Consider the following 55,317-nt stretch of genomic DNA (forward strand, 5'->3'; position numbering starts at 1 on the left):
GTCGAACCACGGCTCCGCCATCCGCTCGGCCAGCTCCGCCGCGTCCATCGCCCCCTGCTCGGGGTGGTGGGCGAACGCCGCCGCGTTGACCCGGATCAGCTCGTCGGCGTCGTCGGGCGTGTAGGTCCTGATGGTGGGGCCGTCGGGCAGCTCGGGGAGCGGCGCGCCGGTCCGTCTCCGCATCACCCACAGCGACCGCACCCGCTCGAAGCCGTGGCTGCGCGCGAGCGCCGCGGCGCCGGGGTGGTCGCCGTGCGACCAGGCGGTCAGCTCACCCGGGGGGAGGTCGGCCAGCAGCCGGCCCGCCCGGCCCTGCCGTCGCGCGTCGGGGCGTACGACGAGGCCGAGCTGGTCGCCGACCAGCAGGGCGACGGCGTCGGCGTCCCCCCACGAGCGCACGGTGTCGGGGTGGTGCCGGAGCGCGCGCCAGGTCGCCTCGTCGAACGGTGCCGCGCCGTCCTCGGCCTCGGCAGCGGTGGAGATGTCGGCGATCAGGTCGAGGTCGGGCACGACCTCAGGTTAGACACCCTGGTCGACGCGATCGGTCGACCGGGCGTCGGCCGCGGCCTGCTGGTCCTTCGACGGCAGCACGAAGCGGTAGCCGACGTTGCGGACGGTGCCGATGAGGGTCTCGTTCTCGACGCCGAGCTTGGCGCGGAGTCGACGTACGTGCACGTCGACCGTGCGGGTGCCACCGAAGTAGTCGTAGCCCCAGACCTCCTGGAGCAGCTGCTGGCGGCTGAAGACGCGGCCGGGGTGCTGGGCCAGGAACTTCAGGAGCTCGAACTCCTTGAAGGTGAGGTCGAGCGGGCGGCCGCTGATCTTGGCGGTGTACGTCGCGTCGTCGACCACGACCTCGCCGGAGCGGATCACGTGCGACTCGGGGTCGTCGGCGTCGCGACGGGCGTTGAGCCGGCCGATGGCGAGCTTGATGCGGGCCTCCAGCTCGGCCGGGCCGCAGGTGTGCAGCATGACGTCGTCCATGCCCCAGTCGTGCAGCACGACGGCGAGGCCGCCCTCGGTGCACACGAGCAGCACGGGCACGTCGGTGCCGGTCGTGCGGATCAGGCGGCACAGGTCGCGGGCGTGGGCGAGGTCCTGGCGGCCGTCGACCAGCAGCAGGTCGGCCTCGGGAGCCTCGAGCAGCGCGCTGCCCTCGGCGGGCAGGATCTTGACCTGGTGGCCGAGCAGCGCAAGGGCGGGCAGCACCTCGGCGGACGGCTGGAGGGCGCTGGTGAGAAGCAGGAGCGTGCTCATGAGATGGTCTCCTCCCGGATGGGGCGGGGACCGAAACGCAACGCTGGGCTTCGGCCGATCACTCGTCTTCGTGAACAATACCGAAACATGGGCGTCTCATTGGAAGGTTCCAAGCGAAATGAGACCGACACCATTCGCGTGCACTACTGGGCCTCGGCCCGCGCCGCGGCCGGTGTCGGCGCCGACGAGCTCGCCGTCGACGGCCCGATCACGCTGACCGAGGTCGTCCGCCGAGCGGTCGCCCTGCACCCCGGCACCCGGCTCCCCGAGGTGCTCCAGGTCTGCTCGACGCTGGTCGGCGACCGGCCGGTCGCCAGCGCGGACCCGGGCTCAGTGGTCGTCGAGCCGGGCTCGACGGTCGAGTTCCTGCCGCCCTTTGCGGGCGGCTAGCACCAGCACCGCGCCGGCCAGCCCGCCGAGGGTGTTGGCCACGACGTCGGTCGCCGATGCGGTCCGCTCGCCGAGGAAGATGCCCTGCGTGAGCTCGACCGCACACGCGAGGACGAACGCGTACGCCGTCCAGTCGCGCCACGTCGTACGCCGCCAGATGAGCGATCCGAGCGCGGACACCGGCGCCAGGATCGCAATGTTGCAGAGAAACTCCGCCTGCGCCTGGCTGACCGAGCCGACCGCGATCCAGGACGCCATCGTCGACTGGTCGCCGGAGGTCGGTGCCAGCAGCGCGATGCCCAGCAGCACCGAGTAGACGAGCAGCGCGACCTTCATGACCCGGGACGCTTTCACACCGACGGAATGTGACGGACACCGCGACCGTTGCACGGGACGTGAGCAGTGGTGCCTGGGTGGTCGTCGTCGCGGTCGTGCTCGGCCTCGGCTTCGGTGTCTATCGCCTGCTGACCGACGGCCGCTTCCGCGGCACGCGTGAGATCCCGGTGGTTGAGGAAGGCGCGCTAGCGCCTGTCTCGAGACCACCAGGCCCCTGGGAGGCGGTGCTCGCCGCGTTGCCCGACGCGACGCTCGGCGAGAAGGCGACGCTGCTGCAGTTCTCCTCCGCGTTCTGCGCGCCCTGCCGCGCCACCCGCCGGACCCTGTCCGAGGTCGCCGAGCTGGTGCCGGGGGTCGAGCACCTCGAGGTCGACGCCGAACACCACCTCGAGCTCGCCCGGAGCCTCGGCATCCTGCGGACGCCCACGACGCTCGTGCTCGACGCCGCCGGTCGCGAGGTCACTCGGGCCGCCGGCGCACCCCGCAAGGAGCAGGTGCTCGCCGCTCTCGGAAGCGCCCCGTGACCACGATGTGGACAACCGTCTCGGTCAATGAGACGCGGATTGTCGGCACGGCGCCCGCCGTACCTACTCTGGACGACATGTCCTCGACCATGCTGACCAAGCGCCGCGCAGTGGATCACTGCCGCACGCGCTCGTCGCTCTGTCGAATGCGCTGACCAGCCGCGCCTCAGCTCTCCGAGTCACCTCGGACTGACTGCGTGGCCCCGCCCACGTAGCCATCCGCAGGAGAGACATGTCCACGACCACACCGCAGCAGGCCCGGCCGAGTGCCGGGATCGACCCGCGTGGCCCGCAGTTCGCCGCCGGGCTCACCTCGCTGGTGCTCGTCGTCGTGCTGCTAGTGGCGCCCGGCCCGGTCGCGACGGCGCTGCTCGCCGTCCAGGCCGTGCTGTTCGCGATCGGCGCGACCCGCGGGGTCCAGCACACGCCGTACTCGTGGCTGTTCCGCACGCTGGTGCGGCCCCGGCTCGGCGCTCCCGACGAGCTCGAGGACCCGGCGCCGCCGCGGTTCGCGCAGGCCGTCGGTCTCGGCTTCGCCGTGGTCGGGCTCGCCGGCTTCCTCGCCGGCGTCGACCTCCTCGGTGAGATCGCGGTCGGCTTCGCGCTGCTCGCTGCCCTGCTCAACGCGGTCTTCCGGTTCTGCCTCGGCTGCGAGATGTACCTGCTCCTCAAGCGCGCGACCGCGCGCTGACCCACCCAGAAGTTCACCAGCCCCGCGCCCCTTCCTCGGCGCACAAGAAAGGTAGAGACATGACCCGCGAGAACACCCTCGTCACCGCCCAGTGGGTGGCCGACAACCTGAGTGACCCGAAGGTGGTGCTCATCGAGGTCGACGAGGACACCACGGCGTACGACAAGGGCCACATCGAGGGCGCCATCAAGCTCGACTGGACGACCGACCTCCAGGACCAGGTCCGTCGCGACTTCGTGAACAAGGCCCAGTTCGAGGAGCTCCTCTCGAGCCGCGGCGTCGCGAACGACGACACCGTCGTCCTGTACGGCGGCAACAACAACTGGTTCGCCGCCTACGCCTACTGGTACTTCAAGCTCTACGGCCACCAGGACGTCAAGCTCCTCGACGGCGGCCGCAAGAAATGGGAGCTCGACTCCCGCGAGCTGACCGCCGACCTGCCGAGCCGCGAGGCCACGTCGTACACCGCGACCGAGCAGGACTCCTCGATCCGCGCCTTCCGCGACGAGGTCGTCGCCGCGATCGGGACCCAGAACCTGGTCGACGTGCGGAGCCCCGACGAGTACGCCGGCCGACTGCTCGCCCCGGCCCACCTGCCGCAGGAGCAGGCCCAGCGCGCGGGTCACATCCCGACCGCGGCCAGCGTCCCGTGGAGCAAGGCGGCCAACGACGACGGCACCTTCAAGTCCGACGAGGACCTCAAGGAGATCTACACCGAGGCCGGCGTCGACTGGGACAAGGACACCATCGCCTACTGCCGCATCGGCGAGCGCTCCTCGCACACCTGGTTCGTGCTCAAGGAGCTCCTGGGCCAGGTGAACGTCAAGAACTACGACGGCTCCTGGACCGAGTACGGATCCCTCGTCGGCGTTCCGGTCGCCCTCGGCGACGAGCGCGGTGACGCCTGATGTGCGGCGCCACCGAAGGCGGCCTCTCCCTCGACGGCATCGACGTCAAGAAGGAGGCGATCGTCCAGGGCCAGGTGCTGCGCTCGGGTGAGCCGGTCGGCAACGCCTACGTGCGTCTGCTCGACCGCAGCGGAGAGTTCACCGCCGAGGTCCCGACCTCGGCGAGCGGCCACTTCCGCTTCTTCGCCGGCGACGGCGAGTGGACGCTTCGCACCCTCGCTCCCAAGGCGGAGCCGGTCGACAAGAAGGTCATCGCCGCTGTCGGCACCGTCGCCGAGGTCGTCGTCGCGATCTGACAGGCAGACAGGAAGGGCCCGACCGCTCTGCGGTCGGGCCCTTTCGGCTCGTGAATGGTCTGGACCGCACCGTGAAGTGGTACAGATCACTGCATCAAATTTTGATCGGGTCACCTGGCCCTTGCGGCCACTTTCCATAGCCCGAACGGGTCACTATCGGCCCTCGGGAGCCAAATCTAAGAAGAAGCCGCCGATCCATCCGTGACAGCGGCGTAAATTCTGCTAACCGTCTCCCGAACTGTGGTCACCCTCACTCAGATCCTGTGATTGGATTGCCGCTCCAGACCCGAGTACTCATGGGGGAGTCCCAATGAAGAAGTTCATCACCGGCCTCGTGGCAGCCTTCCTGCTGTCCGCCGGTTTCGTTGCGGTCTCCGCCGAGACCGCGTCGGCCGCCTGCAAGCCGACCCAGTACACGCAGTGCCCGGCTACGTCGACGAAGGCCGTCGGCGCCAAGATTGTCAAGAAGGGCAAGAAGCCCAAGACTGTCGTCAGCGTCAAGTCGTCCGGCAACGTCAAGCCCAAGGGCCTCGTCATCGTCACCATCAAGGGCCCGGGCACCAACAAGACCACCCGGGTGAAGTACAACGGCAAGACGATCTCGGTCACGGGTCCGGCCCTGAAGAAGAAGGGCACCTACAAGATCACCGTGACCTTCAAGGGCGACAACGCCAAGGACTCGAAGGCCCGGACCTACACGATCAAGGTCAAGTAGTCGGCGAACGCTTCAGGTGAAGGGAGCGCCGGCGATGCCGGCGCTCCCTTCATCACGTTTTGGTCGACCGTTGACGAGACCGCAATAAGACGCGGTCGTGCACTAGGTAGGTTCTCCGCATGCGTAGACGCTCGGTCTGGGTCGGCTTGGCCATTCTCTTCACGGTGGTCCTGCTGGGGGCCGTGTGGGCGGGGTGGACCGCCTACCGGGTCAACCAAGACCTGACAGCCGCCGTCGACGACGTCACCGTCCTCCGCACCGCCATCGAGGACGGCGACGATCAGGCCGCCGACGCCGCGCTGACGAAGCTCGAGGACCACAGCAGCTCAGCGGCCGAGCGGACGAACGGGCCGACGTGGTGGGTCCTCGAACGACTGCCGTCTTTCGGCGATGACGCTCAGGGAGTGGCAGTCGTCAGTTCGGTCGTCGACGACCTCGCCGCGTCCGGCATCGACCCGCTCGTGCGGGTGTCGGGCGACCTGGAGTCGATCGTCCCGAGCGACGGGCGGATCGACCCGGCAGCCGTGGAGGCGCTTCAAGACCCGGTGACTTCCGCACGCACGGCGTTCGTTGCCGCCGACCAGCGCCTGTCCGAGGAGGACTCGAGCGGCTACGTGGAGAGGTTCCGCAGCAAGTACCGCGACCTCGCAAGTCAGGTCCAGGAGGCGGCGTCTGCCCTCACCAGTGCGGACACGGCCGTACGGGTGCTGCCTTCGATGCTCGGAGCCGAGGGTTCCAAGAACTACCTGCTGGTCTTTCAGAACAATGCGGAGATCCGTGCCACCGGCGGCCTCCCGGGTGCCGTCTCGCTGGTCCACGCTGACAACGGCGCGGTCAGCATGACACGTCAGGTAGCGGCGAACACGTTCGGGAACACAGACAAGCCCGTCCTGCCTCTGACTCCAGCCGAGGAGGAGATCTATGGCGACGTGCTCGGGACGTTCTTCCTGAACGCGAACCTCCAGCCGGACTTCCCGCGAGCCGCCGACCTGTGGAAGGCGCGCTGGGAGCAGGTCTACCCGGAGAAGGTCGACGGTGTCCTGTCGATCGACCCGGTCGCAATCTCCTACATCCTCGGTGCGACCGGATCCATCACGGTCGACGGGATCACGCTCACCGCGGACAACGCGGTGGACGAGCTCCTGCACGAGGTCTACGTCCGCTACGAGGACCCCGCCGCTCAGGACACGTTCTTTCGGGCCGTCGCCAGCGCGATGTTCGACCGGATCTCTACTGGCGTGGACTCACCTCGCGACCTCATCAGCGCACTTGCCAAGGGGGCGGACGAGCGCCGTGTCTACGTCCACGACTTCGACGAGCAGGTCCAGAGCGAGCTCTCCGGGACCGGGGTTGCGGGGGAGCTCGACTCAGCACCAGGAAACAACCCCCAGGTCGGCGTCTACTTGACCGACGCCACCGGAGCCAAGATGTCCTACTACCTCCGCTACGACGTGGATGTCGACGCCACCTACTGCACCGACGGCGTCCAAGGTTTGACCGGGCACGCCAGCCTGTCATCCGATGCGCCGACGGACGCCGCATCACTTCCGGCGTACATTACGGGTGGAGGGCAGTTCGGGACCAAGCCCGGCAATCAGCTGGTGTTCGTCCGGCTCTACGGCCCGGTGGACGGCGAGGTGTCCGGGGTCGCCCTCAACGGCAAGCCGATCACCGGGTTCCCGGCGATCGACTCGGACGGCCGCAAGGTCTTCACTGCGGTCGTGCAGTTAAAGCCGCAGCAGAAGGCCGATCTCACTTGGAGAATGCGCAGCGGTTCCGAGCAAACCGGATCTGTGGACGTAGCCGTCACCCCCTCAGTTCAGACCGGCTCCGAGAGCCGGAAAGTCTCGTCGGCGTGCCGATGATCACAGAAAGGGTGTCGTCATTGGGCCTGGCCTCTATCTCGCCGAAGCCTGACCGTAAAGTGAACCTCGAGTTGGCCGCAGTGATCGGAGGCACGGGTGGAACTGCGTGATTATTTGAGGATCCTGCGCCGACGGTGGGTATGGATTGGGTGCTGGGCGCTGGCCTGTGTAGCGGTCGCTAGTGCAGTAACGCTGCTCGCGACCAAGCAGTACCAATCCACGGCGCGCCTCTTTGTGACAACGGCAGGCTCGGGTTCCGATCCCAGCAGTTCTGATGCTTACCAAGGTGGATTGTTCTCCCAGCAGCGGGTTACTTCGTACGCCGAGCTCGTTGGGAGCCGCGCCCTAGCTGCACAGGTCTCGCGTGAGTTGCACCTTGACATTGACGCGACTGAAATGGCCGACAACGTGTCTGCAACGGCGCTTCCGAATTCGGTAGTCCTAGATATCAGTTATACAGATCCAGACCCCAAATCCGCCCAAGCTGTGGCTCAGGCCTATGCCGACGGCATGACTGACCTGATCCGCGAACTCGAGACACAACCTGGGCAGTCGACGCCACCGATCAAGGCGACCGTAGTCGATAACGCTGACCTTCCCACTAGTCCAGCATCGCCGAACCCAGTCAGAAACATAGGGCTTGGCCTCATGCTGGGCTTGCTATTGGGCGTCGCCACCGCGGTTCTCCGCGACCTGTTCGATACAACGGTCAAGTCTTTGGTCGATCTCAGTGCCGCAACGGACGCGCCCCTACTGGCAGCAATTTCCTATGACGCATCTACGAGGGCAACCCCTCTGGTCACTGCTCTGAAACCCCACGAGGCGAGGGTTGAGGCATTCCGTGTATTGAGGACCAATCTGCAGTTCGTAGATGTTGACAAGGCCGACAAGGTTTTTGTCGTGACGTCCGCTGTGCCTGGAGAAGGTAAGACAACGACGTCGGTGAATTTGGGCATAACACTGTCGCAAGCAGGCGTGCGCGTTCTGCTAGTTGAGGGAGATCTACGTCGACCCAAGGCCAGCGCCGCGTTGGGGCTAGACAATTCCATCGGCGTCACGACCGTTCTGCTCGGTCGAGTCAGCGCAGAAGAGGCGGTACAGGTTCATGAACCCAGCGGGTTGTCGGTTCTTGCCAGCGGTGCGATCCCGCCCAATCCCGCCGAACTTCTTCAATCGAACGCCATGCATGACCTCCTCCGCGACCTTCGAGCTTCATATGACATGGTGATTATCGACGCCCCTCCCCTCCTACCGGTCACAGATGCCGCGCTTCTAGGGGCGGCTTCCGACGGTGCGCTGCTCGTAGTCCGGCACGGCAAGACCACGAAAGATCAACTGGCGCAAGCTGCGAGCAGGCTGGCCCAAGTCGACGCAGACCTCGTGGGAGTCGTGCTCAATATGACACCTGTGAAGTCACGAGGCACAGGGTACGGGTATGGGTATGGGTACGGGTACGGGTACGGGCCCGATAGTCGACCCGTCACCTGAACATGCCTGGAATCGATCGCATCTTCAATCTGAGCCGTTCGTCAGTCGCGCGCCGGACGAGAAGGCTCTCGCCGTGAGGGTTTTAGTTACCTCCGTTTTTTGGCGCTATTTCGCGATCGCGACTCAATTTGCTATCGTCACATTAGTAGCGCAGCGCGCGTCGCTCGAGGTCGCTGGAGTCTACTTTGGGCTCTTTGGGTTCGTCGCAGTCGCTTACGCGGCTGTAGGCCTGGGCATTCCGGACGGTTTGGTGCGAAGATTGCCGCCGCTTGTGCGCGCGAACCGGACGTCAGAGGTACTCCAGATCCTGTCGACGGCTACCGCTACTTCAGTCGTGTCAACTGCCCTGTTAGGCACGTTAGCCGTCGCCATTTGCAGCCTAGTACTCGATGTCCCTCGGGCAGAGGTTCTACTGGTGGCGCTTTGGTGGTTTGGCTACGCCTTGGTCTTCCTGGCTGCCCAGATTCTGACAGCTCTCTGCTCTCCGGCGTGGGGAGCATTTGTCGGCTATTCGGCGATAAACGCCGCGTATCTGGTTATACAGGTTCCGTATCTACTCCTTTCAAACGCCATCAGCATTCGTGGAATACTGACGGCAGCCGTTGTATCAACGTCTATTGCAGCGCTCGTCGGCGGCTCTATTATCGCGCTAGTTCTCAACAGGTTTCGTCGCCGCAGCGCAACTGACGAGCCTTCCTCGACGAACGACGTGGGTCTTCGCGACCTTACTGTAATCGGCTTTCCGATGATGATCGCTCGATTGATCCAGGCGTCGCTGCCATGGGCACCTGTCTGGATACTTCTGCTAGTAGGCACCGCCGGGGAGGCGGCAATCTATGCGGCCGCATCCAGACTGACGGTGGCAGTGACGTCAGTTGTTGCCGCGATCCGATTCTCCGTGAGGCCGCGACTTGTGCTGCTTCTTACGGACGAAGCGGAGAGCGCGATTGCACGATTCTCCCGCCAGTGCTCAGCTGTCGCCGCCCTGCCTCCGGCATGCGGTATCCTTGGGCTCACGATTGCCGGTGTGCCGGTAATATCTGCGATTTTTGGCGCAGACTACGTGGACGCGGTCCCAGTTCTGACGGTCCTAATGTTCGGTGTCTTGGCTGAAGCGTTCGGTGGGGTCTCCGACGAGATTCTAAAGATGAGCGGTCGGACATATGTCGTGCTCCTGACCTTGGGGGCCGCAAGCGCCTTCCAAATCCTCGTCACACCGCTTGTTGCTCGGAGTGGTGTCGTCTTCGTAGGGGTCGTGACCGCCGGAGCCTTCGCAATACAGTACTTCGGCCAAGTGGCATGGCTTTCGCGCTTTACGGCCATCCAAATCTGGCCGATTCTGCCTGAGCGATTTCGGTATAGAGCGGGTGAACAGAAATGACGATCGTTCTGTCTTGGGTCCTGCTTTCTTTGGTTGCTCGAACGCTCGAGCGGTCGTGGTGGTCACCCGGCGCGCTTATCAGCTTGCTATTTACGGTGAATGCAATCGGGACGGAGGTATTTGCTCCCGAGTATTATGACTCGCTAGGAGCGAATCTTCTCCTTGAGCTCTTCGCCCTGTGCATGGTTGTAGGCAGCGTTCTGGGACAGTCGGTCACAGGGCGCGAATCAGGTCCGATTAGGGCAGTAGTGGCGCGGCGATGGGGCTTCATCGCCTTTGGCTCGGTGTTTGCCATCCTATCGTTCGGCATTACGCTGCAGGTTGTAGGTGCACGGTTCGGAGAACTTATCTCTCCTGCGTCATTGATGAATATTGCGCAGTCGGCGACGCAACATCGGTATAAAGAGGGTTTCGACTTCCCAGTCTATTACAACATCTGCAACGCATTAGTCCTCACATACTCTATGGTAGCGGCGAGCCACTTCGTAGCTGCCCGTCGCGTCGACGTCTTGATGCTTGCGCCCGTCCTCCTCTACTCCGCTTCGAATGTTCTAGTGACGACGCGTGCGCCGATCCTGTACCTAATAACACTAATGCTGTTTGCGGCGGTATTTACGGGGCGGTCCTTGACTGGGCGATTTATTCCGATGTTTTCAGCGAGATTCCTCGCCGTCTTCGGTCTGTTGGCGGGCGTTGTGGCCGGCCTCTTCTTCTACTTCCAAGTTCTTCGCTTCGGCGAATCCAGTCAGCGGTCAAGCGCCGATGTGTGGCTTCATCTTCGAAGGTGGCCGTGGGGGAGCCTGCCTGGCTTTTCGCTCTGGCATGACGGCATGGGCGGCACTACGCCGGAGCATCACGTGGGCTATTACACGTTCATGGGGATCTACGACAATTTGGGAATCGAGCCGAGGACGGTAGGCGGGTACTCGGACTATGTCTATCTGACCGTGAATGAGCCTGGCAACATCTACACCGCGTTTCGCGGAATGGTTCTCGACTTCGGCCGCCTCGGTACCGGGGTTGTTATGTTGTGCATTGGGTTTATCGGTTCCATCGCTTCCCGCCACCAAGTCTTTTCGGCCCGATGGGCGCTCGTTGTTTATGTGGGAGTTTCCAGCTTTGTCGTGTGGACGTTTGTCATTAGCTTCTGGGCTTTCACCGCGAACCTACTCGGGTTAGCGGCGTTTCCAATCGTACAGCGAGTGTTCTGCGATCGAACGGTCAAACTGCAGAAAGCGAAGGATGATGTTGAGCAATCAATCAATTGATTTGGCAATTATCCTAGTCAATTATGGTTCCTACGCGTCATTGGACCGACTTCTAGGGGAACAAACTGTTCCTCCGAACGTTTCGATTGTCGTCGTTGACAACACTCCGCATGAGGAGACTCAGCTTGAATACGTGGAGCGATGGAGGGGCAAGGCTCGTGTCGACGTTCTGATCGCGTCGCCGGAGAACGTCGGCTATATGGGAGGCGCCAGGTATGCCGTCTCTCGTCTGCCGTGGCTGCAGGATGCGCGGAATGTCGCGGTCGCGAATACGGATCTGATGTTCGACATGAGCGAGTATGCGGAGTTCTTTCGCACTTACCGCCCTTCGGAGCGAGTTGGAGTAATTGCGCCGAGGTTGGTTGGGGCGAGTGGTGCCGAGGTGCGTCAGTTGCACTATCTGCAGAGCCCCACGCGGCACAAGTACGAGCGTCTCGGACGCATGTATCGTCGGTATCCAATCGCCGCGTGCCACAGGTTGGCGTCAGACATCAAGCGGAATCTACGGAGTTCGAAGCCGGCCAAGGTTCCGGGTGTCTTGTTTGCGCCGCATGGCGCCATGATGATCTTTACGCGCGCATACCTCGATCTGGAGGGTGCGTTCGAACACCCAGCGTTCCTCTTCTGCGAGGAAGCCTACGTTGGAGCGACGGCGACGGCGGCAGGGCTGACATGCATTTTCGAACCGAGTCTGAAGTACTCGCACGAGAACCATGGGTCAATGGGGTGGTTTCCCTCACGGCGGATTGTTGGGTACCTGTCCGAAGCGCACACCCGAGTCGCCCCACTGCTCCCATGAAGGCAGGATGGGATGGAATGGTGAGTCGGCTCGGCCGCTAGTCAGCAACCAACGTCTCGGGGGTCAAGGGTGCGCTCAATGAGTTTCCGTTCAAGGTCCAAGAAGTGCGCCTCCCAGGTCCAGTGGTCTTCGACGAATTTTCGTGCAGCTTGGCCGAGTTGTGTGGCTTGGTCAGTGTCGGAGAGCAATTGAACAACTTGTTCGGCGAACGCCTGTGGTTCGTCGGCGATAGCGATGGCGCTGTCCGGGGCACTAATCCCCTCGTTCGCGACTGAAGTCGCGACGGTTGGCTTCCCGGATGCGAGGAATTCGATGAGCTTGTTCTGCATTCCCCCGCCTGCTTGCATTGGGTTAACACAAACCTCGGCTCGAGCGATGTAGCCCGCCGGATCCGGGACGGTTCCCGTAACCTCGACGCCAGGTTCAGCTTCCAACGCTCGCACCTCAGTACTTGGTTCTCGGCCTACGATTGTGAAGGTCGCGTCAGGGATCTGTTCGCGCACGAGTGGGAAGACCTCGCGCACGAACCACTGAACTGCCTGCACGTTGGTGGGTGTACGCATGACGCCCGAGAATACGATCGAATGAGGGATCGTTGGCTCAAGCGACGGCTTGAAGCGTGCGATATCGGTTCCGTGCGCGCTGAAGAAGGAATTGGTGACCGGGGGACGGCCTAGGTCGTGGGCAACCTCATTGATCGTTGCCAGGTCGGACTTGCCGATCAGGATCGAGTGTGTGAACTCCCGCCAGATCATAGTCTCGTAGCGGGCGACCAAACGGCTCTCGAGCGCATACAGGGCTCGGTAGGCCAAGTTGGGCGCATTCTCGCTGATACGCCGAGTGTTGAGCGTCTGGCTCAGTTGCAGCGCGATGTAGGTGGCCGTGCTGGAACCGGGGCTCCCGCTCGGCAGGTCGCGCCCCAGGCCGCGTACTACTTCTGCACTGCGGAAGTAGTACACGTATACGAGGTCGTACTGATTGGCCAGGATCTCCCGCTTGAGATCGCGCCGCATGGTGCGGCTGTTGAAGAGGGCGACCTGGAGCGGGAGGCCGCGACTGACACCTGAAAGGAGCGCCAGCGCCGCTCGCACCCGGCGGCGCGGGTATAGGAAGAGTCTGCGTGTGCGCGCCGATACCCACGCACGGTCATCGGGTGACATCTCTGCCCCGGTCTCCAGGGTGTAGAGATCGACTACGTGCTTTCTTTCGTGCAGGAACTCAAGAAGGTGGGCGACCGTCATCTGATCGGCCCGCCGCATGGGCACGGGTACTCGGCTGTAGACGACGGCGATGCGGAGCGGAGTCTTAGCCTCCGAGCACCCGAAGTTTGGGGGGTACTGGGTCATTGTTGCCTTCTAGCGAAGAGTCCCGATGTCGATCGTCGGCGTATCGCCCAGATCCAGGAGGTCGAAGCTTGCGTTGGTCTTGACGGCAAGGTCGTAGTCGCCGGTCTCCGCGGACTTCTGGTCAACCAACAGGTCACCGAGTGAGGGCAGGTGAGTGTATGCGTACCCCAGGTTCTGACCTACAAGTCTTTCAGCCGCCAGAGACGGATCGAACACGTGGACCGTGTGGCCAGCGCGCAAGAGTCGGCGAACGATGTCGACGTTGGGGCTTTCGCGGAGGTCGTCAGTCCCGGCTTTGAAGGCTAGCCCGCTGACGAGCACCCTACCTGTGGCCGGGAGGAGCGCGACGACTCGCTGATACAGGAAGTGCTTGTGTGCCTCGTTTGACTTGATGAGGGCGTCAATGAGGTAGCTGTTCACGCCGGCGTCGGATGCGATGTGCTGCAGGGCGCGCACGTCCTTGGGAAGGCACGAGCCCCCGAACGGACCACCTGGACGCGTGTAGTAGGGGGAGATGTTGAGCTTACGGTCTGCGACGAAGATCCGATGGACGGCCTGCGGGTCAATCCCGAGTTCTTGGCAGACTCTCCCGACCTCGTTCGCGAATGAAACCTTGACGGCGTGCCAAGTGTTGTCGGCGAACTTCGTGAACTCAGCCTCGCGGAAGCCCACGTTGAATGTCTCGGCATCGATCCCGGAGTTCATCTCGTCCATCGCGGTCGAGGCGCGAGCGTCGGCCGTCCCGACGACGACGCGAGGTGGATTGAAGAAGTCATCGATCGCGCTGGACTCGCGGAGGAACTCAGGGTTGTAAACCCGCTCGACAATACTTCCGTAATCATCACCCAGGCTGTCGCGCAAGATTGGGGTGATGAGCTCTTCCATCGTGCCCGGGCGGAAGGTGGATCGGAACACCAGAGTCAGTGGCTTGTCGCGATCCCGGTCCAGCGCGCTTGCAACTTGCCGCGTGGCTTCGGCGACATAGGACATGTTGTGGGACCCGTCGGGCCCGCTCGGGGTACCTACACAAACGATCACCATGTCGATGTCACGGTTGCTCGCGGGGAAACTTGTCGACGCTTTGATCAGATCCTGATCAAGCGCACGCGTGAGTAGCTCAGACAAACCAGGCTCGGTGATCGGGCACACGCCCCGGTTGAGCTCGTCGACCTTCTTCGAGCTCACGTCGACACCGATAATGCGGTGACCCTGGCTGGCCAGGCAGCAGGCGGCCGTGACACCCACATATCCGAGCCCTACGACTGCAATCTTCATGGACGTTTCCCGTGCTTCGGGGGCGCAGCGGCGCCAGGAGTTCAGATGGACCGTCAGTCGAACCTAGGTCGCCAATGATTCGCGGGTGTTGCGGGCGGATGACCCAGTGACTGCAGTAGGAACGCTACTTTGAAGACTTGCGCTACGAGCCCGAATTGATCATCCCGGCACCGACTGTGACGCCCGTCGCCTCGTCGATCAGGATGAACGAACCGGTGGTGCGGTTTTTCGAGTACGGGTCGCACAGCAGCGGCACGGTGGTGCGCAGCTGGACGCGACCGATCTCGTTGACGCCGAGCTCCTTCGTCTCCTGGTCGCGGTGCAGCGTGTTGACGTCGAGGCGGTACTGGATGTCCTTGACCAGGGCCCGCGCGGAGCGCGTGGTGTGCTTGATCGCGAGCTTCTGGCGCGGGCGCAGCGGCTCGTTGGTCATCCAGCAGATCATCGCGTCGATGTCCTGCGACGGCTTCGGGGCGTTGTTGGCCCGGGCGATCATGTCGCCGCGCGAGACGTCGACGTCGTCCTCGAGTCGGACGGTCACCGACATGGGCGGGAACGCCTCGGAGATCTCCTGGTCGAAGAGGTCGATGCCGGCGATCTTGGACGTCATGCCCGAGGGCAGGACGACGACCTCGTCGCCCGGCTTCAGGACGCCGCCGGCGACCATGCCGCCGTACCCGCGGTAGTCGTGGTGCTCGTCCGACTTGGGGCGTACGACGTACTGCACCGGGAAGCGGACGTCGACCAGGTCGCGGTCGGAGGCCACGTGGACGTGCTCGAGGTGGTGCATGAGCGTGGGACCGGAGTACCACGGCATGTTGTCGGAGCGGTTGACCACGTTGTCGCCGGCGAGCGCCGAGATCGGGATGACCTCGAGGTCCGGGATGTTGAGCTTGGTCGCGAAGGCCGTGAACTCGGCGTGGATCTTCTCGTAGACGGCCTGGTCGAAGTCGACGAGGTCCATCTTGTTGACCGCGAGCACCAGGTGCGGGACGCGGAGCAGGGAGAGGATCACCGCGTGCCGGCGGGACTGCTCGGTGAGGCCCTGGCGGGCGTCGACGAGCACCAGGCCGAGGTCGGCGGTCGAGGCTCCGGTGACCATGTTGCGGGTGTACTGCACGTGGCCCGGGGTGTCGGCGATGATGAACTTGCGCGTCGGGGTCGCGAAGTAGCGGTAGGCGACGTCGATGGTGATGCCCTGCTCCCGCTCGGAGCGCAGGCCGTCGGTGAGCAGCGCGAGGTCGGTGTAGTCGTAGCCGCGCGACTGCGAGGTCGCCTCGACGGCCTCGAGCTGGTCCTCGAAGATCGACTTCGAGTCGAGCAGCAGCCGCCCGATGAGGGTCGACTTGCCGTCGTCGACGGACCCGGCCGTCGCGAAGCGGAGCAGGTCCATGTTGGTGGGCTGGACGGCTGTGTTGTTGTCCTGGGCGGCCATCAGAAGTAGCCCTCCTTCTTGCGGTCCTCCATGGCGGCCTCGGAGAACCGGTCGTCGCCACGGGTGGCGCCGCGCTCGGTGAGCTTGGCGATGGAGATCTCGTCGATGATCTCGGGGATGGTGGAGGCGGTGGACTCGACGCACCCGGTGAGGGTGATGTCGCCGCAGGTGCGGAACCGCACGGTGCGCTCCTCGACCGTCTCGCCGGAGCGGAGCGGGTTGAGCGGCGTCTCGCTCATCAGCATGCCGTCGCGCTGGAACACGCGGCGCTGGTGGGAGAAGTAGATGTTGGGGATCTCGATGCCCTCGCGGCCGATGTAGTCCCAGACGTCAAGCTCGGTCCAGTTGCTGATCGGGAAGATCCGCATGTGCTCGCCCTCGTGCAGGCGGCCGTTGTAGAGGCTCCACAGCTCGGGGCGCTGGTTCTTCGGGTCCCACTGGCCGAACTCGTCGCGGTGGGAGTAGACGCGCTCCTTGGCGCGGGCCTTCTCCTCGTCGCGGCGACCGCCGCCGAACGCCGCGGTGAACCCGTTCTCCTCGATGGCGTTGAGCAGGGTGCCGATCTGGAGGCGGTTGCGGCTGGTCTTGCCGTCGTCGACGACCACGCCGTTGGCGATCGCCTCGTCGATGCTGGCGACGACGAGGCGTACGCCGAGCCTGTTGACCCAGTTGTCGCGCGTCTCGAGGACCTCCGGGAAGTCGAGCCCGGTGTCGACCTGCAGCACGGGGAACGGGATCTTCGCCGGGTAGAACGCCTTCTCGGCGAGCCGGAGCATCACGATGGAGTCCTTGCCGCCGGAGAACATCAGGACGGGCTTCTCGAACTCGGCAGCGACCTCACGGAAGATGTGGATCGACTCCGCTTCCAGCTGGTCGAGCTGACTCAGCCGGTAGTCGGTGTGCGTTTGGGTCATGACGGACGGAAAACCTCTCCTCGGGACAAGCAGCCCACATCGTAGCGATCGGCGACCGTCGGGCACGAAGTGCCGAGGAAGTCGAGTGACGTAGGGCACTTTAGCCGTCGCCTGATGGTCACCTGAACACCATCCGAGGTTCGGGCGGTGCTCGTCCTGGCCGCTCACGCTGGTGGTCGTGAAGATCGCTGTCGCCGGACTCGGCTACGTCGGACTCTCCAACGCCGTGGTGCTCGCCCAGCATCACGACGTGTGCGCGGTCGACCTCGACCCACGTCGGGTCGACCAGGTCAACCGGCGCGAGTCACCGATCGAGGACCGCGAGCTCGAGGACTACCTGCACACCCGCGAGCTGAGCCTCACCGCGACCCTGGACCGGTCGGAGGCGTACAGCGGCGTGGAGCTCGTCGTCATCGCGACCCCGACCGACTACGACCTCCAGACCAACAAGTTCGACACCTCCTCGGTCGAGTCGGTCGTCCGCGACGTGCTGGCCCTGGCCCCCGAGGCGATCATCGTCATCAAGTCGACGGTGCCGGTGGGCTTCACGGCGGGACTGCGCGAGGAGCACCCCGAGGCCGAGATCCTCTTCAGCCCGGAGTTCCTCCGCGAGGGGCGGGCCATCTACGACAACCTGCACCCGTCACGGATCGTCGTGGGAGATTGCGGCGCGGCCGGCAAGCTCTTCGCCGAGCTGCTCGTCGAGGGAGCGGAGGCGACCGACGTGCCGGTGCTGCTGACGGACGCGACCGAGGCCGAGGCGATCAAGCTCTTCTCCAACACCTACCTGGCGCTGCGGGTCGCCTACTTCAACGAGCTCGACACGTACGCCGCGACGTACGGGCTCGACCCCGCGCAGATCATCGAGGGCGTCGGCCTCGACCCGCGGATCGGGACGCACTACAACAACCCCAGCTTCGGGTACGGCGGCTACTGCCTGCCCAAGGACACCAAGCAGCTGCAGGCCAACTACCGCTACGTGCCCCAGAACCTGATCAGCGCGATCGTCGAGGCCAACACCACGCGCAAGGACTTCATCGCCGACGACATCCTGCGGCGGCGCCCGAAGACGGTCGGCATCTACCGGCTGATCATGAAGGAGGGGTCCGACAACTTCCGGATGTCCTCGGTCCAGGGCGTGATGAAACGGATCAAGGCGCGCGGCGTCGAGGTCGTGCTCTACGAGCCGAACCTCGAGACGGACACGTACTTCCACTCGCGGGTGGTCCGTGACCTCGCTGAGTTCAAGGAGGTCGCCGACGTGATCGTGGCGAACCGCCGCACCGACGTCCTGGACGACGTCGACCACAAGGTCTACACGCGCGACCTCTACGGCCGCGACTGAGTCTGCGGCGGTGGCGCGCCGTACTCCATCCGGTCGAGCTCGGTGACCGTCGGTGCGCCGTACATCGGAAGGCCCTGGGTCTTGCGGATCAGGCCCCAGACCAACGGCACCAGCACGAGCATCGCGAGGCCGATGCCGGCGATCAGCAGCGGGTGCGTCTCGTCCTTGCCCAGGGGCGCCCAGCCCGACTTGTCGAGCAGGGCGACTCCGGACATCGTCAGCACGATCACGATGCCGCGGCGGATGATCGACTGCGGCACGCGCGGCGCGATCCGGCTGCCGATCATGGTGCCGGGCGTGGAGCCGAGCACGAGCGGGATCAGGATCGACCAGTCGAGGCCGTTGATGGCGATGTTGGAGATCGCGGCGGCGAGCACCAGCGGCACCGCCTGGACCAGGTCGGTGCCGACGAGCTTGACCGCCGAGAGGCCCGGGTAGAGCATCAGCAGGGCGATCATGATGACCGAGCCCGAGCCGACGCTGGTGATGCCGACGAGCAGGCCGCCCATGGCGCCGACGAGCAAGGTCGGGATGGGCCGGATCGGCGGGTTCGGGTCGGCGTCCGGGCGGCCGCCGCGCACGCGGCGCAGGTTGATGTAGAGGCGCAGGGCGTACGTCGAGGCCGCGAAGAGCAGCGCGAACCCGATGCAGGTCTTGAGCAGGTTGTCGAGGGACTCGGGCTCCTGCCCGGCGATCTGGTGGATGATCCACGGCCCGAGGAGAGCCATCGGCACCGAGCCGACGATGAGCCACTTCGCCAGCTTGTAGTTGGGCGAGCCCTCGCGGGCGTGGACCGCGGCGCCACCGGACTTGTAGATCGCGGCCGCCGTCAGGTCGGCGGTCACGACCGTGGCGGCGTCGCCGACGCCGAGGAAGATCAGCGCCGGCGTCATCAGCGCGCCACCACCCATGCCGGTGAGGCCCACGATCACGCCGACGAAGAACCCCGCGGCCAGGATCGAGAAGAAGGTGGTGGTGATCAGGTCGTTCATGCGGGCAGTCTCCTCGCGTCGGCCAGGGCCGGGACGACGGCGCGCAGAAGCTCCTGCAGCTGGTTCGCGCACGCCTGGGCGGCCTCGGGGCCACGGCGATAGGGGTCGGGTACGTCGAGAGCCGGGTCGGCGGGGCCGCGGTGCTCACCGGCGTGCGCGAGCAGGTCGCGGCCGCCGAGGTCGCTGGCCCGGGCGGCCTCCGCGAACTGGCCGAGCGTGAACACCTTGCGGAAGGCGCCGGGGTGGTCGTCGAGGATGAACTGGCGGTGGGTGTGCTCCGCCGTCAGCACCAGGTCGGCGTCGCGCAGCAGCTCCGCCGTGAGCGGCCGGCTGCGGAAGGCGTCCCGGTCGTCCGCGTCGAGCAGCTGGGCCATCTCGGTGTCCATCGCGCTGTCCCGGAAGCCGTGGGTGCCGGCGCTGCTGAACACGATGTCCGCGTCCGGCCCGGCGATCTGCCGGGCGAGGAGCTCCATGTACGGCGAGCGGCAGATGTTCGCCGTACAGACGAAGAGGACGTGGAGGGGGGAGCTCGGGAGGGTCTCGATACGCTCGCTGGCGCTCGCTACTCGACCACCGAGGTTCTGCTCGTTGGTCGAGTGCGCCGCGAGGGACGAGCGGCGTGTATCGAGACCACCCTCGCGCAGGTCGAGGTAGCCCGCCTCGGCCAGACCGTCGAGGACGTCGTCGAGGGCGTCCTCGATGGTGCGGCCGGTGGTGTCGACACGGACGTCCGCGTCGTCCGGCTCCTCGTACGGCGAGGAGATGCCGGTGAACTCGGGGATCTCGCCGCGCCGGGCCTTGGCGTACATGCCCTTGCGGTCGCGGCGCTCGCACTCCTCCAGCGGCGTGGCGACGTGGATCAGGAAGAAGGCGCCGCCGGCGTCCTCGACCATGGCGCGGACCTGCTGGCGCGTCTCGTCGAACGGCGCGATCGGGCTGACGACGGCCAGCCCACCGTGCCGGGAGATCTCGGCGGCGACCCAGCCGATCCGACGGATGTTCGTCTCGCGGTCCTGCTTGGAGAAGGTGAGGCCGGCCGACAGGTGGCGGCGTACGACGTCGCCGTCGAGGCTCGTCACCGAGCGGGTGCCCTGCTCGAGGACGCGGTCCATGAGTGCCCGCGCGAGCGTCGACTTGCCGCTGCCGGAGAGGCCGGTGAAGAAGAGGACGAGGCCCTGGTCCTCCGGCTCGGGTCGAGCCTGGTCGATGATCGCCTGGATGCTCGCCGGCGAGGGGGACGTCGAGTCCGGGACCCCGATGACCGGGTCCGGGCCGGCGTAGTTGGCCACGACCTGGAGGCCGAGGGTGTGGTCGACCTCCGGATCGCCGTGCGAGGCGAGGGGGACCGCGACCACCGCGGCGTCGGGCAGCAGGTCGGCGGCGGCCAGCGTCGCGCGGATCAGGCCGGTCGCCGGGAGCTCCGGGGTCCCGGTGCCCACGAGCGCGAGGAGCAGGACCGGCCCGGCGGCGCCGAGCACCGCGAGCTCGTCCTCGGTGAGGGCGTCGACCAGCGGCACGACGGTGCGCCCGGCGTACTGCTCACGGGTCTGGGCCGGGGTCAGGTAGAGGCGTCGGAACGGGCCGTACTGCGCGTGGGTGAGCGGGGTGACCTCACCGTCGGGGACGCTGACCCGCGCGAGCGGGAGGCCTTCCGGGTCGACGATCTCCACGGCGCCGGCGGCCTCGGCGCTCGATGCGACCTCGGGCGGGAGAGTGAGCGTGACCGGGCTGCCGGGCTCGCCGAAGGACGTGGTCGGCGCCAGTGCCCCGCCGGCCAGCAGCTCGAGGTCGTCGAGCTCGCGCGGCGTGGGACAGTACTGCGGGGGAGCGGGGGTCGGCACGGGCGCAATCCTGCCATTCCCGCTGAAGTTAATGTGCACCCATGTCTATCCCCGTCGTCGTCGCGGAGCTGGTCCGATCGGGCTTCGTCGAGGGCCACCACTACGGCTCCGTCGTCGCGCTGGGCCCGGACGGATCGGTCGACTGGTCGGTCGGCTCGGTGACGGCTCCGATCCTTCCGCGCTCCAGCAACAAGCCCCTCCAGGCGCTCGCGATGGTACGTCTCGGCCTCGACCTGCCGTCCGAGCTGCTCGCGCTGGTCTGCGCGTCGCACTCCGGCGAGGCCTTCCACCTCGACGGCGTACGTCGGATCCTCGCGGGCGCCGGACTCTCGGAGGCCGACCTCCAGACGCCGCCCGACTTCCCGCTCGAGGACGCCGAGTGGCACGCGGTCGTCGCGGCCGGCGGTGAGCGGACGCCCCTCCAGATGAACTGCTCGGGCAAGCACGCCGGGATGCTCGCCAGCTGTGTCGTGAACGGCTGGGACACCGCGACCTACCTCGATCCGGACCATCCGCTGCAGCGGGCGATCTGGTCGACGATCGAGGAGGTGACCGGCGAGCCGGTGGCCGCGGCCGCGACGGACGGCTGCGGCGCTCCGCTGCTGTCGACGTCATTGCTCGGCCTGGCGACGGCGTTCCGGCGGCTCGTGGTCGCCACGGACGGTCCCGAGCGGGAGGTCGCCGACGCGATCCGCACCCACCCCGCCTGGGTCTCCGGCACCCGGCGCGACGAGTGCGCCCTGCTGACCGCGATCCCGGGCGCCATCGGCAAGGCCGGCGCCGAGGCCTGCTACGCCGTCGCACTGAGCGACGGTCGCGCGTTCGCGCTGAAGATCGACGACGGGGGTGCCCGCGCCCGCCCGGTCGTGATGGCCGCGGCGCTCCAGCGCGCCGGCGTGGACCAGGAGCCCGGCGTCGACGGCGACGCCGTACGACGCACAGGGGACTCGCCTCTGCTCGGCGGCGGTCTGCGGGTCGGCGAGGTCCGCGCCGTCCTGTAGGAGTCGGTGGTTTCGAGGCTCGGGCCTGACGGCCCTCGCACCTCAACCACCGGACGAGCGGTGGTTGAGGTGCGAGCGCAGCGAGCCCACACGGTGGTTGAGGTGCGAGCGCAGCGAGCCTCGAAACCACCATCGGCGCACGCCGACTGTGCAAGGCTTCGGCAGTGACGAGATGCGCGCTGATCACCGGCATCACCGGCCAGGACGGCTCCTACCTGGCTGAGCTCCTGCTCGCCAAGGGCTACCAGGTGCACGGCCTCCGGCGCCGCTCGTCGACCTTCAACAGTGCGCGGATCGAGCACCTCTACCAGGATCCCCGCGACCCGGACACCCGGTTGTTCTTCCACTACGCCGACCTGACCGACGAGTCCCGGCTGATCCGACTGCTGCGCCGCATCCAACCCGACGAGGTCTACAACCTCGCCGGGCAGTCACACGTCGGCGTGAGCTTCGACGAGCCGGAGTACACCGGCGACACGGTTGGCCTCGGCGCGGTCCGACTGCTGGAGGCGATCCGGACTGCGGAGCTCGACTGCCGCTACTACCAGGCGTCGAGCTCAGCGATGTACGGCACCGTGCCCGGGCCCCAGTCCGAGGAGACGGCGTTCCGCCCGACCTCGCCGTACGGCGCGGCGAAGCTCTACGCCCACAACGCGACGACGATCTACCGCGAGGGCTACGGGATGTTCGCGGTCAGCGGGATCCTGTTCAACCACGAGTCGCCGCGACGGGGCGAGACGTTCGTGACCCGCAAGGTCAGCCGCGCGGTGGCGCGCATCCAGGCCGGTCTGGCCGACTACCTCTACATGGGCAACCTCGACGGCGTGCGCGACTGGGGATATGCGCCGGAGTACGTCGAGGGCATGTGGCGGATGCTCCAGGCCGACGAGCCGCGCGACTACGTGCTCGCCACCGGGCGCAGCTACACAGTGCGCGACTTCGTGGTCGCGGCGTTCGAGCACGCCGGCCTCGACTGGGAGAAACACGTCCGCACGGACGAGCGATACCTGCGCCCCACCGAGCCCGAGGCCCTCATCGGCGACGCGAGCCGGGCCGAGCGGGAGCTCGGATGGCAGGCGCAGGTCCACGGCAAGCAACTCGTCGAGATCATGGTCGACGCCGACGCGGCAGCCTTGAAGTACGAGGGCGCCCCCTGGGTGGACCGGCCACGCGACTGGCCGCCTCGCTGAGCCGGCTCAGCTGACAGGCACGCTGGCGACGGCTACCACGCCCTCGCCCTCGAGCGCGATCGGCCCGTCGGCGTGCGGGACGAAGAGGGTCTCGCCGCGACGGAGCTCGTGGCGGGAGCGTGCGCTGGTCACGGCGACCTCGCCGTCGAGGCACAGCGCGGTCCGCGGACCCTCGGCGGGAAGCCGGTCCCCGGGCTCGCGTGCGATGGTCAGCTCGAACTCAGCGACCGGCGGCCGGTAGGTGAGCGTGTTGGTGCTGACCGCCGTCGGCTCCCACAGGGGCGCCGGCATCGGAGTGAAGTTCGCGATGTGCAGCAGCTCGTCGACGTCCACGTGCTTCGGGGTGAGACCGGCGCGGACGACGTTGTCGGACGACGCCATGATCTCGACGCCGAACCCGGAGCTGTAGGCGTGGACGACGCCGGCGTCGAGGAACATCGCCTCACCCGGCGAGAGGACCACGTGGTTGAGCAGCAGGGTCACCAGGACGCCGGGGTCACTGGGGTACTTCCTGGCCAGCGAGGCGGTCTGGGCGAAGAGGCGGGTGCTCTCGCGCTCCACGCTCGCGCGGTCGAGGTACATCCGGCCCGACGTACGGAACGCCTGGTGGCCGCGCTCCTCGGCTGCTGTCGCCGCCGCGGCGATCTCGCCCACCAGCTGCTCGAGCCCCTCGCCGTGCTGGTCGAGGATCTCGCTCACGACGGTGTGCAGGGCCTGGAACGGCGGCGCCGTCTCGAGCTCCTTGGCGACCCGGTCGGCCCAGGGGTGCTCCAGCAGGCGCAGGATCCGCACCGTCTTGTCGACGTCGCGGAAGCCGGCCATGCCCTCGAAGCGGGTGATCGCCACGATCATCTCGGGCTTGTGGAAGCAGTCCTGGTAGCTGCGCTCGGCGGCCCCCACCGGGATGCCGGCCTGGTTCTCCAGCTCGAACCCGATGCGGGCGCGCTGCGAGGTCGGGTGCACCTGGAGCGACAGCGGCTCCGCGGCGGCCAGCGCCTTCATCAGGTAGGGCAGTCGGGGCCCGAACGTCTCGTGGGCGTGATCGCCGAGGGCCTCGTCGGCGTGGTCACGGATGTGGTCGTCGAGCCGGGTGCCGTCCGGCAGCAGGGCGGGGTCGCCCGGGTGCGCGCCGACCCAGAGCTCGGCCTGCGGGCGGCCGTCGGCGGGCGTGCCGAGGAAGCGCGGGATCAGGCTCGTTGATCCCCACGCGTAGTCACGCGTCACACACGTCAGCTGCTCCACTCCTCGATCGTAGGACCGCCGGACGGCGCGACGCTTCCTTTGTTGGTCTCTTGTTGACGAGCTGTGGGATTGCCCTGCTTGCTGTTGCACGCGCGTAACTCTCAGGCTGTGGAAGGACTCACACTCCGTCCGCTTGCAAAGTGCTAGCAGTTGCTAGCAGGGTGGGAAGCATGGCAATGGGCAAGGTCGGCAGCGCCGTCGAGACCCTCGGTGACTACCTCCGCGAGCAGCGCGTCAGTGCGCATCTCTCGTTGCGTCAGCTCGCCGAGCAGGCTGGCGTCTCCAACCCGTACCTGAGCCAGATCGAGCGCGGACTGCGCCGGCCGTCTGCACAGGTGCTCCAGCAGCTGGCCAAGGCACTCCGCATCTCTGCCGAGCAGCTGTATGTGCGGGCGGGGATCGTCAGTCCCGAGGAGGGCGTCGGCGGATCCGTCGAGCTCGCGATCCTCGGGGACTCCGCGCTGACCGAGCGACAGAAGCAGTCGCTGCTCGACGTCTACACGTCGTTCCTCGCCCTCAACGGGACGACGACCCAACCGAAGGAGTAACACCACCATGGCCAAGTTCGCCCTCCCCACCCTGGACCTGCCCGCCGAGGCCACCCGCCCGCTGTACGCCGCCGCCGGCGCCACGGACGTCGTCGTCGGCTACGTCCGCGACGCCTACTCGGACCTGCAGAAGCAGCTCGCCGACGTCCAGAAGGACGTGCAGACCCGCATCTCCTCGTTCGACTTCGAGCCGAAGGCCCTCCGGGACCAGGCCGTCACCGTCCTCGCCACCCAGATCGACGCGCTGTCCAAGGACGCCAAGTCGAGCCGTGAGGCGATCGAGAAGCGCGTGGCCGAGCTCCAGGCCGAGGCCGCGGGCATCCCCGCCACCGTGACCGCGACGTACGCCGACCTCGCCAAGCGCGGCGAGGTCCTGGTCGGCCGGATCCGCACCCAGGAGTCGACGAAGGCCACCGCCACCGCGGCGAAGACCACGACGACCAAGGCCAAGACCACGAAGACGCAGGCGACCAAGTCTGCGAAGAAGACGTCGACGACGGCCAAGAAGGCGACGAAGTCCACCGCGAAGAAGACCTCGTCGACCGCGAAGAAGACGTCGACCGCGCCGAAGAGCAGCGCGAAGGCGACCACTACCGCGGCCAAGAAGACCGCGACGGCGGCCGCCTCGGCCACCACGGACGCCGCCGCCAAGGTCGGCGACTGATCCATGCTCATCACGAAGGGCGGCAACCCGTGGGGTTGCCGCCCTTCGTGCTGCTCCGGAGTCTCCGCTCGACCGTCGCTCCCCGTAGGCTGTGACGCGTGATGACGGTCTTCAACCTCGAGTACGGCTTCACCATGGTCGTGACGCTGGTGCTGCTCGCCGTGAAGGTGTTCGCCTTCGTCAACTCGTTGATGTGGTCGTCGGAGTCCTACTCGGCGGCCGGCAAGCTCACGAAGCCCGCCTGGACGATCATCCTCGGCCTGGGCCTGGTCGTGCAGATCGTCTTCCCGGGCCTGATCAACCTGCTCAACCTGGCGTTCACGGTCGCTGCGCTCGTCTACCTCGCGGACGTCCGTCCGGCGTTGGCGAGCCTCACGCGTCGGCGCTGAGGTAACGCTCCAGCGCGACGCTCGCGTCCTCCGGGACGAAGCCCGTCGCCTCGATCTTCGCCAGGCTCATCGCGCTGTTCAGCGGACGCGGCGACGCCTCCGGCTTGTCCGCGAAGTACTCCGCCGTGGTCGTCGAGGTCACGTCGGCCTCGTCGCGACCGGCGAGCCGGAAGATGGCTCGGGTGATCTCCGCCCAGGACATCACCGGGCCGCCGTTGCTCAGGTTGTAGGTGCCGTGGGCTGCACCGGCGTCGACCAGGTGCCGGGTCGCGCGCGACAGCTCGGTGGTGAACGTCAGCCGGCCGACCTGGTCGGCGACGACGCTGGGAGAGACGCCGTTGTCGGCGAGCCGCTTCATGGTGCGCACGAAGTTGTTGCCCTCGCCGATCACCCACGACGTGCGCAGCAGGTAGTGCTTCGGGGCGGTCGCGACAGCGATGTCGCCGGCCGCCTTGGTCTGGGCGTAGACGCCCAGGGGCGACAAGGGCTCGTCCTCGGTGTGCTCCTCCGCCGTGCCGTCGAAGACGTACTCCGAGGAGTAGTGGACCAGCGTGAAGCCGTGCTCGCGCGAGAGCCCCGCCAGGGTCGCCGGTGCGCCGGCGTTCGCTGCCCACGCCGTACGGCGTCCTTCGGGTGTCTCGGCCGCATCGACCGCGGTGTAGGCGGCGGCGTTGAGCACCAGTGCGTACTCGTGCCACGGCCACGCGGCGACCGCGTCGACGTCGGTGACGTCGAGCTCGTCAAGATCCACGAGGTCCGAGCCCGGGAAGTCGACCTGGAGCGCGCGGCCGAGCTGGCCGCGGCAGCCGATGATCAGCGTCTTCTTCGGCTGCATCCGCTCGGCGTCCGCAAGAGACGGGTTGGTGCGGTCCTTCTCCGAGATCTCCGCCTCGTCGAGCGGGATCGGCCAGGGGATCGCCACAGTGGCGTCGGCCAGGTCGAGGGCGGGGTACGGCGTCGCCGGTCGCCAGTGCTCGTTGACGAGGTAGGAGTAGGTGACGCCGTCCTCGAGGGTCTGGTAGCTGTTGCCGACGCCCCGGGGAACGAACACCGCGGTCGCCGGGTCGAGCTCGACCGTGAACACGGCGCCGTACGAGTCGCCGTCGCGCATGTCGACCCAGGCGCCGAAGGCGCTGCCGTTGGCGACCGAGACGAACTTGTCCCACGGCTCCGTGTGGATGCCGCGCGTCGTCCCGCGCTTGGCGTTGAAGGACATGTTGTTCTGCACCGGCCCGAAGTCCGGGAGACCGAGCGCGACCATCTTCTCGCGCTGCCAGTTCTCCTTGAACCAGCCGCGCGCATCCTCGCGCAGGTCGAGCCGGAGCACGACCAGGCCGGGGATCGGGGTCGCCTCGAGGGTGGGGAGGGTCATCGGGCTTCCTTCGGGGAGGGGTCTCGATACGCCTTCGCTCGTACCTCGCGACGGCTACTCGACCAGCGAGTGGCCTTCATTCGTACCTCGCGACGGCTACTCGACCAGCGAGTGGCCTTCATTCGCACCTCGCGACGGCTACTCGACCAGCTCTCGGTGGTCGAGTAGCGAGCGCCAGCGAGCGTATCGAGACCCGGCGTCACGAGATGGTCACTGGCCCTTCGCGGCGTACGACGCCTCGACCGCGTCCTTGTGGGGGCGCCACCAGGCCTCGTTGGCGACGTACCAGTCGATCGTCGCCTGCAGGCCGGCGTCGAAGTCCTGGTACTGCGGCTGCCAGTCGAGCTGGTGGCGCAGCTTGCCGGACTCGATGGCGTAGCGGCGGTCGTGCCCGGCGCGGTCGCGGACGAACTCGATGTCGTCCTCGCTGCGGCCGAAGTGGCGCAGGATCGCCTGCACGACCTCGAGGTTGTTCTTCTCGCCGTCGGCACCGATCAGGTAGGTCTCGCCGATCTGGCCGCGCTCGAGGATCGCCAGCACCGCCGACGAGTGGTCCTCGGTGTGGATCCAGTCGCGGACGTTGAGCCCGTCGCCGTAGACGCGCGGTCGGCGGCCGTCGATGACCTCGGTGATCTGGCGGGGGATGAACTTCTCGATGTGCTGCCAGGGCCCGTAGTTGTTGGAGCAGTTGGAGATCGTGGCGCGGACGCCGAAGGAGCGCACCCACGCGCGGACCAGGTGGTCGGACCCGGCCTTCGAGGCGGAGTACGGCGAGGACGGGTTGTAGGGCGTGTCCTCGGTGAAGCGCTTGGGGTCGTCCAGCTCGAGGTCGCCGTAGACCTCGTCGGTGGAGACGTGGTGGAAGCGCTTGTCGTGCTTGCGGGCGGCCTCCAGCAGCGTGAAGCTCCCGACGATGTTGGTGCGGATGAACGGGCCGGGGTCTTCCAGGCTGTTGTCGTTGTGCGACTCGGCCGCGTAGTGCACGACGGCGTCGACGCCGGCGACCAGCGGCTCCACGACCTCGGGCTCGGCGATGTCACCGACGACCAGCTCGACGCGATCTGCGGGCAGGCCGTCGAGGGACTCCTGGGTCGCGGCGTACGTGAGCTTGTCCAGCACCGTCACGTGGGCGTCGGTGTTGGCCACGACATGGTGGACGAAGTTGGAGCCGATGAAGCCGGCTCCGCCGGTCACGAGGATGCGATCCATGGCCACGATCCTAGGAGGCGGGCGCCCGGCACATAGGATGCGGGCCATGCGAGGGATCATCCTGGCCGGTGGCACCGGCTCCCGGCTGCACCCGATCACCCTTGCGGTGAGCAAGCAGCTGATGCCGGTCTACGACAAGCCGATGATCTACTACCCGCTGTCGACCCTGATGCTCGCCGGCATCCGCGACGTCCTGGTCATCACGACGCCGCACGAGGGCGAGCAGTTCGTGCGGCTGCTCGGCGACGGCAGTCAGTTCGGCATATCGATCACCTACGCCGTACAGCCGAGCCCCGACGGGCTGGCCCAGGCTTTCGTGATCGGCGAGGAGCACATCCGCGACGAGGTCGCCGGCCTGGTGCTCGGTGACAACCTCTTCTACGGGCCCGGCCTGGGCACCCAGCTGACCCGCTTCGAGGACCTGCGCGGTGCGGCGGTCTTCGGCTACCGGGTCGCCGACCCGACGGCGTACGGCGTCGTCGAGTTCGACGACGAGGGCCGGGCGCTCTCGCTGGAGGAGAAGCCTGCGGAGCCGAAGAGCAACTACGCGGTGCCGGGCCTCTACTTCTACGACCAGACCGTGGCGGAGCGCGCGAAGGCCCTCCAGCCCTCGGCCCGCGGCGAGCTCGAGATCACCGACCTCAACCGCACCTACCTCGACGAGGGGACGCTGCAGGTCGAGGTGCTGCCGCGCGGCGTGGCGTGGCTCGACACCGGCACCATCGACGACCTGAACGAGGCCGGCAACTACGTCCGGGCGATCGAGCACCGGCAGGGCTTCAAGATCGGGTGCCCCGAGGAGGTGGCCTGGCGCAACGGGTTCCTCGATGACGCTCAGCTCGCGGCGCTGGCCGAGCCACTCGTGAAGAGCGGCTACGGCACCTACCTGCTGGGGCTGCTCGACGACTGAGCCTCGAGCTCGAGCAGGTCGGCCTCGACCATCCGGCCGACGATCTCGTCGAAGTCCACGGTCGGTGCCCAGCCCAGCCGCTGCCGGGCGCGCGTCGAGTCGCCGCGCAGCTCGCTGGCGTCGGTCGGGCGGACCAAGGCGTCGTCGACCTCGACGTGGTGCTCCCAGTCGCTCAGGCCGACATGCGCGAACGCCGTCGCCACGAAGTCGCGCACGGAGTGGCTGGTGCCGGTCGCAATCACGAAGTCGGCCGCGACCTCGGCGCGAGCGGCCCGCACCATCGCGTCCACGTAGTCAGGTGCCCAGCCCCAGTCCCGGCGAGCCTCGAGGTTGCCCAGGGTGAGGGTCTCCGTCCGTCCGCGGGCGATCTCTGCCACCGCCGAGGTGATCTTGCGGGTCACGAAGTGGCGTGGGCGGCGCGGGGACTCGTGGTTGTACAGGATGACGCCGGCGGTGTGGAGGCCGCGCTGGCGGTAGACATGGGCGCTCAGGTGGGCGAAGGCCTTGGCCGCGCCGTACGGGTTGAGCGGGCGCACCGTCGTGGACTCGTCCTGCGGTGAGCGGTCGGGCTCGCCGAAGATCTCCGCGCTGGAGGCCTGGACGAACCGGACGGGTCGACCGGACCCGCGCTGCGCCTGCAATCCGGACTCCATCAGCGCCACGGCCGCGCTGCCGTTGAGCTCGGCGGTGAGGTCCGGCTGCTCCCACGACTGCGCGACCGAGCTCAGGGCGGCCAGGTTGTAGATCTCGTCGGGGGCGAGGTCGACGACCAGGCGCCGTACCGACGTGACGTCGGTCAGATCCCCGGGGTGCAGCTCGACGCCGGCGATGTCCGGCAAGGGCTCGTGGACGTTGGCGAGGGCGTGCACCTCGACGCCCTCGCCCAGCAGGCGTTCGGCGAGGTAGCCGCCGTCCTGCCCGCTGATCCCGGTGATGAACGCGACGGCTCCGCTGGACAAGGGGGTCACCAGCCTTGGCGGGTGGCGGCCAGGTCGGCGTCGACCATCATCGCGACCAGCTCGCGGAAGGAGACCTTGGGCTTCCACCCGAGCACCTCGCGGGCCTTGCTCGCGTCGCCGATCAGGTGGTCGACCTCGGCCGGCCGCATGAAGCGCTCGTCCTGGCGGACGTACGGCGTCCAGTCGTCGATGCCGACGTGGGCGAAGGCGGCGTCCAGGAAGTCCCGGATCGAGTGGGTCTCGCCGGTCGCCACGACGTAGTCGTCCGCGACCGGCTGCTGGAGCATCAGCCACATCGCCTCGACGTAGTCCCCGGCGAAGCCCCAATCACGCTCGGCGTCGAGGTTGCCGAGCACAACGTGGTCCTGGATCCCGAGCTTGATCCGGGCGACCGCCTCGCTGATCTTGCGGGTCACGAACTCCGGCCCGCGCCGCGGGGACTCGTGGTTGAAGAGGATCCCCGACGAGGCGTGCATGCCGTAGGACTCGCGGTAGTTGATCGTCATGTAGTGGCCGAAGACCTTGCTCACGCCGTACGGCGAGCGCGGCCACAGCAGCGTCCGCTCGTGCTGGGGCACCTCCTGGACCTTGCCGAACATCTCCGAGCTGGAGGCCTGGTAGAACCGGACGCCTTCGGGCCGGTCGCCGGTGTGCAGGCGGACCGCCTCGAGCATGTTGAGCACGCCCTTGGCGGTCACGTCGGTCGTGAGCGCGGCGTTCTCCCACGAGTAGGCGACGAACGAGACGGCGCCGAGGTTGTAGACCTCGTCGGGGTCCGAGTCGCGCAGCGCCCGGATCAGGCTCGACATGTCGGTGAGGTCGCCGTTGTGGAGGCGTACGTCGGGCAGCAGCTCCTCGACCAGGTCGCGCTTGGGGTTGTTCTGCCCGCGGATCACCCCGTGGACGTCGTACCCCTTCGCGAGGAGAAGCTCGGCCAGGTAGAGCCCGTCCTGACCGGTGATCCCGGTGATGAGTGCGGTCGGCATGGTGGGGATTGTGCCGGACGCCGCTCAGCGGTGGGGTGAGTAGGCCGAGGTCGCGCGTTGGCCGCGAGTGGTTTCGAGGCTCAGGCCTGGCGGCCTTCGCACCTCAACCAACGGGCGAGCTCAGGCCTGGCGGCCTTCGCACCTCAACCACCGCGTCGGTGGTTGAGGTGCGAGCGAAGCGAGCCTCGAAACCACCGTCCAGGTCAGTAGGCGCCGCGGGAGCCGAAGACGGCGCCCACGGTGCGGCCCAGGATCGAGAGGTCCTGGAGCATCGACCAGTTGTCGACGTAGTAGAGGTCGAGGCGGACCGCCTCGGCCCAGGAGAGGTCCGAGCGGCCAGAGACCTGCCACAGGCCGGTCATGCCGGGGCGGACCCGGAGGCGCCGCAGCACGTCGGCCTCGTAGCTGGCGACCTCGCGGGGCAGCGGCGGGCGCGGGCCGACCAGGCTCATCTCGCCGCGCCAGACGTTGAAGAGCTGGGGCAGTTCGTCGATCGAGTAGCGGCGCAGCCACTTGCCGGGCTTGGTGACGCGCGGGTCGTCGGCCATCTTGAAGAGGCCGGCCTCGTGCCCGGTCTGGGCGTACAGCTCAGCGAGCCGGGCCTCGGCGTCGACGACCATGGTGCGGAACTTGAAGCACCCGAAGTGCTCGCCGTCGCGGCCGGTGCGGGTCTGCTTGAAGAGAACGGGGCCGCGGTCCGCCAGCTTGACGCGCAGCGCGGCGTACGCCATCAGGGGGGCGAAGGCGACGATCAGGGCCGTCGACCCGACCAGGTCGAACAGCCGCTTGCCCCAGCGGGCGGCGTCGGTCGAGCGGGGCGGGTCGATGTGCATCAGCGGCAGGCCACCGACCGGGCGGACCTTGATCCGCTCGCCGGAGACGTCGGTGACGCTGGGCGCTACGACCACCTGCACGTCGGCCTTCTCGAGGTCCCAGACGATCCGGCGCAGCTGGCCGGCCGAGGTGAGCGCGCCACCGGCGAAGAAGACGAGGTCGGCGTCCGAGGCCGTGATCACCGAGGTGGCCTGCTCGCAGGCGCCGATGACGGGGATGCCGGACGCGGTCTGCTCGCAGAGCTCGCTCGCGGGCACCAGGGCGCCGGAGACGTGGTAGCCGAGCCAGGCCTCGCGGTGGAGGACGGCCGCGATCTCGTCGACGTGGCTGGGGGAGCCGGCGATCAGCACGCGGTACTGGAGCTTGCCCTGGCGACGCGCCCGGTGGACGGCCTGGCGCAGCACCCAGCGACCGATCAGCAGGGCAGGGATGCCGAGCCCGAAGGCGAGCAGGAAGAAGCCGCGCGAGAGCTGGAACTTCGCGAGGTAGCAGCCGACCCCGAGGAGACCCGCCGTGACCAGGCTGGCGTTGAAGACCCGCTTGTACTCGTCGGTGCCGGCGCCGAAGACGTCGTCGCGGTAGCCGCCGAAGACGGCGATCACGAGCAGCCAGGCGAGCAGCACCAGCGGCCCGATCACCTGGATCGTGTCGCTGACGTCCGCCGCCGTGTCGAAGACGCTGAGCCGGTTGCGGCCCAGGGCGGCGAGCACGAAGACGCCGCTCATGATCGCCAGGTCGAGGACCAGGGCAGAAATGGGCAGGTAGCGCAGCGCGCGACTAGGAGGTCCGAGGGTCCTCGTCCTCTTGACCGAAAGTAACGTCATACCAGTCCCATGCCATGCGCCCCGAGCGATGGTGCTGCACCCGGAGCCCCCCGTGAATCACCGTGGTGAACTCTGCCTGAAGGGTCTCCTCTGCGCAGCCGAATCGAGAAAACCGTAAGGCGCCTTTGTTACGCCCGAGAGATGGACGTGCGTCGGCTGGATTTCTGACGCAAAAGGTTTGCCTGAACTTCGCCTCGAGGGCGTGTTTGTTTTGCGGTGACTTGGGCCACACTGAAGTCATGACCGTCGCGCTGGTGGTCCTTCTCGGGATCACGATCTGGTGTCTCGTGCCGCTTCCGCTCGCCGTGGCGTTCGGCAGGTCCTTCCGCGCCGGCGGGGTCGAGGACGCCTTCGCGGAGATCGTCCGCGACTACGACGCCTCGAGCGTGTGATCGACGACCCCGACGCTGTGCTCGTAGAGCGGCCACGCGCGGGAGTCCTCCGGGTGCAGGTCCATCGATGCGCACCACTCCTCGAACGGGGTGGACAGCGACTCCGCGTCGCCACTGCCGGCTGAGAACACCAGGATCATGCGTCTCACATCGGCGCCGCCGGGGTGCACCTGAGCGTTCACTCCGCCCAAGGTTAAACAACCGATCGGTTGACAACTGTCGTACGCCGTGCCACCGTTGATCAACCCGATGGTTGAACACGGAGGAGGCATCGTGACGGACCAGCTCTCCCGGGCGTTCCAGGCCCTGGCCGACCCGACGCGGCGCGACCTGGTCGCCCGGCTGGCCGCCGACGGCGACGCCAGCGTCGGCGACCTCGCGGCGCCGTACGACGTGACCGTGCAGGCGGTCTCCAAGCATCTGAAGGTGCTGGAGGACGCGGGGCTGGTGAGCCGCACCCGGGACGCGCAGCGCCGGCCGGTGCACCTCGAGGCGGAGGTGCTGGACCTGATGACCACGTGGATCGAACGCTACCGGCGGCAGGCGGAGGAGCGGTTCGCCCGCCTCGACGCCGTGCTCGAGCAGATGGAGGACGAGGAATGACCCGCAACCTGACCCAGATCGAGGCGGTGCCGGACCTCCCGGTCATCCGCATCACGCGCGAGTTCGACGCGCCGCGCGAGCGCGTGTTCCGCGCCTGGACCGACCCCGAGCTCTTCGCCCGGTGGGTCGGCCCGCGCAGCATCGACACCGCCATCGAGACGTGGGACGCCCGCACCGGTGGGGCGTGGCGCTACACCGGGCGACGTGACTCCGACGCCTTCGCCATGGGCTTCTGGGGCTCGTTCCACGAGGTGCGTCCGCCCGAGCGACTCGTGCAGACCTTCTCGTTCGACGGCGCACCCGACGGCGTCAGCCTCGAGACGATGCTCTTCGAGGAGCTGCCCGGCGGTCGCAGCCGGATCGTCGCGACCTCGGTGGTCGAGTCCGTCGAGATCCGCGACCAGATCATCGCGAGCGGCATGGAGAGCGGCGTCGTCGAGGGCTACGAGGCGCTGGACGAGCTGCTGGCGGAGAAGTCGTGACGCCGGCGGAGCACCACCGCGAGGTCGCCGCCGACTTCACCCGACGAGTCGACGGTGCCGCCGACTGGGACGCCCCCGCGCCCGTGGACGGCTGGACCGCCCGCGACGTGGTCGGACACCTGGTGGAGTGGTTCCCCGGTTTCCTCGAGGCGGGCACGGGCATCAGGCTCGAGCCGGGACCGTCCGTCGCCGACGACCCGGTCGGTGCCTGGCATGCCCACGTGGCTGGCGTGCAGGAGCTGCTCGACGACCCGGCGTACGCCGGCGCCGTGCTCAGCAACCCGCACATCGGCGACGTGCCGCTGCCGGAGGCGGTGGACCGCTTCTACACGGCCGACGTCTTCATGCACACGTGGGACCTGGCGCGGGCGACCGGCCAGGACGAGACCCTCGACGCCGAGACCTGCGCGGAGATGCTCGCCGGCATGGAGCCGATGGACGAGATGCTGCGCGCGAGCGGGCAGTACGGCGCGCGAGTGCCGGTGTCGGACGACGCGGACCCCCAGACCAGGCTGATCGCCTTCATCGGCCGCGATCCGGCCTGGAGGCCTTGACGCGGCTTGGCGGGTGGGATAGGCTCGGCACAAGCACAAAGTCACGATGCCGAACCGACTCGGATGAGTGACGTGCCAGTCGTGAGGGTGAGTGATAGCCCGGATTCCCGGGCCTCCAGGAGCGGCGACCGACCAGGTCGTGACCGCATGCCGTGAAGGAGGCCCGATGAGTCATCCGATCCTCGTCGCCGCGGCCTCCGTCGACGAGACGCTGAAGTCGGTCGCCGACGTCAACGCCGTCTTCATGACGGCCGGCGAGAAGGCCGACGCCCTGCGCGAGCTGGTCCGGCTCGAGTCCCGGCTGGTCGAGCTCCGGATGCGGGTGCTGTCGGTCGCCGACGACCTGGCCGACGAGGCCGCGGCGCACGACGCCGCGGAGTGGCTCGCCACCCGCACCCTCGTTCGTCACGAGGATGCGCGCGCCGATCTCGCCCTGGCCACGGGGCTCGACCGGCGCTGGGGCGTGCTCGCCACCGCACTGCGCGCCGGGGAGGCCACCGTCGCCCAGGCCCAGGTGATCGCCCGCACCCTGGACGACCTCCCGGCCGACGTACCGGCCGACGTGCTGGCGCTCGCCGAGGAGACGCTCGTCGGACACGCCGCCCACCACGGACCCCGCCAGCTGGCCCGACTCGGCCGCCGGATCCTCGACGTCGTCGCGCCCGAGATCGCCGAGGAGGCCGAGGCGCGCCGGCTCGCGGCCCTCGAGGCCGAGGCCCACCGCCGCACCCGCCTCCACCTGAGACGGTGCGGCGACGGCACGACCCGGATCGGTGGTCGGCTGCCGGACGCGGTCGCCGATCGGCTCGCGACCTACCTCCATGCGTTCACCAACCCGCGCCGGGCCGGCGCCGACGACCCGGCCGAGCGGTTGCCCTACCCGCGTCGCCTCGGTGAGGCGTTCGGCCAGCTGCTCGAGGCCATCGACCCGGGACGTCTTCCTCTGCACGGCGGCGATGCCACGACGGTGATCGTGACCATCGGCCTGGAGAGCCTGCGCAGCGAGCTCGGCGTGGACGCGACGGGCGAGATCTCCGCCGGCGAGGTACGCCGGCTGGCGTGCACGGCACGCATCCTCCCGGCCGTCCTCGGCGGTGCCTCCGAGGTCCTCGACCTCGGCCGCAGCCGGCGGTTGTACTCCGGTCCCCAACGCAAGGCGATGCTGGTCCGCGACCGCGAGTGCCGCGCCGAGGGGTGCGACATCCCGGGCACCTGGTGCGAGGCGCACCACTGGCTCCCGTGGACGTTCGGCGGGCGTACCGACCTCGACGACGGCGTCCTGCTCTGCAGTCACCATCACCATCGCGCCCACGACGACCGCTACACCGCCGATCGACTACCCAACGGGGACGTCAGGTTCGCGCGGCGGACCTGAGGCACACCCTAGGCGGGGGTGGCCGCCTGACGGCGGGCGTCCCAGGCCGACTGCACCATGTCGTGCAGGTCGTGACGCATCTTCCAGTCGAGGTCGCGCGCGGCCAGCTCGTCGCTGGCGACGATCCGGGCGGGGTCGCCGGGGCGGCGCCCCTGGACCTCCGGCTCGAAGTCGATGCCGGTCGCGTCCCGGACGGCGTCCATGATCTGCCGGACCGAGACGCCGTCGCCGCTGCCGAGGTTGTAGACGTGCGCGAGGTCGTCGCCGGCCAGCAGCCGCTGGGCCGCGATCACGTGGGAGTGCGCGAGGTCGGCGACGTGCACGTAGTCGCGCACGCAGGTGCCGTCCGGGGTCGGGTAGTCGGTGCCGTTGATGTGCGGCGTCCGGCCCTCGACGAGCGCGTCGAAGATCAGCGGGAAGAGGTTGTGCGGGCTGGTGTCGTAGAGCTCGGGCGAGCCGGACCCGACCACGTTGAAGTAGCGCAGCGACGTGTGCCGCAGCCCGGTCACCCGACCGACGTCGCGGATCAGCCACTCGCCGGCCAGCTTCGTCTCGCCGTACGGCGACTCCGGGTGGGTCGGCGTCTCCTCGGTCACCAGCTCGACGTCGGGGGTCCCGAACGTCGCCGCGCTGGAGGAGAACACCATCGCCTGCACGCCGGTGTCGGTCATGGCCTGGAGCAGCCGTGCCGTGCCCGTGATGTTCTGCTCGTAGGTGTGCAGCGGCCGGCTGACCGAGACCCCGGCGTACTTGAAGCCCGCCAGGTGCACGACCCCCACGACCTCGTGCTCGCGCAGCGTCGCGGTGACCGTGTCCTGGTCGAGGATCGTCGCCTCGACGAACGGCACGCCGTCGGGCACGAACGACGCGTGGCCGGACGACAGGTCGTCGATCACCACCGGCTCCATCCCCGCGTCGCGCAGCGCGTGCGTGACGTGCGATCCGATGTATCCGGCGCCTCCCGTGACCAACCAGCTCATGCCGCCGAGGATAGTCATCGGGGCCAGCGTGCTTAGGGTGGACGCCATGTCCGCACGTGGAGCCCTGCTCGCCGCGATCGTCGTCGCGCTCGGCCTGCTCGCGCCCGCGGCGTACGCCGAGCGTCCCGACGCCACCGCTCGGCGGGCCGGCCCGCTGGCCGGCCGGGTGGTCGTGCTCGACCCCGGTCACCAGCTCGGCAACCAGAACTTCCCGCGGCAGGTCAACCGGCCGGTCCCGGACGGCCGGGGCGGCCGCAAGCCGTGCAACACGACGGGTACGGCCACCAACGCGGGTCTCCCGGAGGCGACCTTCGTGTGGCGGGTGGCGCAGCTGGTCGAGGCCCGGCTCGAGCGGCTCGGTGCCACCGTCCAGCTCACCCGCACCAGCAACAGCCTCGACGAGTGGGGTCCGTGCGTCGACGTGCGCGGCCGCACCGGCAACCGGGCACACGCCGACCTCGAGCTGAGCATCCACGCCGACGGTGTCCTGGAGCGGGGCGCCCGCGGGTTCCACGTCATCGCGGCGCCGGACCGCGGCCGTGCCTCGGTGCGGCTGGCCCGCACGACCCGGGACACGCTCGTGCACCGCGGGCTCCCGCCCGCCAACTACATCGCGGGCGGCGACGGCCTCGACCTGCGCACCGACCTCGCGACCCTGAACTTCTCCCGGGTCCCGACCGCGATGGTCGAGCTCGGCAACATGCGCGACCGGGTCGACGCCCGCCGGATGACGACCGGCAAGGGGCGTACGGCGTACGCGAGCGCGCTCACTCGCGCGGTGCTGCGCTACCTGGGCTGAGCGATCCCGCGCAGCACCATCGCCACGACGGCCTCGGCGCGGGTCTCGATGTCCTCGTCGGTGTCGGTGCGCTGCTCGAGGCGGTAGGAGAGCGAGTTGACCATCGCGGCGCCGTAGATCGCCTCGGTCACCGCACCCGGCGGGAAGTCGGGGACCATCTCGCCGCGTTCCTGAGCGCGCAGGCAGATCTGCTCGACCTGGCGGCTGTGGACCTCGCTGACGGCGTCGGAGAACTCACCGAGCCGTTCGGCCGAGCTCGCGCAGTCGAAGGTGACCCGCAACGACGCCCAGCCGACGGTGCCGTGGAAGTAGTGCAGCATGTTGATCGCGAGCTGGCGCAGGTCCTCCTCGAAGGACCCGGTGTCGACCGCGGTCAGGCCCATGCCGTTGTTGGTCACGGCCGCGGTCAGCAGCGCGTCCTTGTCCGGCCAGCGCAGGTAGACCGTCGACTTGCCGACGCCGGCGCGGCGGGCGACCGCGTCCATCGTGAAGCCGGACCACCCGTGCGCGCCGTACTCCTCCAGCGCCGCGGTGAGGATCTTCTGCTCGGCTCCGGGCGTGCGTGGTCGACCACGGCCGCGCCGCGGCTCCTCCCCCGGAGTCATGGGCGAATTGAAACATCCGACACGCGGTGTCGGATATGGCCCGAGTCGGCTACTCGCCTGTCTGGGGTGGACTAGGAGCGAGTATTACCCGAGGCCGCCGATGATCACCTCGACGACGTCGGCGACGCGGGCGGCGACCATCTCGTCGGTGATCGGGTCGTGGTCGAGCCGGCGGCCCAGGGTGAAGAAGAGTCCCGCACCGTAGATCAGGTCGGTGATCGCGAGGGGCTCGACGGCGGCCCGCAGCTCGCCGCGTTCCCGGGCGCGCTGGAAGATGCCGCCGATGACCTCGCGGTGCACGCCGCTGATCTCGCGCGTGAACTGCCCCAGCGGCTGGCTCGCGCTGGCGCTGTCGACGACCATCCGGAAGCCCGCCCAGCCCTCCGCGTCGGCGAACTCGCGGAAGACGCCGGTCGCCAGCCCGGTCAGGTCCCCACGCAGCGACCCGGTGTCGACCTCGACGACGGTGCGGCTGCGCAGGCGTACGGCGTCGGTCAGCAGCGCGTCCTTGTCGGCCCAGCGCAGGTAGAGCGTCGACTTCCCGAAGCCGGCTCGGCGCGCGACGCCGTCCATGGTGAACCCGGCCCAGCCGTGCTCCGTGTACTCCTCGAGCGCGGCGTGCAGGATCTTCTGCTCCGCGCCGGGAGAGCGCGGCCGTCCTCGGCCGCGCCGGGGCGTCTCCTCGTCCGGCGGCATGCTTGATTGAACATCAGACAACCCACGTCTGTTATGCCTCTGAAAGTAAATTCGCGTCGTGCCCTAATCTCGAACGCGTGCCCGAAGCCGCCCCATCGTCCGCCGTCGACGGCTGGTCCGGACGCCGCACGCACCACTGGGACGACTGGGGCCTCGCCGCGCTGACCGCCGCCAAGGGGCAGCGCGTCGTCAGCCTCGTCGTACCCGCTCGCAACGAGGCGGCGACCGTCGGCGACGTGGTCGCGAAGGTCCGCTCGGCCCTGGTGGAGACCGTCGCCCTGGTCGACGAGATCGTGGTCATCGACTCCGACTCGACCGACGACACGTACGCCGTGGCGACCGACGCCGGCGCGACCGTGCACCGCTCCGCCGAGATCCGCCCCGACCTCGGCACCCGCCCGGGCAAGGGCGAGGCGATGTGGAAGTCGCTCTTCGTCACCTCCGGCGAGCTGATCGTCTTCATGGACGCCGACCTCGTCGACTGGGACACGCACTTCGTGCCCGGCCTGCTGGGGCCGCTGCTGACCGACCCCGGCGTCGAGCTGGTCAAGGGCTTCTACGAGCGCCCGATGGTCGTCGGCGGTGAGACGGTGCCCTTCGAGGGTGGCCGGGTCACCGAGCTGGTCGCCCGGCCGCTGATCGGGCTGCTCTTCCCGGAGCTGGCCGGGCTGCACCAGCCACTGGCAGGGGAGTGGGCGGTGCGCCGGTCGCTCATCGAGAGTCTCTCGGTGCCCCACGAGTACGCCGTCGAGCTGGCCGCGCTGATCGACACGCAGCGCAGCCGCGGGCTGGACGCGATCGCGCAGGTCGACCTCGGCGTCCGCGCCCACCGGCACCAGTCGCTCAGCGACCTGAGCGGGATGGCGACGCAGATCCTCGCGGCGGCCCTGGCCCGCGCGGGCGCCGGTCCGCAGGTCGACGAGCGCCCGCCCGCCCGGGGGGTCCGATGACGCTGCGACTCGGACGCCGTACGTTCGCCGACGACGCCACGCTGATGATGGCGATCGTCAACCGCACCCCCGACTCCTTCTACGACCAGGGCGCGACCTGGGCCGAGGAGCGCGCGCTCGAACGGGTCGCGCTGGTCGTCGAGCAGGGCGCCGAGATCGTCGACATCGGCGGCATCAAGGCCGCGCCCGGGGTGGAGATCTCGGCCGCCGAGGAGATGGACCGGGTCGTGGACTTCGTGGCGCGCGTGCGCGCGGCCCACCCCGACCTGGTGATCTCGGTCGACACCTGGCGCGCCTCGGTGGCCGCCGCCGTCTGCGCGGCCGGGGCCGACGTCATCAACGACGCGTGGGGCGGCGCCGACCCCGAGCTCGTGGACGCCGCCGCCGAGGGCGGCGCGGCCGTCATCTGCACGCACACCGGCGGCGTGACGCCGCGGACGCGCCCCTACCGGATCGAGTACGACGACGTCGTGGCCGCCGCGATCGCCGACACCGTCGCGTACGCCGAGCGCGCGATCGCCGCCGGCGTCGCGAAGGAGTCGGTCGTCATCGACCCGGCGCACGACTTCGGCAAGAACACCTTCCACTCCCTCGAGCTGACCCGCCGGCTCGGCGAGATGGTCGACACCGGCTACCCGGTGCTGGTCTCGCTCTCCAACAAGGACTTCGTCGGCGAGACCCTCGACCTGCCCGTGGGTGAGCGGCTCGTCGGCACCCTGGCCGCGACCGCGGTCTGCGCCCTCGCGGGTGCCCGGATCTACCGCGTCCACGAGGTCGTCGAGACCCGCCAGGTCGTCGACATGGTGTCGTCCATCGCGGGCCGCCGCCCGCCGCGCCGGGCGATCCGGGGGCTGCAGTGACCCGGGTCGTGCTCGTGCCCGGCGTGCTCGCGCTGCTCCCGGAGTACGCCGGCCTCGACGACCCGGTCGCCGAGCTGCGAGCCGCGTGCCTGGCCGCCGTCGGCTGGCTCGGGTCCGACCCGACCGTCCTGGCCGACGAGCAGGGCGCCCGCGTCGCCGCACACCTCCTGGCTTCCACAAGCCGGTCCAGCGACGAGCCGTCGTACCTCGTGGTCGGCAACGGCTCCGCCCGGCGTACCGAGAAGGCGCCCGGGCACCTCGACGAGCGCGCGCACGCCTTCGACGACGCCCTGCGGTCCGCGCTGTCGTCGAGCGACGCGGAATGGCCCGACTTCGAGCTCGGCAAGGACCTTCTCGCGTCACTCGACGGGATCGGGCGGCTGCGTGAGGTTCGGCCGCCGGGCGTCACCGCCACCATCGACTACGACGACGACCCGTTCGGCGTGCAGTACTGGGTGATGAGGTGGCAGTGGTGAGGGTGCTGGTGGGTCCGGACACCGACGACCTCGCCGAGCTCTACGCACCCCTGCGCTCGCCGTGGCTGCGGGTCAACATGGTGAGCACCGTCGACGGCGCCGCGACCGGGGCGTCGGGCACGAGCGGATCGATCAACAACGCCGTGGACAAGCAGGTCTTCGACCACCTGCGCGCGACCTGCGACGTGATCGTCGTGGGCGCGGCGACGGCACGCGCGGAGGGCTACGGCCCGGCCGACCGGCCGATCGTCGTGGTCAGCCGGCAGGAGGAGGTGCCCGACGGGCTCCGCGACGCGCCGGACGGTTCGGTGGTGGTGCGGCCGCTCGGCGACCCGGTCGCCTTCCGGGCCTGGCTCCACGACCAGGGCTGGGCGACCGTGCTCTGCGAGGGCGGCCCGACGCTCCTCGGCCACCTGGTTGCGGCGGGCGTGGTCGACGAGCTGTGCACGACGTTCGTCCCGCGGGTCGTCGGTGGCGACCACGGCCGCATCTCGACCGGTGCGCCCGTCGACGCGCCGCTCACCCTGCACACGCTGCTCGAGCAGGACGGCACGCTCCTCGCGCGCTGGCTCCTCTGACTACTCGCCGGCCGCGAGGTCCGCGTGCTCCTCGCGCAGCTGGCGCTTGAGGATCTTGCCCGACGGGTTCTTCGGCAGCGCGCCGGCGACCACGACGTACTTGGGCGTCTTGAAGCCGGCCAGCACCGAGCGGGTGTGCTCGACGACCGCCTCGGGGGTGAGCGACGCGCCCTCCTTCGGTACGACGACCGCGGCGACCGCCTCGACCCAGCGCGGGTGGTCGACGCCGAAGACGGCGACCTCGGCGACCCCCTCGAGCTGGTAGATCGCCTCCTCCACCTCCCGGCTGGCGACGTTCTCCCCGCCGCTCTTGATCATGTCCTTCTTGCGGTCCACGACGTACAGGCGGCCGCCGTCGTCGAGGTAGCCCAGGTCGCCGGAGTGGAACCAGCCGCCCCGGAACGCCTCCGTCGTCTTCTCCGGGTCGAGGTAGTAGCCCAGGGTGGCGTGCGGCGAGCGGTGCACGATCTCGCCGACGGTGCCGGCCGGCACCGGCTCGTCCCGGTCGTCGACGATCCGGGTCTCGACGTTGAGAGACGCGCGGCCCGCCGAGCCCGGGAACGCGAGCTGCTCGTCGGGTCCGAGGATCGTGGCGAGCGGGGCCATCTCGGTCTGGCCGTAGAAGTTCCAGAGGTCGACGTCGGGCAGCCGGCGGCTCATCTCCTCGAGCACCGCGACCGGCATCGGCGAGGCGCCGTAGTAGCCCTTGCGCAGCGACGACAGGTCGGCGGTGTCGAAGTCCGGGTGGCGCAGCAGGCCGATCCAGATCGTCGGCGGCGCGAAGAACTTGGTGACCCTGTGCTCCTCGATCGCCCGCAGGATCGCGCCCGGCTCCGGCGCCGGCAGGATGATGCTGGTCGCGCCGAGGTAGACGTCGACGCCGAGGAAGCAGTCCAGCTGCGCGCAGTGGTAGAGCGGCATCGTGTGCAGCTCGACGTCGTCGGCGCTCATCTGCCCGTCGACCACGCAGGAGACGTACTGCCACATCAGCGACCGGCTGCTCAGCAGGGCGCCCTTCGGCCGCGACTCGGTGCCCGAGGTGAACATCATCCGCACCGGGTCGTCGTCCTCGAGCAGGACCGGGTACGGCGCGCCGTCGCGGTCGAGCCAGTCCTGGAGGTCGTGCCACCCCTCGGGGACCTCGCCGTCGGCCAGGCGTACGACGGCCCGCGTCGTGACGGTGCCGGCCGTCGTCGCAGCGAGTGCTTGCTCGGCGACGGGCAGCAGCGCGTCCTCGACCACGAACGCCTCCGCGCCGCTGTGGTCGAGGATGTAGGCGATCTCCTCGGCGCCGAGCATGAAGTTGATCGGCACCAGGACCACACCTGCGCGGGCGCACGCGAAGTTCAGGACGACGTACTGCCAGCTGTTGTGGCACAGCAGCGCCAGCCGGTCGCGCGCCGCGAGGCCGTGCGCGTGGAGCGCTGCGGCCGCGCGGTCGACGACGGCGTCGAGCTCGGCGAAGGTCAGCCGCGTGTCGCCGTCCTGCACCGCGAGCTTGTCGGGGCTGCGCCCCGCCGTACGCCGTGGCAGGTCGCCCAGGGTCTGTTGGCGTGCCTTGTCCACGAGGGGAGAGGTCATGCCCGTCACACTAGGCCGGTCACAATGGGCAGGTGGACGTTGGGATGACGTTGCCGGTGATGGAGCCGGACCTGTGGGCCGAGGGCGCGGCGACGCTCGAGTCGTGGTCGCGTGCCGTCGACGAGGGGCCGTGGTCGTCGCTGTGCTGGGGCGAGCGGATGGCCTTCGACAACCCCGACTCGCTGACGCTCCTCGGAGCCGTCGCGGCGTGGACGTCGCGGGCGCGCCTGACGACCACGGTCGTCGTGCCCCAGCTGCACGACCCGGTGTCGCTCGCCAAGTCGCTCGCCACCGGTGACCGGCTCTGCGGCGGCCGGCTGTCCGTCGGACTGGGTGTCGGCGGTCGCGAGGAGGACTACCGTGCCGCCGGTGCGCCGCTCGCCACCAAGACGATGCGCGAGATGGCCGACCGGGTCGCGGTGATGAAGCGCGTCTGGGCCGGTGAGCGCGTGGTCGACTCGGTGCTGCCGGTCGGGCCGCCGCCCGTGCAGCCCGGAGGGCCGGAGCTGCTCGTCGGCACCCTCGGGCCGCGCACGATCCGCAGCGCCGCGAGCTGGGCCGACGGCCTGGCCGGGATGTCGCTCGACCTCGACCTCGCCGAGATGGCGAAGGTCTTCACGACCACCCGGGACGCGTGGGCCGACGAGGGCCGCCGTACGCCGCGGCTGACGACGTCGTTCTGGTTCGCGCTCGGCTCGCCGGACGTCGCCCGCGAGCAGGTCCGCCGCCACCTGCGGCACTACATGAACTGGATCCCCGAGCAGTACGTCGACGCCCTCGCCGCCACGGCCGGCTTCGCCGGGACACCCGCCGACCTCCGCGACGTCCTGCGCCGGATCGAGGACCTCGGCTGCGACGAGGTCCAGCTCATCCCCACCGACTCGTCCGTCGACCAGGTGCACCAGCTCGCCGACCTCGTCTGACCTCGCCCGGCGAGGTGGGCAGTGGTGGTTTCGAGGCTCGCTTCGCTCGCACCTCAACCACCGACGTTGGTGGTTGAGAGCCTCGAAACCACCACCCGTCGGGGCGCCTGGTCTGACCCTCACCCCAGTAGGCGAGCCGTTTGTCCCGCCGGGCGGCCCGCCAGCCCCTACGGTGTGCTCGTGCGGATGGACTGGCTGCCGATCTCTGCGGCGCTGCTCGTCACCGGGGCGCTCGCGTTGTGCCTCGGGTCCTTCCTGCTGCCCTCCTCGGACAGCACCGCGGACACGCTGCGGATCGTGCAGCAGCAGGGCGGTCAGTGGCTCACCGTCGCGGCGATCTTCTTCCTGGCGTCGGTGTGCCTGACCCTCGGGCTGCCGGCGGTCCTGACGCTCTTCGACCGGCGCGGCTGGACGCTCGGCATGATCAGCGCGATCGTGCTCGAGGTCGGGTTCATCGGCACCGCTGGCTTCGCGATGCTGATGGTCTTCTTCCGCTCACTGGTCATCACGGACGCGCTGCGCGACCAAGGCCTCGAGGACGCGAGCTCGGAGGCCGGGCTCACCGTGTTCCTGGGCGTGTGGATCGCCGGCCTCTACCTCGGCGAGCTGCTGCTCGGCATCGCCCTGCTCCGGGCCCGGGCGACCCCGCGCTGGGTGCCCTTCGCGCTGATCGCCCACGCGCTGTCGTTCGTCGTCTCGTCGTTCCTGCCCGAGCTGCTGGCGAAGTCGCTCATCCTGCTGCTGGTCGCCGGCTTCTGCGGGATCGCCATCCAGGCGACCCAGCCCGGCCCCCGGCGTCGCTACAGCTGACCGAGCGCGGCAGCGAGGTCGGCCACCTGCTCCAGCGGCGGCTCGTAGCCGGGGAAGTAGCAGCACACCCGGTCGGCCACGTCGCCGAAGCGTCGCCCGATCTCGGCCGCGCACTCCTCCGGAGTCCCGCGTACGGCGAGGGTCTCGAGCATCTCGTCGGTCACCAGCCCGAACATCGCGCCCAGGTCACCGGTCTTCGACAGCCGGTTGAGCTCGGGCTGCACGTCGCCCCAGCCCTCGGCCTCGAGGACCGGGACGTACGCCGGGGTGGAGCCGTAGAACGCGAGCAGCCCGCGGACGCCCACCGACGCCGCCTCGAGCTCGGCCTCGGTCCGGCCCATCGCGACGATCGCCTGCGGCAGGATCGAGAGCTCTGAGCGGCCTCGGCCCGACCGGGCCAGCCCCTCGTCGACGGCGGGCAGGGTGCGCGAGCGGAAGTGCCGGTGGCTGTGGAACGGCATCACCAGCAGGCCGTCGGCGACCTCGGCGGCGGTCCGCGTCATCACCGGTCCGAGCGCGCCGAGCAGCACCGGCGGCACGCCGTACGGGTTCGGGCCGGGCACGAACGTCGGCGGCATCAGCGTGTGCCGGGTGTGCTCGCCCTCGAACCGCAGCGGGGTGCCGTCCTGCCAGGAGCCGAGGATCGCCTTCACCGCCAGGACGATCTCGCGCATCCGGGCCGCCGGCGGCGACCACGTGGCGCCGTACCGCTTCTCGATGTGGGGCTTGATCTGCGAGCCGAGGCCGAGCCGGAAGCGGCCGCCGGACATCAGCTGGAGGTCGTACGCCGCGTTCGCGAGGTGCATCGGGCTGCGGGGCATCGCGATCGCGACGTTGGTCATCAGGTCGGTCGCGATCCCGGCGGCCGCGGTCGCCGCCAGCGGCAGGAAGACGTCGTGCGGTCCCTCGAAGGTGAACAGCCCGGCGACGCCGGTGGCGGCCAGCTCGCGGGCCCGGTCGACGGCGAGATCGGGTCGGGCGTCGAGCTGGATGTCGAGGAGCACGCGGTCAGTGTGGCGCAACCCGCGGGGCCGGCGCGGCACGATCCAGCAGGACGGCACCGACGGCCGCGACCACGAAGAGCGACGACACCGTGAGCAGCGTGGCGCGGAACCCGTGCGAGCCCCCACCATACGCCGCCATCAGCGCGACGCTGGTCGCGCTGCCGATCGTGAACCCGAGGTAGCGCAGCACCTGGTTGAACGCCATGGCGCTGCCGGTCTCGGCCTGTGGCAGGTGCGGCACCATCAGCACGGCCAGCGAGGAGAAGGTGAAGCCGCTGCCGACCCCGCCGAGCGCCATCGCCAGCAGCAGCTGCCACAGGTGCTCGTGCCAGAGCGCGAGCACGACGGTCGACACCAGGAACATCAGGCACCCGGTCGGCAGCAGCGCGCCGCTGCCGATGCGGACCCGGACGACCCGGGCGAGCTGGTTGCCGAGCACGCTCATCAGCGAGTAGGGCACCAGGATCAGGCCGGCCACCCAGATCGGCATCGCCAGTCCGAAGCCGGGCTCGTCGGCGCGGACGAGGACGACCGACAGGGTGAGCAGGCAGTACATGCCGAGGCCCGCGACCAGGGCGACCAGGTTCGGTGCCGCGATCCCGGGACGGACCGCCATCCGCAGGTCGACGAGCGGCGAGCGGCTGCGCAGCGTCCAGGCGCACCAGACGACGAGCAGCGCCGCGCCGCCGAGACCGAGCCCGAGCGTCCGGGCCGAGGCCCAGCCCCAGACCTCGCCCTCGCTGACCGCCAGCAGCACGGCCAGCATGCCGACGCTGAGCAGGCCCGCGCCGGCCCAGTCGACACGCATCGGCGCGGCCTCGGCCGACCCCGGGAGGTGGCGCCACGCCATCAGCAGGGTCGCGCCGGTGAGCACGGTGCCCAGGGCGTACGCCGCCGAGAGCCCACCGAGCTCCGCGACCAGCGACGTCAGCGGGTAGCCGAGCCCGGCCCCGGCCACGGTGGTGACCGACAGCAGCGCGATGGCGCGGTTCATCGGCTCGCCGACGAGCGCGTCGCGCGCCACCGCGATCGCCAGCGGCAGCAGCGCCATGCCGACGCCCTGCATGGCGCGGCCCGCGACCAGGACGCCGTACGACGTCGGCACGATCGCGATCGCCGTCCCGGTCGTCACGACAGCCAGCCCGACCAGGATCGTCGGCCGGCGCAGCCGCCCGCTGGCGAACCGACCCACGATCGGGGTCGCGACCGCACCGGTGAGCAGCGTGGCCGTCAGCGACCACTGCGCGGTGGTGAGGCGGACGTCGTACGCCTCGGCGATGCTGGGCACCAGCGGTGCGCCCAGCGAGGAGACCACCGCGGTGATGGTGGTGAGCAGCGCCAGGGTGGGCAGCAGCAGCCGCTGCCGCCCACCCTGGTCAGCCACAGGTTGGTTTCGAGACGCGCCGTCACGACCGCTGCCGCGGTCGTGGCCGCTCCTCAACCTTCGCCGCTTCTCGGTGAGCTCGCGAGCTCGCTCACCGGCGCCTCACTTCGCCTTGCGCGCCCGCGCGGCGATCTTGGCGCGCTCGTTCTGGTCGAGGATCACCTTGCGGATCCGGACCGTCTCGGGCGTGACCTCGACGCACTCGTCGTCGCGGCAGAACTCCAGGCACTGCTCGAGCGAGAGCTTCTTCGGCGGGACCAGCTTCTCGAAGTTGTCGGAGGTGGCGGACCGGATGTTGGTCTGCTGCTTCTCCTTGGTGATGTTGACGTCCATGTCGTCGGCGCGCGAGTTCTCGCCGACGATCATGCCCTCGTAGACCTCGGTGGTCGGGTCCACGAACATCACGCCGCGCTCCTGCAGCGAGGTCATGGCGTACGCCGTCGCCGCGCCCTTGCGGTCGGCGACCAGCGAGCCGTTGTTGCGCGAGCGGATCTCGCCGGCCCACGGCTCGTAGCCCTCGGAGATGTGGTGGGCGATGCCGGTGCCGCGGGTGTCGGTGAGGAACTCGGTGCGGAAGCCGATCAGGCCGCGGGCCGGGACCAGGAACTCCATGCGCACCCATCCGGTGCCGTGGTTGGTCATCTGCTCCATGCGGCCCTTGCGGGTGGCGAGCAGCTCGGTGATCGCGCCGAGGTACTCCTCCGGGGCGTCGATGGTCAGGCGCTCGACGGGCTCGTGGACCTTGCCGTCGACCTCCTTGGTGACCACCTGCGGCTTGCCGACGGTCAGCTCGAAGCCCTCGCGGCGCATCTGCTCGACCAGGATGGCCAGCGCCAGCTCGCCGCGGCCCTGGACCTCCCACGCGTCGGGACGCTCGGTCGGGAGGATCCGCAGCGACACGTTGCCGATCAGCTCGGAGTCGAGGCGGTCCTTGACCAGGCGGGCGGTGACCTTGCCGCCCTTGACCCGGCCGACGAGCGGCGAGGTGTTGGTGCCGATCGTCATCGAGATCGCGGGCTCGTCGACGTGGATGAGCGGGAGCGCGACCGGGTTCTCGGTGTCGGCGAGGGTCTCGCCGATGGTGATGTCCGGGATGCCGGCGATGGCGACGATGTCGCCCGGGCCCGCGGACTCGCCGGGCTGGCGCTCGAGGCCCTCGGTGACGAGGAGCTCGGTGATCTTGACGTTCTTGACCGAGCCGTCGCGCTTCATCCAGGCGACCTGCTGGCCCTTCTTCAGGGTGCCCTGGTGGACGCGGACCAGCGCGAGCCGGCCGAGGAACGGCGAGGAGTCGAGGTTGGTGACGTGGGCCTGCAGCGGCGCGCCCTCGTCGTACGTCGGGGCCGGGATGGTCTCGAGGATCGTCTTGAAGAGCGGCTCGAGGTCGGGGGAGTCCGGCAGCTCGCCGTTCTCGGGGGCCTCGAGGCCGGCGACGCCGGCGCGGCCCGACGCGTAGACGACCGGGAAGTCCAGGGCGTCCTGGCTGTGGTGCTCGTCGAGCAGGTCCATGAAGAGCTCGTAGGTCTCGTCCACGACCTCGGCGATGCGGGCGTCGCCACGGTCGGTCTTGTTGACGACCAGGATCACCGGCATGTCGGCGTTCAGCGCCTTGCGCAGCACGAAGCGGGTCTGCGGGAGCGGGCCCTCGGACGCGTCGACGAGGAGCACGATGCCGTCGACCATCGACAGGCCGCGCTCGACCTCGCCACCGAAGTCGGCGTGGCCCGGGGTGTCGATGATGTTGATGACCATCGGCTGGCCGCCACCGGCGGGACCGGCGTAGTGCACGGCGGTGTTCTTCGCGAGGATCGTGATGCCCTTCTCGCGCTCCAGGTCGCCGGAGTCCATGACGCGCTCGGCCACGCTCTCGGCCTGGTGGGCGGTGAAGGCGCCGGCCTGACGCAGCATGGCGTCGACAAGCGTGGTCTTGCCGTGGTCGACGTGCGCGACGATGGCGACGTTCCGGAGATCTGAGCGAGTGGTAGACACGAGCGTCGAGTCTAGTGGCGCAGGGCGTTCGGACCCGCATCGTGCCGAGCGCGACTAGCCTGGATGTGTGGGGGGCCACGCACTTCGTGCTGTGCTCGTGACGGCCGTCTCCGTCACGAGCCTCGTCGTCGTTCCCACGACCCCCGCCTCCGCGGTCAGCACCGGTCGGCCGACCGCGGTCGCCGTCGCGCCCGACGGCACGTCGTACGTCGGGTTCGCGAACGCCGACGGCCTCCTGGTCCTGGCCCCGGACGGCGCGCCCGGCGGGTCGATCGCGACCGACGGCCCGGTCACCGCCCTGGCCGCCGACCCGGACGGCGGCGTGTGGGTCGACGACGGCTCGGTCGTCACCCGGCTCAGCCGGTCCGGCGCCGCGCTCGCCACCTTCCCGCACCAGCCTGCCGCCTCCTGCACCGCCGACGCCGCTCGGTACGGCGGCCTCGCCGTCACGAGCACGAGGGTCTACGTCGCCGAGCGGTGCCGGGGCAGCGTCGGCGTCTACACGCGGGACGGCGCGCTGCTGGCCACCGTCGACCTGCCGGGGTCGGGCAGCCCGCGCGGGATCGCCGTCGCACCGGCGTACGGGAAGGTGCCGGCGCGCGTCTACGTCGCGGTGCCGGACGCCGGCAAGGTCTACGGCTACAACGCCTCCGGGCTCGGCGCCCGCTCGAAGCCGGTCGCCACGATGACCGCGAGCCGGCCCGGCGGCGTCGTCGCCGACGACCGCGGCCACGTGGCCGTGCTCGACGCGTCGTCCAACGGGCTGTATCTCTACGACGCGCAACAGCGCTACCGGCAGTACCGCACCCTCGGTCACCCGCCGACCGCCGCCGCCACCAAGGGCTACCTCAGCCGGCCGGCGGCGATCGCGCAGGGCGGCGCGACGACGGGGCGGCACTTCTGGGTGGCCGACACCGGCAACGGCCGGGTGCAGCGGTGGAACACCACGGGCACCACGCAGTGGATGGCCGACACCCGGCTGGACGGGGCCCCCGACGACCCGGACGACCCGGACGACCCGGGCCAGCCCGACGAGCCGAGCACGCCGGTCACCACCTGCCGGGGCACGCCGTCGGTGCACATCGACGCCGGGGGCCGGGTCGCGCACCGGCCGTACGTCACGCTCGCGATCCGGGCCCCGGAGGGCGCGCAGGAGGTGCTCGTCTCGAACGACGGCTTCAAGCACACCGACCGCAAGCCGCTGACCAGCTCGTGCCGCTACCCGTGGACCCTCAGCGGCGGCGCGAGCGGACGACCCAAGGTCGTCTCGGTGCGGTTCCCCGGGGTGCCCGGCCGGGCGAGCGACCGGATCGTCCTGGACGGCGCCGCACCGGTCATCCACCGCGTCACCGCGAAGTGGGTGACGGCGCGTCGGGGGTGGGTGGTGCGGATCCACGCCACCGACCGCGGCACCGGCATCGCCTACGCCAAGGTCGGCAAGACCCGCTCCAGCACCCGCCGCTTCTCCTGGCCGCCGGACATCGTGTCGTGGGACAGCAGCCAGCTGCGCTGGATCCAGGTCGTCGACAAGGTCGGCCTGCGCAGCCGCTGGTACCACCTCCGGCTCTGAGCAGCCCTGGGTACCGTGGAGGGATGCCTCGCATCGCCACCGCCGACCGCGTCGACCTCGAGCAGCTGCTGGACTTCGTCCGCACCCGGCACCACCTGGTGCTGGTCACGACCCGTGCCGACGGGAGGCCGCAGGTCTCCCCGGTGACCGGCGGCGTGGACCCCGAGGGCCGGATCGTCATCTCGACGTACCCGGACCGGGCGAAGGCCAACAACCTGCGCCGCCGCCCGGGCGCCTCCGTGCTGGTGCTCTCCGACGAGTGGGACGACGCCTGGGTGCAGGTCGACGGCACCGCCGAGGTCCTCGACATGCCGAGCGCCGAGGCCGAGGACGGGCTGGTGGAGTACTTCCGCTGCATCTCGGGCGAGCACTCGGACTGGGACGAGTACCGCGAGGCGATGCGCCGCCAGGGCAAGTCGCTGCTCCGGATCACGGTCGAGGGCTGGGGCCCGGTCGCCACGGGTGGGTTCCCGCCGGACCGCGCGCCCGCCTGAGCCATCCGTCTGGACCGGTCCAGTCAGCCCGGACCGACTGACGGCGTCGAGGCGGCCCGGAGGCTACCCGCGGGTTAACCTCCGGCTGTGAAGGCCCTTGCGGGCCGGCTCCTCTGCCTGGCCCTGATCTCAGCGGGCCTCGGGACCGCCACCTTGGCGACCCTCGAACCGGCGTCCGCCGCGGGCGGTGACTCCCCGACGGCGATCGCGGTCGGCCCGTCGGGGGTGTCGTACGTCGGCTTCGCGAGCGGTGGTCGGCTGCTCCGGCTCAACCCGCGCGGGGGCGCCAACGGCACGGTGCCGCTCGACCAGGACGATCCGGTGGACGGGCTCTTCGTGAACGCCTCCGGCCAGGTCTGGGTCGACTACGGGACCAGCGCGTCGCTGCTCGCGCCGGGCGGCCGGGTGCTGCGGCACTTCAGCCACGGCTCGGGCGCCTCGTGCGCAGGCAGCCCCGGCTCGGCGTACGGCGGGATCACCGTGGGCGGCGGCCGCGTCTGGGTCGCCGAGCGCTGTGACGGCACGATGTCGGTCTACAGCGTCACGGGCCGGCTCCTCGCGGCCGTCGACCTGCCGGGCCGCGACCACCCGCGCGGCATCACGTACGGCGTCGCCCAGTCCGGCCGTCCGGACACCGTGTACGTCGCGATGCCCGACACCGGGCGGATCGTCGCCTACCGCGCCGGCCAGGTGCGCAGCTCGTCGCGCCCGGCGCGCACGGTGACGCTGCGCCGTCCGGGCGGCGGCGTGCGGCCGCGTCCCGGCGGCATCGCCGTCGACCGGTTCGGGCAGCTCACGGTGGCCGACGTCGCCAACAACGCGGTCTACCTGGTCGACACCAACCACGACTACGACCTCTGGCGGATGCTCGGGCACCCGCCCAGCGCGAGCCGTGAGGCCGGACGCCTGCGGGCGCCGAGTGCGGTCTCGCAGTACGCCCAGGACGGCGGCGGCCTGTCCGGCAACCTCTTCATCGCCGACGCGGGCAACCAGCGGGTGCAGCGGTGGAACACCAGCGGGTGGACCTACTGGGTCAAGCAGGTCCGCGCCGGGCGCGGGTCGGGCGGCAGCGACGACGGTGGCGACAACGGCGGCGACAACGGCAGTGGCACGAGTCCCGGCGACGACGACGGCGGGGACGACGGGGGCGACGGGGGTGACGACGGTGGCAGCGTCGGCACCGGCGGGCCGGTCAGCTCGTCAGGCCCGCGCGTGGTCGGCACGGCCGTCGTCGGCGAGACCCTGACCTGCAACCCGGGCACCTGGTACAGCACCGCCGGTCCGCTGGCCGGCTCCATCCGCTTCGCCTACCGCTGGACGCGGGGAGGGGCCACGATCGCCGGCGCCGGCAGCCCGACGTACGTCCTCGTCGCGGCCGACGCCGGCGCCTCGGTGGCCTGCGAGGTCGCCGCGACCGACAACGTGGCCACCACGACCGCGGCCGCCCCGGCCGTGCTCGTCGCGGGTCGCTCCGTCGGTCCGGTCGACCCCGACCCTGACGAGCCCGGCCCGCCGGTCAACACCGGGGCGCCGACGGTGACCGGACCCGGCACTGTGGGCTCGGCGCTCACCTGCACGCCGGGGAGCTGGGCGGGCGGCGACCTCGCGTATGCCTACGCCTGGTCGCGCGACGGCGTCGCGGTCGAGCACTCCGCGTCGGCGAAGTACGTCGTCCTCAGCGTCGACGCCGGCACCTCGCTCAGCTGCACGGTGACCGCGACCGACGACGACGGCAGCGCATCGGCCAGCTCGGCTCAGCGCCCCGTCGCGAGCTCACCGGTCGGCGCGCCCGTCAACCTGACCAGCCCGACGATCTCAGGCAACCCGGTCGCGGGGCAGACCCTCACCTGCGACCCGGGTGGGTGGTCCGGCAGCCCGACCACGGTGATGGCCGTGTGGCAGCGCGACGGCGCGACCGTCGCCAACGGCAGCTGGACCTACGTGGTCGGCGCCGGCGCCGGCGACGCCGCGCTCCAGTGCGTCGTCGTGGCCGGCAACGGCTCGGGGCTCGGGGCGGCACGCTCGCGGCCGGCGGCCGCGGACGCCTGCGTCGGCGCGACGGGCGTCGAGATCGACGGTGGCGCGGCGCAGACGCGCTCGACCGCCGTCACCCTCACCCTCCGCGCGCCGCGCGGGACCACGACGGTGCACGTCTCGAACGACCCCGGCTTCGCGGGCGAGACGGTGACGGCCTACCCCGCCGGCTGCACGCTCGCCTGGACGATGCCGTCGATCGCGGGGATGCCGCTGTCCTGGTCGGTCTACGTCCGGTACGACGGGTCCGCGACCACCTACTCCGACTCGATCGTGGTCGACGTGCCCAGCTGAGTGAGAGGCTGGCGTCATGGACCGCTGCCGGTTCGTGCCGCCCTACCTGCTCGCTCGGGTCGCTCCGCAGAGCCTCGCCGTGGACGCGACGCTGCGCGCCGGCCGCGGCGTGCCGGTGACCGCCCGGCAGGCGGTGCTGGCCGCCACCGCGCCGGCCTGGACGGTGCACACCGCCGACCACGCGGAGACGCTGCCCGGACGGGTCGTGCGCTCCGCCGGGTCGGCGCCGTCGGGGGACGAGGCGGTCGACGAGGCGGCGACCGGCATCACCGGCGCGCTCGCGCTCTTCGCGGAGGTCTACGGGCGCGCGTCGTACGACGGCGCCGGCGCACCGGTCAGCCTGACGGTGCACTACGGCCAGGACTACGACAACGCCTTCTGGGACGGCGTCCAGCTGGTCTTCGGCGACGGCGACGGCCGGGTGTTCGAGCGCTTCACCAAGCCGGTGGACGTGCTCGGGCACGAGCTGACGCACGCGGTCACCGAGCACACCGCCGGGCTCGTCTACGAGGACCAGCCCGGGGCGCTCAACGAGTCGGTCTCCGACGTGTTCGCTGCCTGCCTCAAGCAGCGGCTCCTCGGGCAGTCGGCCGACCAGGCGGACTGGCTGATCGGCGCCGGCATCTTCGTCCCCGGCATCGCCGCGAGGGCGCTGCGCGACATGGCGGCGCCGGGCACCGCGTACGACGA

56 protein-coding genes (2 of these 56 running past the window's edge) are annotated in these 55,317 nt (G+C 69.3%); 33 read left to right on the plus strand and 23 right to left on the minus strand.

The window, feature by feature from the left end; genetic code table 11:
• Both mshD and ACFPYL_RS14740 read right to left on the minus strand, forming a co-directional pair.
• Positions 1 to 510 carry the 5' portion of a mycothiol synthase gene (mshD, locus tag ACFPYL_RS14735; RefSeq protein WP_379155629.1) on the minus strand. It extends 294 nt beyond the left edge of the window, so 510 of the gene's 804 nt are visible here — the first part of the coding sequence; it begins with the start codon at positions 508 to 510; the stop codon falls past the left edge of the window.
• A 9-nt stretch (positions 511 to 519) separates the two neighbouring features.
• Positions 520 to 1,257 carry a response regulator transcription factor gene (locus ACFPYL_RS14740; protein WP_379155632.1) on the minus strand — a complete coding sequence of 246 codons (738 nt, stop codon included), beginning with the start codon at positions 1,255 to 1,257 and terminating at the stop codon, positions 520 to 522.
• Positions 1,258 to 1,395: 138 nt separating this feature from the next.
• Between ACFPYL_RS14740 and ACFPYL_RS14745 the strand changes: the two genes are divergently transcribed.
• Positions 1,396 to 1,647 carry a MoaD/ThiS family protein gene (locus tag ACFPYL_RS14745; RefSeq protein ID WP_379155635.1) on the plus strand — a complete coding sequence of 84 codons (252 nt, stop codon included), beginning with the start codon at positions 1,396 to 1,398 and terminating at the stop codon, positions 1,645 to 1,647.
• Here ACFPYL_RS14745 and ACFPYL_RS14750 read toward each other — a convergent pair.
• A complete protein-coding gene (locus ACFPYL_RS14750; RefSeq protein ID WP_379155638.1) occupies positions 1,588 to 1,983 on the minus strand; it encodes a VanZ family protein in 396 nt (131 codons plus the stop codon). The two genes, ACFPYL_RS14745 and ACFPYL_RS14750, sit on opposite strands and share 60 nt — an antisense overlap.
• 59 nt (positions 1,984 to 2,042) lie before the next feature.
• On the opposite strand from ACFPYL_RS14750, the gene ACFPYL_RS14755 reads away from it, so the two are divergent.
• The 9 genes from ACFPYL_RS14755 to ACFPYL_RS14795 all read left to right on the plus strand — a co-directional run bounded on the left by ACFPYL_RS14755 (position 2,043) and on the right by ACFPYL_RS14795 (position 11,119).
• The gene (locus tag ACFPYL_RS14755) at positions 2,043 to 2,507 is read left to right on the plus strand and encodes a thioredoxin family protein (protein WP_379155641.1); all 465 of its coding nucleotides are present in this window, start codon (positions 2,043 to 2,045) and stop codon (positions 2,505 to 2,507) included.
• A gap of 232 nt (positions 2,508 to 2,739) precedes the next feature.
• A complete protein-coding gene (locus tag ACFPYL_RS14760) occupies positions 2,740 to 3,198 on the plus strand; it encodes a DUF4395 domain-containing protein (RefSeq protein ID WP_379155645.1) in 459 nt (152 codons plus the stop codon).
• A gap of 59 nt (positions 3,199 to 3,257) precedes the next feature.
• Positions 3,258 to 4,106, plus strand: coding sequence for a sulfurtransferase (locus ACFPYL_RS14765; protein ID WP_379155648.1), 849 nt, complete (start codon positions 3,258 to 3,260; stop codon positions 4,104 to 4,106).
• A complete protein-coding gene (locus ACFPYL_RS14770) occupies positions 4,106 to 4,402 on the plus strand; it encodes a DUF1416 domain-containing protein (RefSeq protein WP_379155650.1) in 297 nt (98 codons plus the stop codon). The genes ACFPYL_RS14765 and ACFPYL_RS14770 overlap by 1 nt, the downstream gene beginning before the upstream one ends.
• Before the next feature lie 310 nt (positions 4,403 to 4,712).
• A complete protein-coding gene (locus tag ACFPYL_RS14775; protein ID WP_379155653.1) occupies positions 4,713 to 5,117 on the plus strand; it encodes a hypothetical protein in 405 nt (134 codons plus the stop codon).
• Between the two features lie 119 nt (positions 5,118 to 5,236).
• Positions 5,237 to 6,982, plus strand: coding sequence for a DUF4012 domain-containing protein (locus ACFPYL_RS14780; protein WP_379155656.1), 1,746 nt, complete (start codon positions 5,237 to 5,239; stop codon positions 6,980 to 6,982).
• Positions 6,983 to 7,078: 96 nt separating this feature from the next.
• Positions 7,079 to 8,470: a polysaccharide biosynthesis tyrosine autokinase gene (locus ACFPYL_RS14785; protein WP_379155659.1), complete on the plus strand. Its 1,392-nt coding sequence runs from the start codon at positions 7,079 to 7,081 to the stop codon at positions 8,468 to 8,470.
• 415 nt (positions 8,471 to 8,885) lie between these two features.
• On the plus strand, positions 8,886 to 9,851 hold the full coding sequence (locus ACFPYL_RS14790) for a lipopolysaccharide biosynthesis protein (protein ID WP_379155662.1): 966 nt from the start codon (positions 8,886 to 8,888) through the stop codon (positions 9,849 to 9,851).
• Positions 9,848 to 11,119, plus strand: a complete 1,272-nt coding sequence (locus ACFPYL_RS14795; RefSeq protein WP_379155665.1) for an O-antigen polymerase — start codon at positions 9,848 to 9,850, stop codon at positions 11,117 to 11,119. The genes ACFPYL_RS14790 and ACFPYL_RS14795 overlap by 4 nt, the downstream gene beginning before the upstream one ends.
• Before the next feature lie 840 nt (positions 11,120 to 11,959).
• On the opposite strand, the gene ACFPYL_RS14800 is transcribed toward ACFPYL_RS14795, so the two are convergent.
• The 4 genes from ACFPYL_RS14800 to cysD form a co-directional block, all read right to left on the minus strand.
• The gene (locus ACFPYL_RS14800; RefSeq protein ID WP_379155668.1) at positions 11,960 to 13,264 is read right to left on the minus strand and encodes a glycosyltransferase; all 1,305 of its coding nucleotides are present in this window, start codon (positions 13,262 to 13,264) and stop codon (positions 11,960 to 11,962) included.
• Between the two features lie 9 nt (positions 13,265 to 13,273).
• Positions 13,274 to 14,539 carry a nucleotide sugar dehydrogenase gene (locus ACFPYL_RS14805; RefSeq protein ID WP_379155671.1) on the minus strand — a complete coding sequence of 422 codons (1,266 nt, stop codon included), beginning with the start codon at positions 14,537 to 14,539 and terminating at the stop codon, positions 13,274 to 13,276.
• A gap of 142 nt (positions 14,540 to 14,681) precedes the next feature.
• Entirely contained in the window at positions 14,682 to 15,974 is a 1,293-nt protein-coding gene (locus ACFPYL_RS14810; RefSeq protein WP_379155673.1) for a sulfate adenylyltransferase subunit 1, read from the minus strand.
• Complete coding sequence (gene cysD / locus ACFPYL_RS14815) at positions 15,974 to 16,888, minus strand: sulfate adenylyltransferase subunit CysD (RefSeq protein ID WP_379155676.1); 915 nt, start codon at positions 16,886 to 16,888, stop codon at positions 15,974 to 15,976. The genes ACFPYL_RS14810 and cysD overlap by 1 nt, the downstream gene beginning before the upstream one ends.
• Positions 16,889 to 17,066: 178 nt before the next feature.
• Between cysD and ACFPYL_RS14820 the strand changes: the two genes are divergently transcribed.
• Positions 17,067 to 18,233 (plus strand): nucleotide sugar dehydrogenase, encoded by a 1,167-nt coding sequence (locus ACFPYL_RS14820; RefSeq protein WP_379155679.1) that lies wholly within the window; start codon positions 17,067 to 17,069, stop codon positions 18,231 to 18,233.
• Here the strand turns inward: ACFPYL_RS14820 and ACFPYL_RS14825 are convergent.
• Together ACFPYL_RS14825 and cysC are read right to left on the minus strand one after the other, a co-directional pair.
• Positions 18,218 to 19,225 (minus strand): sulfite exporter TauE/SafE family protein, encoded by a 1,008-nt coding sequence (locus tag ACFPYL_RS14825; protein WP_379155682.1) that lies wholly within the window; start codon positions 19,223 to 19,225, stop codon positions 18,218 to 18,220. The two genes, ACFPYL_RS14820 and ACFPYL_RS14825, sit on opposite strands and share 16 nt — an antisense overlap.
• Positions 19,222 to 21,066 (minus strand): adenylyl-sulfate kinase, encoded by a 1,845-nt coding sequence (gene cysC, locus ACFPYL_RS14830; RefSeq protein ID WP_379155685.1) that lies wholly within the window; start codon positions 21,064 to 21,066, stop codon positions 19,222 to 19,224. The genes ACFPYL_RS14825 and cysC overlap by 4 nt, the downstream gene beginning before the upstream one ends.
• A 41-nt stretch (positions 21,067 to 21,107) precedes the next feature.
• Here cysC and ACFPYL_RS14835 point away from each other — a divergent pair, with 41 nt between their 5' ends.
• Positions 21,108 to 22,067: an asparaginase gene (locus ACFPYL_RS14835; RefSeq protein WP_379155688.1), complete on the plus strand. Its 960-nt coding sequence runs from the start codon at positions 21,108 to 21,110 to the stop codon at positions 22,065 to 22,067.
• Between the two features lie 164 nt (positions 22,068 to 22,231).
• On the plus strand, positions 22,232 to 23,257 hold the full coding sequence (gmd, locus tag ACFPYL_RS14840; RefSeq protein ID WP_379155690.1) for a GDP-mannose 4,6-dehydratase: 1,026 nt from the start codon (positions 22,232 to 22,234) through the stop codon (positions 23,255 to 23,257).
• A gap of 6 nt (positions 23,258 to 23,263) precedes the next feature.
• Here gmd (ACFPYL_RS14840) and manA read toward each other — a convergent pair whose 3' ends face one another.
• Complete coding sequence (gene manA / locus ACFPYL_RS14845; protein ID WP_379155693.1) at positions 23,264 to 24,499, minus strand: mannose-6-phosphate isomerase, class I; 1,236 nt, start codon at positions 24,497 to 24,499, stop codon at positions 23,264 to 23,266.
• Positions 24,500 to 24,669: 170 nt separating this feature from the next.
• Between manA and ACFPYL_RS14850 the strand changes: the two genes are divergently transcribed.
• The 3 genes from ACFPYL_RS14850 (at position 24,670) to ACFPYL_RS14860 (ending at position 26,100) form a co-directional block, all read left to right on the plus strand.
• On the plus strand, positions 24,670 to 25,047 hold the full coding sequence (locus ACFPYL_RS14850; RefSeq protein WP_379155696.1) for a helix-turn-helix domain-containing protein: 378 nt from the start codon (positions 24,670 to 24,672) through the stop codon (positions 25,045 to 25,047).
• A 7-nt stretch (positions 25,048 to 25,054) separates the two neighbouring features.
• Positions 25,055 to 25,711 carry a hypothetical protein gene (locus ACFPYL_RS14855; protein ID WP_379155699.1) on the plus strand — a complete coding sequence of 219 codons (657 nt, stop codon included), beginning with the start codon at positions 25,055 to 25,057 and terminating at the stop codon, positions 25,709 to 25,711.
• Positions 25,712 to 25,812: 101 nt separating this feature from the next.
• A complete protein-coding gene (locus tag ACFPYL_RS14860; protein ID WP_379156845.1) occupies positions 25,813 to 26,100 on the plus strand; it encodes a DUF2516 family protein in 288 nt (95 codons plus the stop codon).
• On the opposite strand, the gene ACFPYL_RS14865 is transcribed toward ACFPYL_RS14860, so the two are convergent.
• The gene (locus ACFPYL_RS14865; RefSeq protein WP_379155702.1) at positions 26,084 to 27,472 is read right to left on the minus strand and encodes a sugar nucleotide-binding protein; all 1,389 of its coding nucleotides are present in this window, start codon (positions 27,470 to 27,472) and stop codon (positions 26,084 to 26,086) included. The two genes, ACFPYL_RS14860 and ACFPYL_RS14865, sit on opposite strands and share 17 nt — an antisense overlap.
• Before the next feature lie 210 nt (positions 27,473 to 27,682).
• Positions 27,683 to 28,681 (minus strand): dTDP-glucose 4,6-dehydratase, encoded by a 999-nt coding sequence (gene rfbB / locus ACFPYL_RS14870; RefSeq protein WP_379155705.1) that lies wholly within the window; start codon positions 28,679 to 28,681, stop codon positions 27,683 to 27,685.
• 46 nt (positions 28,682 to 28,727) lie between these two features.
• Here rfbB and rfbA point away from each other — a divergent pair, with 46 nt between their 5' ends.
• On the plus strand, positions 28,728 to 29,591 hold the full coding sequence (gene rfbA / locus ACFPYL_RS14875; protein WP_379155708.1) for a glucose-1-phosphate thymidylyltransferase RfbA: 864 nt from the start codon (positions 28,728 to 28,730) through the stop codon (positions 29,589 to 29,591).
• On the opposite strand, the gene ACFPYL_RS14880 is transcribed toward rfbA, so the two are convergent.
• The 3 genes from ACFPYL_RS14880 to ACFPYL_RS14890 all read right to left on the minus strand — a co-directional run bounded on the left by ACFPYL_RS14880 (position 29,564) and on the right by ACFPYL_RS14890 (position 33,194).
• On the minus strand, positions 29,564 to 30,559 hold the full coding sequence (locus ACFPYL_RS14880) for a GDP-mannose 4,6-dehydratase (protein WP_379155711.1): 996 nt from the start codon (positions 30,557 to 30,559) through the stop codon (positions 29,564 to 29,566). The two genes, rfbA and ACFPYL_RS14880, sit on opposite strands and share 28 nt — an antisense overlap.
• Complete coding sequence (gene gmd / locus ACFPYL_RS14885; protein ID WP_379155714.1) at positions 30,556 to 31,536, minus strand: GDP-mannose 4,6-dehydratase; 981 nt, start codon at positions 31,534 to 31,536, stop codon at positions 30,556 to 30,558. Before gmd (ACFPYL_RS14885) ends, ACFPYL_RS14880 begins: the two co-directional genes overlap by 4 nt.
• A gap of 203 nt (positions 31,537 to 31,739) precedes the next feature.
• Positions 31,740 to 33,194, minus strand: a complete 1,455-nt coding sequence (locus tag ACFPYL_RS14890) for a sugar transferase (RefSeq protein ID WP_379155716.1) — start codon at positions 33,192 to 33,194, stop codon at positions 31,740 to 31,742.
• A 239-nt stretch (positions 33,195 to 33,433) separates the two neighbouring features.
• Here ACFPYL_RS14890 and ACFPYL_RS14895 point away from each other — a divergent pair, with 239 nt between their 5' ends.
• Positions 33,434 to 33,586, plus strand: coding sequence for a hypothetical protein (locus ACFPYL_RS14895; protein ID WP_379155719.1), 153 nt, complete (start codon positions 33,434 to 33,436; stop codon positions 33,584 to 33,586).
• Here the strand turns inward: ACFPYL_RS14895 and ACFPYL_RS14900 are convergent.
• A complete protein-coding gene (locus ACFPYL_RS14900; protein WP_379155722.1) occupies positions 33,565 to 33,726 on the minus strand; it encodes a hypothetical protein in 162 nt (53 codons plus the stop codon). The genes ACFPYL_RS14895 and ACFPYL_RS14900 overlap by 22 nt on opposite strands.
• Positions 33,727 to 33,859: 133 nt before the next feature.
• Here ACFPYL_RS14900 and ACFPYL_RS14905 point away from each other — a divergent pair, with 133 nt between their 5' ends.
• From ACFPYL_RS14905 to ACFPYL_RS14920, 4 genes are all read left to right on the plus strand, one after another.
• Positions 33,860 to 34,189, plus strand: a complete 330-nt coding sequence (locus ACFPYL_RS14905; protein WP_379155725.1) for an ArsR/SmtB family transcription factor — start codon at positions 33,860 to 33,862, stop codon at positions 34,187 to 34,189.
• Positions 34,186 to 34,671, plus strand: a complete 486-nt coding sequence (locus ACFPYL_RS14910) for an SRPBCC family protein (protein WP_379155728.1) — start codon at positions 34,186 to 34,188, stop codon at positions 34,669 to 34,671. The genes ACFPYL_RS14905 and ACFPYL_RS14910 overlap by 4 nt, the downstream gene beginning before the upstream one ends.
• A complete protein-coding gene (locus ACFPYL_RS14915; RefSeq protein ID WP_379155731.1) occupies positions 34,668 to 35,225 on the plus strand; it encodes a TIGR03086 family metal-binding protein in 558 nt (185 codons plus the stop codon). Before ACFPYL_RS14910 ends, ACFPYL_RS14915 begins: the two co-directional genes overlap by 4 nt.
• Before the next feature lie 166 nt (positions 35,226 to 35,391).
• Positions 35,392 to 36,600, plus strand: a complete 1,209-nt coding sequence (locus ACFPYL_RS14920) for an HNH endonuclease signature motif containing protein (RefSeq protein ID WP_379155734.1) — start codon at positions 35,392 to 35,394, stop codon at positions 36,598 to 36,600.
• Positions 36,601 to 36,608: 8 nt separating this feature from the next.
• On the opposite strand, the gene galE is transcribed toward ACFPYL_RS14920, so the two are convergent.
• On the minus strand, positions 36,609 to 37,580 hold the full coding sequence (gene galE / locus ACFPYL_RS14925; RefSeq protein ID WP_379155737.1) for a UDP-glucose 4-epimerase GalE: 972 nt from the start codon (positions 37,578 to 37,580) through the stop codon (positions 36,609 to 36,611).
• A gap of 46 nt (positions 37,581 to 37,626) precedes the next feature.
• On the opposite strand from galE, the gene ACFPYL_RS14930 reads away from it, so the two are divergent.
• A complete protein-coding gene (locus ACFPYL_RS14930) occupies positions 37,627 to 38,379 on the plus strand; it encodes an N-acetylmuramoyl-L-alanine amidase (RefSeq protein ID WP_379155740.1) in 753 nt (250 codons plus the stop codon).
• On the opposite strand, the gene ACFPYL_RS14935 is transcribed toward ACFPYL_RS14930, so the two are convergent.
• Together ACFPYL_RS14935 and ACFPYL_RS14940 are read right to left on the minus strand one after the other, a co-directional pair.
• A complete protein-coding gene (locus tag ACFPYL_RS14935) occupies positions 38,367 to 38,984 on the minus strand; it encodes a TetR/AcrR family transcriptional regulator (protein ID WP_379155742.1) in 618 nt (205 codons plus the stop codon). The genes ACFPYL_RS14930 and ACFPYL_RS14935 overlap by 13 nt on opposite strands.
• An 84-nt stretch (positions 38,985 to 39,068) precedes the next feature.
• Positions 39,069 to 39,680, minus strand: coding sequence for a TetR/AcrR family transcriptional regulator (locus ACFPYL_RS14940; RefSeq protein ID WP_379155745.1), 612 nt, complete (start codon positions 39,678 to 39,680; stop codon positions 39,069 to 39,071).
• A gap of 77 nt (positions 39,681 to 39,757) precedes the next feature.
• Between ACFPYL_RS14940 and ACFPYL_RS14945 the strand changes: the two genes are divergently transcribed.
• From ACFPYL_RS14945 to ACFPYL_RS14960, 4 genes are read left to right on the plus strand one after another with little or no spacing between them, the layout of a single operon-like run.
• Positions 39,758 to 40,630 carry a glucosyl-3-phosphoglycerate synthase gene (locus ACFPYL_RS14945; protein WP_379155748.1) on the plus strand — a complete coding sequence of 291 codons (873 nt, stop codon included), beginning with the start codon at positions 39,758 to 39,760 and terminating at the stop codon, positions 40,628 to 40,630.
• Complete coding sequence (gene folP, locus ACFPYL_RS14950) at positions 40,627 to 41,490, plus strand: dihydropteroate synthase (protein ID WP_379155751.1); 864 nt, start codon at positions 40,627 to 40,629, stop codon at positions 41,488 to 41,490. Before ACFPYL_RS14945 ends, folP begins: the two co-directional genes overlap by 4 nt.
• Positions 41,487 to 41,966 (plus strand): hypothetical protein, encoded by a 480-nt coding sequence (locus ACFPYL_RS14955; RefSeq protein WP_379155753.1) that lies wholly within the window; start codon positions 41,487 to 41,489, stop codon positions 41,964 to 41,966. Before folP ends, ACFPYL_RS14955 begins: the two co-directional genes overlap by 4 nt.
• On the plus strand, positions 41,963 to 42,544 hold the full coding sequence (locus ACFPYL_RS14960; protein ID WP_379155756.1) for a dihydrofolate reductase family protein: 582 nt from the start codon (positions 41,963 to 41,965) through the stop codon (positions 42,542 to 42,544). The genes ACFPYL_RS14955 and ACFPYL_RS14960 overlap by 4 nt, the downstream gene beginning before the upstream one ends.
• On the opposite strand, the gene ACFPYL_RS14965 is transcribed toward ACFPYL_RS14960, so the two are convergent.
• Positions 42,545 to 44,125 (minus strand): fatty acyl-CoA synthetase, encoded by a 1,581-nt coding sequence (locus ACFPYL_RS14965; protein ID WP_379155757.1) that lies wholly within the window; start codon positions 44,123 to 44,125, stop codon positions 42,545 to 42,547.
• Between the two features lie 32 nt (positions 44,126 to 44,157).
• Between ACFPYL_RS14965 and ACFPYL_RS14970 the strand changes: the two genes are divergently transcribed.
• Positions 44,158 to 45,048 carry an LLM class flavin-dependent oxidoreductase gene (locus ACFPYL_RS14970; protein WP_379155760.1) on the plus strand — a complete coding sequence of 297 codons (891 nt, stop codon included), beginning with the start codon at positions 44,158 to 44,160 and terminating at the stop codon, positions 45,046 to 45,048.
• A 180-nt stretch (positions 45,049 to 45,228) separates the two neighbouring features.
• On the plus strand, positions 45,229 to 45,858 hold the full coding sequence (locus ACFPYL_RS14975) for a hypothetical protein (protein ID WP_379155763.1): 630 nt from the start codon (positions 45,229 to 45,231) through the stop codon (positions 45,856 to 45,858).
• Here ACFPYL_RS14975 and ACFPYL_RS14980 read toward each other — a convergent pair.
• The 3 genes from ACFPYL_RS14980 to typA form a co-directional block, all read right to left on the minus strand.
• The gene (locus ACFPYL_RS14980) at positions 45,849 to 46,862 is read right to left on the minus strand and encodes a TIGR03617 family F420-dependent LLM class oxidoreductase (protein ID WP_379155765.1); all 1,014 of its coding nucleotides are present in this window, start codon (positions 46,860 to 46,862) and stop codon (positions 45,849 to 45,851) included. The genes ACFPYL_RS14975 and ACFPYL_RS14980 overlap by 10 nt on opposite strands.
• A 4-nt stretch (positions 46,863 to 46,866) precedes the next feature.
• On the minus strand, positions 46,867 to 48,246 hold the full coding sequence (locus ACFPYL_RS14985; protein WP_379155768.1) for an MFS transporter: 1,380 nt from the start codon (positions 48,244 to 48,246) through the stop codon (positions 46,867 to 46,869).
• Between the two features lie 102 nt (positions 48,247 to 48,348).
• The gene (gene typA / locus ACFPYL_RS14990; RefSeq protein ID WP_379155771.1) at positions 48,349 to 50,235 is read right to left on the minus strand and encodes a translational GTPase TypA; all 1,887 of its coding nucleotides are present in this window, start codon (positions 50,233 to 50,235) and stop codon (positions 48,349 to 48,351) included.
• A gap of 97 nt (positions 50,236 to 50,332) precedes the next feature.
• Here typA and ACFPYL_RS14995 point away from each other — a divergent pair, with 97 nt between their 5' ends.
• From ACFPYL_RS14995 to ACFPYL_RS15010, 4 genes are all read left to right on the plus strand, one after another.
• Positions 50,333 to 51,805 (plus strand): hypothetical protein, encoded by a 1,473-nt coding sequence (locus tag ACFPYL_RS14995; protein ID WP_379155774.1) that lies wholly within the window; start codon positions 50,333 to 50,335, stop codon positions 51,803 to 51,805.
• Positions 51,806 to 51,828: 23 nt separating this feature from the next.
• Positions 51,829 to 52,299, plus strand: a complete 471-nt coding sequence (locus ACFPYL_RS15000; RefSeq protein ID WP_379155776.1) for a PPOX class F420-dependent oxidoreductase — start codon at positions 51,829 to 51,831, stop codon at positions 52,297 to 52,299.
• Positions 52,300 to 52,386: 87 nt separating this feature from the next.
• Positions 52,387 to 54,627, plus strand: coding sequence for a hypothetical protein (locus ACFPYL_RS15005; protein ID WP_379155779.1), 2,241 nt, complete (start codon positions 52,387 to 52,389; stop codon positions 54,625 to 54,627).
• A 16-nt stretch (positions 54,628 to 54,643) separates the two neighbouring features.
• A protein-coding gene (locus tag ACFPYL_RS15010) for a protealysin inhibitor emfourin (protein ID WP_379155782.1) crosses the window boundary here: on the plus strand, positions 54,644 to 55,317 show its 5' portion. It continues 616 nt past the right edge of the window; 674 of the gene's 1,290 nt are visible here — the first part of the coding sequence; the start codon lies at positions 54,644 to 54,646; the stop codon falls past the right edge of the window.

Origin of the sequence: Nocardioides hankookensis, from assembly GCF_042658885.1 — a bacterium.
In the GTDB taxonomy this organism is placed as follows: Bacteria; Actinomycetota; Actinomycetes; order Propionibacteriales; family Nocardioidaceae; genus Nocardioides; species Nocardioides hankookensis.

What these genes read in the sequence shown, in the direction of transcription:
- ACFPYL_RS14740 (WP_379155632.1), bottom strand. Translation starts at nt 1,257, where the DNA reads ATGAGCACGCTCCTGCTTCTCACCAGCGCCCTCCAGCCGTCCGCCGAG.
- ACFPYL_RS14750 (WP_379155638.1), bottom strand. Translation starts at nt 1,983, where the DNA reads ATGAAGGTCGCGCTGCTCGTCTACTCGGTGCTGCTGGGCATCGCGCTG.
- ACFPYL_RS14760 (WP_379155645.1), top strand. Translation starts at nt 2,740, where the DNA reads ATGTCCACGACCACACCGCAGCAGGCCCGGCCGAGTGCCGGGATCGAC.
- ACFPYL_RS14765 (WP_379155648.1), top strand. Translation starts at nt 3,258, where the DNA reads ATGACCCGCGAGAACACCCTCGTCACCGCCCAGTGGGTGGCCGACAAC.
- ACFPYL_RS14770 (WP_379155650.1), top strand. Translation starts at nt 4,106, where the DNA reads ATGTGCGGCGCCACCGAAGGCGGCCTCTCCCTCGACGGCATCGACGTC.
- ACFPYL_RS14775 (WP_379155653.1), top strand. Translation starts at nt 4,713, where the DNA reads ATGAAGAAGTTCATCACCGGCCTCGTGGCAGCCTTCCTGCTGTCCGCC.
- ACFPYL_RS14780 (WP_379155656.1), top strand. Translation starts at nt 5,237, where the DNA reads ATGCGTAGACGCTCGGTCTGGGTCGGCTTGGCCATTCTCTTCACGGTG.
- ACFPYL_RS14795 (WP_379155665.1), top strand. Translation starts at nt 9,848, where the DNA reads ATGACGATCGTTCTGTCTTGGGTCCTGCTTTCTTTGGTTGCTCGAACG.
- ACFPYL_RS14800 (WP_379155668.1), bottom strand. Translation starts at nt 13,264, where the DNA reads ATGACCCAGTACCCCCCAAACTTCGGGTGCTCGGAGGCTAAGACTCCG.
- ACFPYL_RS14805 (WP_379155671.1), bottom strand. Translation starts at nt 14,539, where the DNA reads ATGAAGATTGCAGTCGTAGGGCTCGGATATGTGGGTGTCACGGCCGCC.
- ACFPYL_RS14810 (WP_379155673.1), bottom strand. Translation starts at nt 15,974, where the DNA reads ATGGCCGCCCAGGACAACAACACAGCCGTCCAGCCCACCAACATGGAC.
- cysD (WP_379155676.1), bottom strand. Translation starts at nt 16,888, where the DNA reads ATGACCCAAACGCACACCGACTACCGGCTGAGTCAGCTCGACCAGCTG.
- ACFPYL_RS14825 (WP_379155682.1), bottom strand. Translation starts at nt 19,225, where the DNA reads ATGAACGACCTGATCACCACCACCTTCTTCTCGATCCTGGCCGCGGGG.
- ACFPYL_RS14835 (WP_379155688.1), top strand. Translation starts at nt 21,108, where the DNA reads ATGTCTATCCCCGTCGTCGTCGCGGAGCTGGTCCGATCGGGCTTCGTC.
- ACFPYL_RS14850 (WP_379155696.1), top strand. Translation starts at nt 24,670, where the DNA reads ATGGCAATGGGCAAGGTCGGCAGCGCCGTCGAGACCCTCGGTGACTAC.
- ACFPYL_RS14855 (WP_379155699.1), top strand. Translation starts at nt 25,055, where the DNA reads ATGGCCAAGTTCGCCCTCCCCACCCTGGACCTGCCCGCCGAGGCCACC.
- ACFPYL_RS14860 (WP_379156845.1), top strand. Translation starts at nt 25,813, where the DNA reads ATGACGGTCTTCAACCTCGAGTACGGCTTCACCATGGTCGTGACGCTG.
- ACFPYL_RS14865 (WP_379155702.1), bottom strand. Translation starts at nt 27,472, where the DNA reads ATGACCCTCCCCACCCTCGAGGCGACCCCGATCCCCGGCCTGGTCGTG.
- rfbB (WP_379155705.1), bottom strand. Translation starts at nt 28,681, where the DNA reads ATGGATCGCATCCTCGTGACCGGCGGAGCCGGCTTCATCGGCTCCAAC.
- rfbA (WP_379155708.1), top strand. Translation starts at nt 28,728, where the DNA reads ATGCGAGGGATCATCCTGGCCGGTGGCACCGGCTCCCGGCTGCACCCG.
- gmd (WP_379155714.1), bottom strand. Translation starts at nt 31,536, where the DNA reads ATGCCGACCGCACTCATCACCGGGATCACCGGTCAGGACGGGCTCTAC.
- ACFPYL_RS14890 (WP_379155716.1), bottom strand. Translation starts at nt 33,194, where the DNA reads ATGACGTTACTTTCGGTCAAGAGGACGAGGACCCTCGGACCTCCTAGT.
- ACFPYL_RS14895 (WP_379155719.1), top strand. Translation starts at nt 33,434, where the DNA reads ATGACCGTCGCGCTGGTGGTCCTTCTCGGGATCACGATCTGGTGTCTC.
- ACFPYL_RS14900 (WP_379155722.1), bottom strand. Translation starts at nt 33,726, where the DNA reads ATGATCCTGGTGTTCTCAGCCGGCAGTGGCGACGCGGAGTCGCTGTCC.
- ACFPYL_RS14910 (WP_379155728.1), top strand. Translation starts at nt 34,186, where the DNA reads ATGACCCGCAACCTGACCCAGATCGAGGCGGTGCCGGACCTCCCGGTC.
- ACFPYL_RS14920 (WP_379155734.1), top strand. Translation starts at nt 35,392, where the DNA reads ATGAGTCATCCGATCCTCGTCGCCGCGGCCTCCGTCGACGAGACGCTG.
- galE (WP_379155737.1), bottom strand. Translation starts at nt 37,580, where the DNA reads ATGAGCTGGTTGGTCACGGGAGGCGCCGGATACATCGGATCGCACGTC.
- ACFPYL_RS14930 (WP_379155740.1), top strand. Translation starts at nt 37,627, where the DNA reads ATGTCCGCACGTGGAGCCCTGCTCGCCGCGATCGTCGTCGCGCTCGGC.
- ACFPYL_RS14935 (WP_379155742.1), bottom strand. Translation starts at nt 38,984, where the DNA reads ATGACTCCGGGGGAGGAGCCGCGGCGCGGCCGTGGTCGACCACGCACG.
- ACFPYL_RS14940 (WP_379155745.1), bottom strand. Translation starts at nt 39,680, where the DNA reads ATGCCGCCGGACGAGGAGACGCCCCGGCGCGGCCGAGGACGGCCGCGC.
- folP (WP_379155751.1), top strand. Translation starts at nt 40,627, where the DNA reads ATGACGCTGCGACTCGGACGCCGTACGTTCGCCGACGACGCCACGCTG.
- ACFPYL_RS14965 (WP_379155757.1), bottom strand. Translation starts at nt 44,125, where the DNA reads ATGACCTCTCCCCTCGTGGACAAGGCACGCCAACAGACCCTGGGCGAC.
- ACFPYL_RS15000 (WP_379155776.1), top strand. Translation starts at nt 51,829, where the DNA reads ATGCCTCGCATCGCCACCGCCGACCGCGTCGACCTCGAGCAGCTGCTG.